The organism is Micromonospora sp. LOL_023, from assembly GCF_048060115.1.
Taxonomy (GTDB): Bacteria; Actinomycetota; Actinomycetes; order Mycobacteriales; family Micromonosporaceae; genus Micromonospora_E.
This window is the reverse complement of the sequence record NZ_JBHMIM010000022.1, coordinates 1-57,110: the sequence shown is the minus strand read 5'-3', so window position 1 is coordinate 57,110 and position 57,110 is coordinate 1. Positions and strand designations below refer to the sequence as shown.

The 57,110-nt window shown below is 68.7% G+C and carries 54 protein-coding genes (1 of these 54 running past the window's edge); 32 read left to right on the top strand and 22 right to left on the bottom strand.

Annotated elements, in window-relative coordinates:
- Positions 1–293, top strand: the end of a protein-coding gene (locus tag ACFHVL_RS14280; RefSeq protein WP_416628250.1) for a low temperature requirement protein A. The gene continues 1,024 nt to the left of window position 1, outside the view; 293 of the gene's 1,317 nt are visible here — the last part of the coding sequence; its start codon lies off the left edge, out of view; the stop codon is at positions 291–293.
- Between the two features lie 86 nt (positions 294–379).
- A complete protein-coding gene (locus tag ACFHVL_RS14275; RefSeq protein ID WP_416628248.1) occupies positions 380–2,974 on the top strand; it encodes a SpoIIE family protein phosphatase in 2,595 nt (864 codons plus the stop codon).
- On the opposite strand, the gene ACFHVL_RS14270 is transcribed toward ACFHVL_RS14275, so the two are convergent.
- Together ACFHVL_RS14270 and ACFHVL_RS14265 are read right to left on the bottom strand one after the other, a co-directional pair.
- A complete protein-coding gene (locus ACFHVL_RS14270) occupies positions 2,953–3,732 on the bottom strand; it encodes a S1 family peptidase (protein ID WP_416628246.1) in 780 nt (259 codons plus the stop codon). The two genes, ACFHVL_RS14275 and ACFHVL_RS14270, sit on opposite strands and share 22 nt — an antisense overlap.
- Positions 3,733–3,972: 240 nt before the next feature.
- Positions 3,973–4,536, bottom strand: coding sequence for a hypothetical protein (locus tag ACFHVL_RS14265; RefSeq protein WP_416628244.1), 564 nt, complete (start codon positions 4,534–4,536; stop codon positions 3,973–3,975).
- 157 nt (positions 4,537–4,693) lie between these two features.
- On the opposite strand from ACFHVL_RS14265, the gene ACFHVL_RS14260 reads away from it, so the two are divergent.
- The 3 genes from ACFHVL_RS14260 (at position 4,694) to ACFHVL_RS14250 (ending at position 8,573) form a co-directional block, all read left to right on the top strand.
- Complete coding sequence (locus ACFHVL_RS14260; RefSeq protein ID WP_416628242.1) at positions 4,694–5,473, top strand: RNA polymerase sigma factor; 780 nt, start codon at positions 4,694–4,696, stop codon at positions 5,471–5,473.
- Positions 5,474–5,477: 4 nt separating this feature from the next.
- On the top strand, positions 5,478–6,560 hold the full coding sequence (locus ACFHVL_RS14255; protein WP_416628241.1) for a hypothetical protein: 1,083 nt from the start codon (positions 5,478–5,480) through the stop codon (positions 6,558–6,560).
- A gap of 87 nt (positions 6,561–6,647) precedes the next feature.
- Positions 6,648–8,573, top strand: coding sequence for a glycoside hydrolase family 15 protein (locus ACFHVL_RS14250; protein ID WP_416628239.1), 1,926 nt, complete (start codon positions 6,648–6,650; stop codon positions 8,571–8,573).
- On the opposite strand, the gene ACFHVL_RS14245 is transcribed toward ACFHVL_RS14250, so the two are convergent.
- Positions 8,519–9,691, bottom strand: a complete 1,173-nt coding sequence (locus tag ACFHVL_RS14245) for a glycosyltransferase (protein ID WP_416628238.1) — start codon at positions 9,689–9,691, stop codon at positions 8,519–8,521. The genes ACFHVL_RS14250 and ACFHVL_RS14245 overlap by 55 nt on opposite strands.
- 152 nt (positions 9,692–9,843) lie before the next feature.
- Between ACFHVL_RS14245 and ACFHVL_RS14240 the strand changes: the two genes are divergently transcribed.
- Positions 9,844–11,598, top strand: coding sequence for a glycoside hydrolase family 3 protein (locus ACFHVL_RS14240; protein ID WP_416628236.1), 1,755 nt, complete (start codon positions 9,844–9,846; stop codon positions 11,596–11,598).
- 17 nt (positions 11,599–11,615) lie between these two features.
- On the opposite strand, the gene ACFHVL_RS14235 is transcribed toward ACFHVL_RS14240, so the two are convergent.
- Both ACFHVL_RS14235 and ACFHVL_RS14230 read right to left on the bottom strand, forming a co-directional pair.
- On the bottom strand, positions 11,616–12,335 hold the full coding sequence (locus tag ACFHVL_RS14235) for an ABC transporter permease (RefSeq protein WP_416628234.1): 720 nt from the start codon (positions 12,333–12,335) through the stop codon (positions 11,616–11,618).
- A gap of 42 nt (positions 12,336–12,377) precedes the next feature.
- Complete coding sequence (locus tag ACFHVL_RS14230) at positions 12,378–13,274, bottom strand: ABC transporter ATP-binding protein (protein WP_416628233.1); 897 nt, start codon at positions 13,272–13,274, stop codon at positions 12,378–12,380.
- 134 nt (positions 13,275–13,408) lie between these two features.
- Here ACFHVL_RS14230 and ACFHVL_RS14225 point away from each other — a divergent pair, with 134 nt between their 5' ends.
- Positions 13,409–14,548 (top strand): sensor histidine kinase, encoded by a 1,140-nt coding sequence (locus ACFHVL_RS14225; protein WP_416628232.1) that lies wholly within the window; start codon positions 13,409–13,411, stop codon positions 14,546–14,548.
- Positions 14,545–15,168: a response regulator transcription factor gene (locus ACFHVL_RS14220; protein ID WP_416628231.1), complete on the top strand. Its 624-nt coding sequence runs from the start codon at positions 14,545–14,547 to the stop codon at positions 15,166–15,168. The genes ACFHVL_RS14225 and ACFHVL_RS14220 overlap by 4 nt, the downstream gene beginning before the upstream one ends.
- A gap of 52 nt (positions 15,169–15,220) precedes the next feature.
- Here ACFHVL_RS14220 and ACFHVL_RS14215 read toward each other — a convergent pair whose 3' ends face one another.
- Positions 15,221–15,676, bottom strand: a complete 456-nt coding sequence (locus tag ACFHVL_RS14215; RefSeq protein WP_416628230.1) for a hypothetical protein — start codon at positions 15,674–15,676, stop codon at positions 15,221–15,223.
- 46 nt (positions 15,677–15,722) lie between these two features.
- On the opposite strand from ACFHVL_RS14215, the gene ACFHVL_RS14210 reads away from it, so the two are divergent.
- A complete protein-coding gene (locus ACFHVL_RS14210; protein WP_416628228.1) occupies positions 15,723–16,628 on the top strand; it encodes a DUF1963 domain-containing protein in 906 nt (301 codons plus the stop codon).
- Between the two features lie 51 nt (positions 16,629–16,679).
- On the opposite strand, the gene ACFHVL_RS14205 is transcribed toward ACFHVL_RS14210, so the two are convergent.
- From ACFHVL_RS14205 to ACFHVL_RS14195, 3 genes are all read right to left on the bottom strand, one after another.
- Positions 16,680–17,534, bottom strand: coding sequence for a hypothetical protein (locus ACFHVL_RS14205; RefSeq protein ID WP_416628226.1), 855 nt, complete (start codon positions 17,532–17,534; stop codon positions 16,680–16,682).
- A 394-nt stretch (positions 17,535–17,928) separates the two neighbouring features.
- Positions 17,929–18,906, bottom strand: a complete 978-nt coding sequence (locus ACFHVL_RS14200; RefSeq protein ID WP_416628225.1) for a hypothetical protein — start codon at positions 18,904–18,906, stop codon at positions 17,929–17,931.
- Between the two features lie 357 nt (positions 18,907–19,263).
- Positions 19,264–20,304 (bottom strand): hypothetical protein, encoded by a 1,041-nt coding sequence (locus ACFHVL_RS14195; protein ID WP_416628224.1) that lies wholly within the window; start codon positions 20,302–20,304, stop codon positions 19,264–19,266.
- A gap of 904 nt (positions 20,305–21,208) precedes the next feature.
- Between ACFHVL_RS14195 and ACFHVL_RS14190 the strand changes: the two genes are divergently transcribed.
- Both ACFHVL_RS14190 and ACFHVL_RS14185 read left to right on the top strand, forming a co-directional pair.
- The gene (locus ACFHVL_RS14190) at positions 21,209–21,835 is read left to right on the top strand and encodes an RNA polymerase sigma factor (protein WP_416628222.1); all 627 of its coding nucleotides are present in this window, start codon (positions 21,209–21,211) and stop codon (positions 21,833–21,835) included.
- A gap of 5 nt (positions 21,836–21,840) precedes the next feature.
- Positions 21,841–22,827, top strand: coding sequence for a CU044_5270 family protein (locus ACFHVL_RS14185; RefSeq protein WP_416628288.1), 987 nt, complete (start codon positions 21,841–21,843; stop codon positions 22,825–22,827).
- Here the strand turns inward: ACFHVL_RS14185 and ACFHVL_RS14180 are convergent.
- The 3 genes from ACFHVL_RS14180 to ACFHVL_RS14170 all read right to left on the bottom strand — a co-directional run bounded on the left by ACFHVL_RS14180 (position 22,824) and on the right by ACFHVL_RS14170 (position 25,334).
- Positions 22,824–24,584: a hypothetical protein gene (locus tag ACFHVL_RS14180; protein ID WP_416628221.1), complete on the bottom strand. Its 1,761-nt coding sequence runs from the start codon at positions 24,582–24,584 to the stop codon at positions 22,824–22,826. The two genes, ACFHVL_RS14185 and ACFHVL_RS14180, sit on opposite strands and share 4 nt — an antisense overlap.
- On the bottom strand, positions 24,581–24,979 hold the full coding sequence (locus ACFHVL_RS14175) for a DivIVA domain-containing protein (protein WP_416628220.1): 399 nt from the start codon (positions 24,977–24,979) through the stop codon (positions 24,581–24,583). The genes ACFHVL_RS14180 and ACFHVL_RS14175 overlap by 4 nt, the downstream gene beginning before the upstream one ends.
- A 76-nt stretch (positions 24,980–25,055) precedes the next feature.
- Complete coding sequence (locus ACFHVL_RS14170) at positions 25,056–25,334, bottom strand: hypothetical protein (RefSeq protein ID WP_416628219.1); 279 nt, start codon at positions 25,332–25,334, stop codon at positions 25,056–25,058.
- 490 nt (positions 25,335–25,824) lie between these two features.
- On the opposite strand from ACFHVL_RS14170, the gene ACFHVL_RS14165 reads away from it, so the two are divergent.
- From ACFHVL_RS14165 to ACFHVL_RS14145, 5 genes are all read left to right on the top strand, one after another.
- Positions 25,825–27,303 carry a DNA-binding protein gene (locus ACFHVL_RS14165; RefSeq protein ID WP_416628218.1) on the top strand — a complete coding sequence of 493 codons (1,479 nt, stop codon included), beginning with the start codon at positions 25,825–25,827 and terminating at the stop codon, positions 27,301–27,303.
- On the top strand, positions 27,300–27,821 hold the full coding sequence (locus ACFHVL_RS14160; RefSeq protein ID WP_416628217.1) for an NUDIX domain-containing protein: 522 nt from the start codon (positions 27,300–27,302) through the stop codon (positions 27,819–27,821). Before ACFHVL_RS14165 ends, ACFHVL_RS14160 begins: the two co-directional genes overlap by 4 nt.
- Before the next feature lie 115 nt (positions 27,822–27,936).
- Positions 27,937–28,170, top strand: a complete 234-nt coding sequence (locus ACFHVL_RS14155) for a winged helix-turn-helix domain-containing protein (protein ID WP_416628216.1) — start codon at positions 27,937–27,939, stop codon at positions 28,168–28,170.
- 229 nt (positions 28,171–28,399) lie between these two features.
- Entirely contained in the window at positions 28,400–28,852 is a 453-nt protein-coding gene (locus ACFHVL_RS14150; protein ID WP_416628215.1) for a hypothetical protein, read from the top strand.
- A 104-nt stretch (positions 28,853–28,956) separates the two neighbouring features.
- Entirely contained in the window at positions 28,957–30,207 is a 1,251-nt protein-coding gene (locus tag ACFHVL_RS14145; protein ID WP_416628214.1) for a hypothetical protein, read from the top strand.
- Positions 30,208–30,838: 631 nt separating this feature from the next.
- Here the strand turns inward: ACFHVL_RS14145 and ACFHVL_RS14140 are convergent.
- Positions 30,839–31,837: a helix-turn-helix transcriptional regulator gene (locus tag ACFHVL_RS14140; protein ID WP_416628213.1), complete on the bottom strand. Its 999-nt coding sequence runs from the start codon at positions 31,835–31,837 to the stop codon at positions 30,839–30,841.
- 97 nt (positions 31,838–31,934) lie between these two features.
- Here ACFHVL_RS14140 and ACFHVL_RS14135 point away from each other — a divergent pair, with 97 nt between their 5' ends.
- The 5 genes from ACFHVL_RS14135 (at position 31,935) to ACFHVL_RS14115 (ending at position 35,552) form a co-directional block, all read left to right on the top strand.
- Entirely contained in the window at positions 31,935–32,759 is an 825-nt protein-coding gene (locus tag ACFHVL_RS14135; RefSeq protein WP_416628211.1) for an SDR family oxidoreductase, read from the top strand.
- A gap of 717 nt (positions 32,760–33,476) precedes the next feature.
- The gene (locus ACFHVL_RS14130) at positions 33,477–33,740 is read left to right on the top strand and encodes a hypothetical protein (RefSeq protein ID WP_326550349.1); all 264 of its coding nucleotides are present in this window, start codon (positions 33,477–33,479) and stop codon (positions 33,738–33,740) included.
- Between the two features lie 262 nt (positions 33,741–34,002).
- Positions 34,003–34,653: a hypothetical protein gene (locus ACFHVL_RS14125; RefSeq protein WP_416628210.1), complete on the top strand. Its 651-nt coding sequence runs from the start codon at positions 34,003–34,005 to the stop codon at positions 34,651–34,653.
- Complete coding sequence (locus ACFHVL_RS14120; RefSeq protein ID WP_416628209.1) at positions 34,646–35,107, top strand: hypothetical protein; 462 nt, start codon at positions 34,646–34,648, stop codon at positions 35,105–35,107. Before ACFHVL_RS14125 ends, ACFHVL_RS14120 begins: the two co-directional genes overlap by 8 nt.
- Positions 35,108–35,159: 52 nt before the next feature.
- On the top strand, positions 35,160–35,552 hold the full coding sequence (locus ACFHVL_RS14115; RefSeq protein WP_416628208.1) for a hypothetical protein: 393 nt from the start codon (positions 35,160–35,162) through the stop codon (positions 35,550–35,552).
- Here the strand turns inward: ACFHVL_RS14115 and ACFHVL_RS14110 are convergent.
- Positions 35,512–37,293: an FAD-binding oxidoreductase gene (locus ACFHVL_RS14110; RefSeq protein WP_416628207.1), complete on the bottom strand. Its 1,782-nt coding sequence runs from the start codon at positions 37,291–37,293 to the stop codon at positions 35,512–35,514. The genes ACFHVL_RS14115 and ACFHVL_RS14110 overlap by 41 nt on opposite strands.
- Before the next feature lie 255 nt (positions 37,294–37,548).
- On the opposite strand from ACFHVL_RS14110, the gene ACFHVL_RS14105 reads away from it, so the two are divergent.
- Positions 37,549–37,728: a hypothetical protein gene (locus ACFHVL_RS14105; RefSeq protein ID WP_416628206.1), complete on the top strand. Its 180-nt coding sequence runs from the start codon at positions 37,549–37,551 to the stop codon at positions 37,726–37,728.
- 4 nt (positions 37,729–37,732) lie between these two features.
- On the opposite strand, the gene ACFHVL_RS14100 is transcribed toward ACFHVL_RS14105, so the two are convergent.
- Together ACFHVL_RS14100 and ACFHVL_RS14095 are read right to left on the bottom strand one after the other, a co-directional pair.
- Complete coding sequence (locus ACFHVL_RS14100) at positions 37,733–38,092, bottom strand: DUF4180 domain-containing protein (protein WP_416628205.1); 360 nt, start codon at positions 38,090–38,092, stop codon at positions 37,733–37,735.
- Positions 38,085–38,552 carry a helix-turn-helix domain-containing protein gene (locus tag ACFHVL_RS14095; RefSeq protein WP_416628204.1) on the bottom strand — a complete coding sequence of 156 codons (468 nt, stop codon included), beginning with the start codon at positions 38,550–38,552 and terminating at the stop codon, positions 38,085–38,087. Before ACFHVL_RS14095 ends, ACFHVL_RS14100 begins: the two co-directional genes overlap by 8 nt.
- Positions 38,553–38,863: 311 nt before the next feature.
- Between ACFHVL_RS14095 and ACFHVL_RS14090 the strand changes: the two genes are divergently transcribed.
- The 8 genes from ACFHVL_RS14090 to ACFHVL_RS14055 all read left to right on the top strand — a co-directional run bounded on the left by ACFHVL_RS14090 (position 38,864) and on the right by ACFHVL_RS14055 (position 47,581).
- Complete coding sequence (locus tag ACFHVL_RS14090; protein WP_416628287.1) at positions 38,864–39,283, top strand: hypothetical protein; 420 nt, start codon at positions 38,864–38,866, stop codon at positions 39,281–39,283.
- Complete coding sequence (locus ACFHVL_RS14085; RefSeq protein ID WP_416628203.1) at positions 39,283–40,692, top strand: hypothetical protein; 1,410 nt, start codon at positions 39,283–39,285, stop codon at positions 40,690–40,692. The genes ACFHVL_RS14090 and ACFHVL_RS14085 overlap by 1 nt, the downstream gene beginning before the upstream one ends.
- 8 nt (positions 40,693–40,700) lie before the next feature.
- Positions 40,701–42,038, top strand: a complete 1,338-nt coding sequence (locus ACFHVL_RS14080) for a vWA domain-containing protein (protein ID WP_416628202.1) — start codon at positions 40,701–40,703, stop codon at positions 42,036–42,038.
- Between the two features lie 13 nt (positions 42,039–42,051).
- Positions 42,052–43,167, top strand: coding sequence for an ATP-binding protein (locus ACFHVL_RS14075; RefSeq protein WP_416628200.1), 1,116 nt, complete (start codon positions 42,052–42,054; stop codon positions 43,165–43,167).
- Between the two features lie 86 nt (positions 43,168–43,253).
- Positions 43,254–46,169: a DUF5682 family protein gene (locus ACFHVL_RS14070; protein ID WP_416628198.1), complete on the top strand. Its 2,916-nt coding sequence runs from the start codon at positions 43,254–43,256 to the stop codon at positions 46,167–46,169.
- A 250-nt stretch (positions 46,170–46,419) separates the two neighbouring features.
- Positions 46,420–46,623 (top strand): cold-shock protein, encoded by a 204-nt coding sequence (locus ACFHVL_RS14065; RefSeq protein WP_278110626.1) that lies wholly within the window; start codon positions 46,420–46,422, stop codon positions 46,621–46,623.
- Between the two features lie 68 nt (positions 46,624–46,691).
- A complete protein-coding gene (locus ACFHVL_RS14060) occupies positions 46,692–47,369 on the top strand; it encodes a class I SAM-dependent methyltransferase (RefSeq protein ID WP_416628285.1) in 678 nt (225 codons plus the stop codon).
- Positions 47,370–47,383: 14 nt separating this feature from the next.
- On the top strand, positions 47,384–47,581 hold the full coding sequence (locus ACFHVL_RS14055; RefSeq protein ID WP_416628197.1) for a hypothetical protein: 198 nt from the start codon (positions 47,384–47,386) through the stop codon (positions 47,579–47,581).
- Positions 47,582–47,727: 146 nt separating this feature from the next.
- On the opposite strand, the gene ACFHVL_RS14050 is transcribed toward ACFHVL_RS14055, so the two are convergent.
- The 5 genes from ACFHVL_RS14050 to ACFHVL_RS14030 form a co-directional block, all read right to left on the bottom strand.
- Entirely contained in the window at positions 47,728–49,023 is a 1,296-nt protein-coding gene (locus ACFHVL_RS14050; RefSeq protein ID WP_416628195.1) for a serine hydrolase domain-containing protein, read from the bottom strand.
- Positions 49,024–49,123: 100 nt separating this feature from the next.
- Entirely contained in the window at positions 49,124–50,782 is a 1,659-nt protein-coding gene (locus tag ACFHVL_RS14045; protein WP_416628193.1) for a peptidase, read from the bottom strand.
- Positions 50,783–50,880: 98 nt separating this feature from the next.
- The gene (locus ACFHVL_RS14040; protein WP_416628191.1) at positions 50,881–51,558 is read right to left on the bottom strand and encodes an FMN reductase; all 678 of its coding nucleotides are present in this window, start codon (positions 51,556–51,558) and stop codon (positions 50,881–50,883) included.
- A 5-nt stretch (positions 51,559–51,563) separates the two neighbouring features.
- Positions 51,564–52,742 carry an LLM class flavin-dependent oxidoreductase gene (locus ACFHVL_RS14035; RefSeq protein ID WP_416628190.1) on the bottom strand — a complete coding sequence of 393 codons (1,179 nt, stop codon included), beginning with the start codon at positions 52,740–52,742 and terminating at the stop codon, positions 51,564–51,566.
- A gap of 134 nt (positions 52,743–52,876) precedes the next feature.
- On the bottom strand, positions 52,877–54,232 hold the full coding sequence (locus ACFHVL_RS14030; protein ID WP_416628188.1) for a condensation domain-containing protein: 1,356 nt from the start codon (positions 54,230–54,232) through the stop codon (positions 52,877–52,879).
- Positions 54,233–54,337: 105 nt separating this feature from the next.
- On the opposite strand from ACFHVL_RS14030, the gene ACFHVL_RS14025 reads away from it, so the two are divergent.
- Both ACFHVL_RS14025 and ACFHVL_RS14020 read left to right on the top strand, forming a co-directional pair.
- A complete protein-coding gene (locus tag ACFHVL_RS14025; RefSeq protein ID WP_416628187.1) occupies positions 54,338–55,285 on the top strand; it encodes a type 1 glutamine amidotransferase in 948 nt (315 codons plus the stop codon).
- Positions 55,282–55,872, top strand: a complete 591-nt coding sequence (locus ACFHVL_RS14020; protein WP_416628186.1) for a hypothetical protein — start codon at positions 55,282–55,284, stop codon at positions 55,870–55,872. Before ACFHVL_RS14025 ends, ACFHVL_RS14020 begins: the two co-directional genes overlap by 4 nt.
- Before the next feature lie 40 nt (positions 55,873–55,912).
- On the opposite strand, the gene ACFHVL_RS14015 is transcribed toward ACFHVL_RS14020, so the two are convergent.
- Positions 55,913–56,704 (bottom strand): methyltransferase domain-containing protein, encoded by a 792-nt coding sequence (locus ACFHVL_RS14015; RefSeq protein ID WP_416628184.1) that lies wholly within the window; start codon positions 56,702–56,704, stop codon positions 55,913–55,915.
- Positions 56,705–57,110 lie beyond the last annotated feature (406 nt).

Genomic DNA, 57,110 nt, shown 5'->3' with positions numbered 1-57,110 from the left:
ACGGCGGGGTACTGCTCTACCTGCTCGCGCTGCTCGCCTTCCAGGCCCGCACCATCCGCATGGTCCACGCGGTCTCCGTCGCACCGGTCGTCGTCCTCGGTGTCCTGCTGCCACTGGCCGAGCGGATGCCGCCGCTGCTCGCACTCGCGCTGCTCAGCCTCGTCGTCCTCACCGCGACGATCGTCGAGAACCGCCGCAACAGTGGCCAGCGCCAGGAGTTGCGCAACAGCCGGCTCGCCGAGCAGCAGGCGCTGGAAGGCGAGGAGACCAGCTGGCGCAGCCGGCACCAGTGACGCGCCGGCCGCCGCCCTGCACGGCAACTCGCCGGACCTGATCGCGCACTTGGGCGCGCTCGGCCGGGCATGTAAAAGTAGCTCACATGACACCAGTGGCCGGCCAGCCGACGGGCCGGCGACCGGATCGGATCCGTCAGGTCCGCGCGTCCGCGTTGATCGCCCTCGCCGTCGCTGCCGCGTACACGCTCGGGTCGGGCTGCTCCTGGTTGCTGTTCCACGCCTCGGCCGTCGGAGCGGTGTTCTTCCCCCCGGCCGGGGTGACCCTCGGCGCGCTGGTGCTGGCCCGACGCCGGCACTGGCCGTGGATCCTCGGCGCGGCCGGCACCGCCGAGTTCGGCATCGACATGGGGCAGGGACTCGATCCGCTGAGCGCAGCCGGTTTCGTGGTGACGAACGTGGTCGAGCCGCTGGTCGGCGCCACTCTGCTGCGCCGGACTCTGCCCGAGCGGATCGACCTGACCCGGTACCGCGACGCGATCGCGTTCCTGCTCTGTGCCGTCGTCGCCGGCCCGGCGGCCGGGGCCGTGATCGGGGCCAGCACCAGTGTCCTGACGATGCGGTCGGGCTGGTGGGCGGCGTTCGGTCAGTTCTGGGCCGGCGACGGCCTGGCCGTAGTCACCCTCGGTGCCGCCCTGGTCGGACTCGACTCGCTGCGCGGACGCATCCGCTTCTGGCAGCTGACCCGAGGTGGTGCGACGCTGGCCGTCACCGGCCTGCTGACCACCGTCGGTTTCTGGCCCCGCAGCGTCCCGCTGGCCTACCTGCCGGTCCCGGTGCTGCTCGCGGTCGGCTTCCGGGGTCGGGTCGCGACCGTCGGAGCCGCCGGATTCGTGATGGCGTTCACCGCCAACCTGCTCAGCGCGGCCGGACACGGGCCGTGGGCGGCGCTGGTCGACCGACCCCGGCTGGAAGCCGCGTCCCTTCAGGTCTACCTGGCGGTGGTGGTGCTCGGGGCCTGGGCCCTGGCGATCGCGGTCGCCGAACGGGATCGGGCGCAGGCCGAGTCCCGACGGGAGGTGGCCGCCCGCCGACGGCTGCAGGCGCTGCAGGACGTCACCGCCGGACTGGCCACCGCCGCGACGTCGGAGCAGGTCATCCGGGTGCTGGTCGACCAGGGCGTGGGGCTGGTGGCCGACCACGGCGCGGTGGCTCTGGTCGAGCAGACCGGCGGGTGTCTGCGGACCTGGGCCACGTCGGCCACGCCGGAGCTGGTCGCCGGTCGCGGCGTCGAGGTGTCGCTGACCGAGCCGGGCCGGTTGCCGATCGTCGACGCGGTCCGCACCGCACAACCGATCCGGCTGCCGACGGTCGGCGCGATCACCGCCCGCTACCCGGCGCTCGCCCAGGTCCACTCGCACATCGCCACCCGCAGCCTGTTGGTGGTCCCGATCCGGGTCGGCGACCGCTGCCTCGGTGCGCTGGCGTTCGGTTTCGACCACGACAACGCCATCACCCCGGAGGTCGCTTCGATCGCGCAGACGCTCGCCGAACTCGCCGGCCAGGCGGTCGAGCGCGCCGAGCTGTACGAGGCCGAGCACGCGGCCGCGCATCAGCTGCAGAGCGCGTTGCTGCCGGAGATCTCCGCCGATCTGCCCGGTGTCACGGCCGCCGTCTGCTACCGGCCGGCGGAGCGGGGCCGCGACGTCGGCGGCGACTGGTACGACGTGTTCGAGCTACCCGGCAACCGGGTCGGCATCGCCGTCGGCGATGTCGTCGGCCACGGCCTGGCGTCGGCGATCGCCATGGGCCGCCTGCAGCAGTCGCTGCGTTCGGTGGCGCAGACCGGCGCCTCACCGGTCGAGGTCCTCGAAGCGCTCGACACCGCCTGCCACACCATCGCCGGCGCCGACTTCGCCACCGTCGGGTACGCCGAGTACAGCCCGACCGACCGGTTGCTCACCTACACCTGTGCCGGGCATCTACCGCCGCTGCTGGTGGCGGACGGTGCCGCCCGCTACCTGACCGACGCCCGTTCGCTGCCGCTGCGGTTGACCGGGCGGCCACGGACCCAGGCCCAGACGGTGGTGCCCTCCTCGGCGATGCTCGTCTGGTACTCCGACGGGTTGGTCGAGCGCCGCGACCAGGTGATCGATGCCGGGCTGGACCGGTTGAACCGCGCCGCCGCCCAGCTGACCGGCGTGGACCCGCAGGTCTGGTGCGACCGGCTGCTCGACGCGATGACCGACGGTCAGGCGATCACCGACGACACCGTGGTCGCGTGCGTACATCTCGGTGGGTTGCCGGCCGGTACGGCCAACTCGCTGGCGCTGCGGCTGACCCTGACCTCACCGGATGACCTGTCGGCCGCGCGGCGGGCGCTGCGGGACTGGTCGGCCAAGCACGGCCTGCATCCTGACCAGGTCGACGCGCTGCTGGCCACCTGCAACGAGGCGCTGATCAATTCGCTGGAGCACGCGTACCACTCGCAGCCGGCCGGACCGGTCGCGTTGCGGGTGACCCTGCTCGACCGGCGACAGGTGCGGATCGAGGTGACCGACCGGGGTCATTGGCGGGGCCAGTCGCAGGACGGTTCCGACCGGGGGCGCGGCCTGAATCTGATCAACCGGATGGCGCGTCGGCTCGTCCTGGACCTCAGCGGCACCGGCACCCGGGTCACCATCACTCTGCCCGGGGCCGGTGCTCGCGGAGGCGTCGATCAGCCCCGGATGATCTGGTGAATCCAGTCGGCGATGTTGTCGACCCGGGAGGTGATCTCGATGTCGGTGTGCGGGCAGGCCGGCCCGTCGCTCTCGATCGACACGAGCCGGGGCTTGCCGTGCGGCGGGTCGACGAAGTAGGGCGCGCCCGAGTCGTACAGGCACGCGCCGGTGTCCCGCTGCGGGTAGTGCCCGGTCACCCCGATCGTGTCGGTGCCGACGTCGGTGACCGCGACCAGTCCGGTGCGCAGCACCGTGGACGGCACCGGGTCGACCGAGGAGACCGCCCCGTAGCCGGTCAGCCGGAGCAGGTCCCCGACCGCCGGCGGCCGGTGGGCCAGGGCGATCGGCTTGATGTGCCGTACCGGCCGCTCCAGCTTCGCCAGCGCCAGGTCGTTGGTGGGCGACTGGCGTACGGCGACCACCGTGACGACCTGACCGTGGCTCCCGCTGAGGTCCGCCCGACCGACGGTGGCGGTGGTCAGGTCGGCGACGGTCCGCTCGACCCGGACGCCGTTGAGGTCCCGGAAGCAGTGCCCGGCGGTGACGACCCACTGCGGCGCGACGAGCGCTCCTGAGCAGGCGCTGTTTCGGCGGCCGCCGTCGGCCGTCGGAATGCCGGTCGCGGTCAGCTTGACCGAGAACTGGTACTTGCCCTGCGGGACGATCTCGCCGTTGGCGACAGCGGTGGCCGGGCCGGCGGACGCGACGCCGAGGCCGGCGGTGACGGCCACCGCGAGCGCCACGGTGGCCAGGCGTAGTACAGGGGTACGGGACACCATACGATCCTTACGAGACAGTCCCGCGGCACTGTTGGGGGTCGATCGGTCGAGGTCCGGCGGGCGGGTGATGGTCGGGGAACATCCCGACCTTAGGTCAGCCCAGAGGCTCTTGACAGGGGCGATTCCCTACATTTGTCCATTGCCTGCGGTCACCGTCCGCGCACAGCGCATCGACGGCGACGACGGCTGCGGCGGCGGCGGCCTGAGTCGAGTGGGCGCCCGGAGTCGAGTGGACGGTCAGCTGCAGGCGCGGTAGACGTAGTCGGCGCGGTTGCGGTGCGGGCTGACGTCGGCGACCGTCCGGGCGGCGGTGCTGATCACGAAGAGCTTGGTGTCGGTCGCGCCGGTCTCGTCGAGGAACGTCGTGTTGCCGTAGCTGAGGTTGTAGTGCGCCGACTCGATACGGTTGCGCCACCCCCAGTTCCCCAGGTCCTGCCACCCACAGTCGCTGAGCCGCCCCCGGGGGTAGGCGTAATTGGTGCCGTCGTAGAAGCAGTACCACCCACCCGGGCAGTCCGGGGCGGCGAACATGGCGACACCGGTCGACGGAGCGACGCCGACGATGAACGTCCCGCCGTCGTAGGCGAGCTCGGTGTCGTTGATCCGGACGCCACCGGGGTGGGCGGCCAGGTACGCCTCGATGAGCTGCTCGATCGGGTCCCCGCCCGCCGGTTCGCCGCTCGGGCCGGCATTCCCCGCCGCTGGCGCACCAGCGAGGAGCAGGGCCAGGATCAGCGCGACCGAGACGCTCCACCGGGCCAAAGGGCGGGCGGGGTTTCGAATCAGATTCGGGTACGTCATGGCGACCTCCGCGACTGTCGTCCAGCTGATCGGTGCATGTCATTTTACTGATCGGCGACAATCTAGGCCTTCCGCGAACAATCAAGAAAGTTTGACGTTCGCACCCCGACAGCATCGAGGACTGCACCTCGATCAGCACATGGGCACAGGTCAATATATGAGAACCGATCTCTTTTCCGTCTCGACAGTTGACCTGCCGATCCTCCGAACCAATGATCAACACGTAAACCGTGCATGTTTCATGGTCCAGATACTGGAACATTCGGCCAAGATCGACAAGATTTTTTCATCACGATCGGGCACTCTGACGCCTCTTATATGGCGGGCGCCGGTTCCGGCGCCCCCGGCCGCAGCGGCACCGCCGAGACAAGTAGCAAGGAGCGTTGTGGACGCAGAGGATGCGGCAGAGATCGACGGTTGGCTCGCAGAGCTGGTACGAGAACATCGATCTCTGCTGTGGACGGTATTGGTTCAGCGGCTCGGCGACACCGGAGCAGCCGAAGATCTTCTGCAGGAGACATTCATCAAGGCCTGGGAGTACCGCAGGGCTGGCCACCAGATCAAGTATCCGAAGGCCTGGCTGTACCGGGTGGCCAGCCGGATGGCCGACAAACACCGGGTCCGGGATCAGCGGGCCCGCCAGGCCTGGCAGTCGGCCGCGCTGTCGCTGGTGGTCAGCAACGACGGTGACATCGGCGCCAGCGAACTGCGGCAGGACGTCCTACGGCTCTGCCGCAGACTCAGCGCGAAGGATCGGGAGTGCCTACGGCTCACCATTTCCGACGTCAGCACGGCGGACATCGCGGCGATGCTCCGGATGAGCCCGGAAGCGGTGCGGCAGTCGCTGTACCGGACCCGCAGCGCGCTGCACAGATTGCGAGACGAGGCGCACCACCGGCAGGCCTGGCGGAGCACATCGGCACGCGGAAGGGAGTGACCCGATGGATCACGAATGGACAGAGGACGAGTTCCGCCGGGACGAGATGGTGCAACTGGCCGCCCGGGTACTGTTGCGCAGACCCGGACGGGTCCCGGCACCCCCGGAGATCGACGTCACGCACCTGCTCACGATCGCCCACGAGCGACGGATGAGCCGCGCGACGACCAGATGGTGGTCCCGCTGGCCACGCCAGCACCGGCTGCCGCTCTGGCGACGGTTCGGACGCTGGGGTCCGGCGGTCTCCGTGGCCGCCGTCCTAATGTTGCTGGTCGGTGGGATCGGCACGCTACGCCCGGACGGTATTGGTGGTCCGACCGCGCCGGAGCCCACCGGGCCCGACTCGGCCGGACCGGGCGAGCCCGGCTCGCGGCCGCCGGCCCCGGTGACCGCCGGGCGGGGTGTCACCCCGGCCCGCCACCAGCTCGCCAGCATCGCCCGCTACGTGGCCACCCTGCCGGCCACGGCGTCCACCGGTCGGTACACGTACGTGCACCTGCAGACGTGGTGGGCCGCCGACCCCGCGACCGGGCAGCCGATCGGCGGGTACGACCAACGTCTCTGGTGGGCCGCCGACCGGTCCGGCCAGGCGGTGCGGACCGATCCCGCCGCGCCGGAGTCGACCCCGGACGTGTTCACCTACCAGCCGGGCGCCCTCGGGGTCGCGGTGGCCGATCCAGCCGAGGACCGGACCGTCCTCGCCGGCCAGCTCGCCGAGGAACAGCCCTTCGACGAAGGCCCCCAGGCGGTACTGCGATCCGTGGTCGGCCTCTACCGCTTCCACGACCTGTCACCACTACAACGCGCCGCCGTACTGGGTGTCCTCGCCGACGCCGACCTGTACATCCACGGTCCGGTGCTGGACCGCGCCGGACGTTCCGGAGTGGCGATCAGCGCGACCGGGACGATGGACGGCGCAGCGGTCCGCGACACGGTCGTGGTCGACACCGCCACCGGCCGGCTGCTCAGCTACGAACGCGTCGCGCTACCCGACGGCACCCTGGACGCGGCCGGCACCCTCACCCACTACCTGGTGTTCCTGCGCTCCGGCCGAGTCGACCAGTTCGGTGCCGAGCCTGGACCCTGAAGCCGCGAAGATCCGCACCGCCACACGGTGGCCCACCTTCCGCCACCCCCGATGGCATGATCACGGCCGAGCGGGGTAGCCGGCCGGATGACCGATATCGCCGGCTATGGGCTGCTGAGTGACTGCCAAGGTGCTGCCCTGGTCTCACTGGCGGGTTCCGTCGACTGGTGGTGCCCGGCCCGGTTCGACGCCCCGAGCGTGTTCGCCCGGCTGCTCGATCCGCAGGCCGGGCACTGGTCCATCGCCCCGGTCGCCGAGCACACCGCCACCCGCCGCTACCTCGACGGAACCATGGTGGTGCAGACCGACTTCCGGACCGGCGACGGGCAGCTGCGGGTCACCGACGCGCTCGCGCTGGGTCCCGGCGAGCGCGGCCACCGCATCGGACTCGGCTCCCCGCACCAACTGCTGCGCCAGGTGGAGGTAATCAGCGGCACGGTGGAGGTCGCCGTCGAGCTGGTGGCCCGCCCCAGGTACGGCATGGTCACCCCGACAGCCACCCGGCTGGACACCGGGGCGCTCGGGCAGGGCTGTGCCGTCGAGCTGGTCGGCGGCGGCGACCGGCTGGTGCTGACCGGCGACGTACCGCTGGTCGCCGTCGACGGAGCGGTGACCGCGCGGTTCACCCGCACCGCCGGCGACATCGTCAGCTTCGCGCTACGGCACGAGCCCACCGATGCCCAGCCCACCAGAGCCGACCGGCCGGCCGGGTTGGCCGGGTTGGCCGGGTTGGCCGACACGATCGCCGGCTGGCGGTCCTGGGACGAGCTGCACCGCGGCTACCAGGGCCCCTACCTCGACCAGGTACGGCGCAGCGCACTGGTGCTGCAGGCGTTGACGTACCAGCCGACCGGTGCGGTCGTCGCCGCCGCCACCACCTCACTACCGGAGGAGCTCGGCGGCACCGCCAACTGGGACTACCGGTTCGGCTGGCTGCGCGACGGTGCCTTCACCATGCAGGCGCTGTGGGTGGCCGCCTGCCCCGACGAGGCGTACCGGTTCTTCGGCTGGATGGCCGACTCCAGCGGTGCCCCGGCCGACGGTACGGAGCTGCCGGTCGGACAACCCGTACCGGTCATGTTCGGTGTCGACGGGGAACGGGATCTCACCGAACACACCCTCGATCACCTTGCCGGCTACCAGGGCTCGCAGCCGGTGCGGGTCGGCAACGACGCCTGGCGGCAGCGGCAACTCGACGTACTCGGCGAAGTGCTGCACAGCGCCTGGATCATGCGGGACCAGCTGGCCGACATCTCCCCCGGCACGGCCGACTTCCTGCGGTCGCTGGCCGACCGGGCGGCGACCCGCTGGACCGAGCCGGACGCCGGAATCTGGGAAGGCCGTGAAGGCGACCGGCACTACGTCACCTCGAAGCTGCTGTGCTGGGTGGCCCTGGACCGAGCAGTGCAGCTGGCCGAGCTGCTCGACGCCGACACCGGCACCGAGCTGCCCCGCTGGCGACAGGCCCGCGAGGACGTCCGAGCCGCGATCCTCGACGAGGGCTGGAACCCCGACCGGCAGGCGTTCACCGGTGCGTTCGGCTCATCGCACCTCGATGCCGGGGTGCTGATCATGCCGATCGTGGGTTTCCTGCCCGGCACCGATCCCCGCGTCGTGTCGACCGTGGACGTCATCGAACAGGAGTTGGGCCACGAAGGGCTGGTGCAGCGTTGGACCGGTGCCGGCGACGAGGGAGCGTTCCTGATCTGCTCCTACTGGCTGGCCCAGGCACACGCCCTGGCCGGCCGGCCGGACCGGGCCCGGCAGGTGTTCGACCGGGTCACCAGCTGCGCCAACGATCTCGGCCTGCTCTCCGAGGAGGTCCTGCGCAGCGACGACAGCCTGATCGGCAACTTCCCGCAGGGGCTGTCGCACATTGGTCTGATCAACGCCGCGTGGCGGATCTCCCAAGCTGAACAGGCCGCGCGCCGGACAGGTCAGACCGCGAGCCAGGCCGGTCAGACCGGCAGCGGCGCGGCGGACAACCGCAGTCCGGCCAGATTCTCCCGGTAGGACCGGTCCTCGAGGACCCGCGACACCGCGTCGGCGATCCGGTCCGCGCAGCCGGCGTCCAGCAGCCGGTGCGGCGCGTCCCGGTCGGTGCAGGCACCCGCGTCCAGGTCGATGCCGATTCCCAGCCGCTGTGCCTGCCGGGCCACCAGCGGCTGATCGCCGAAGAACGGCACGACCACCATCGGCACCCGGGCCAGGATCGCCTCGTGGAAGCTGTTGCTGCCGCCGTGGGTGACGAACACGTCGGCCCGGCTGAGCACCTGCTGCTGGTCGACCGCGTGTTCGACGGACCAGTTCGCCGGGTAGCGGTCCAGGATCCGCCGGCCCCGGGTCGGGAACACCACCGTGACGTCGCCGCCGCCCCAGCGGCCGGCCAGCCCGGCGACGCACCGGCGCAACGCACCGACCAGCTTCGGGTCGGCGTGCCACAGGTTGTCCAGCACCTCGGTGCCGAACGACAGGTAGATCACCGGCCGCGCGCCGCGCCGGTCCGTCCGTCGCCAGCCGTCGGAGAGGTAGCCGGCGAACTGGTACCCGTCCGAGGCCCGGTTGGTCCGGAAATCGGCCGGTGTCACCGACGGGTACGACCAGAGAACGTTCAGGTCACCGGGCAGGTGCAGACTGTTCGAGACGAGTTCCACGGTGACCGGGTCCACGCCTAGGCCGTACCGCCGGTCCAGGTGTTCGATCGCCACGGCGTTGGCCGGCGACCGCAGACAGCGGCCCAGATAGTCGGTGTCGTCCATCGGCCCGACCAGGCCCGGCACCGAACTCCACGCCGGCACGCCGAGTCGCCGCGCGACCAGATGACCCTCCACCGCGCAGAAGTCGTACACCACCAGGTCCGGATCGAAGCTGCGGGCCGCCGCCAGGCACTCGTCGAGCAGCCGGTACGCCCGGTCGAACACCCGGTCGGCCGGGGTGTTGACAAAGGCGGCGCAGCCGGGCACCGCAACGGTCAGCCCGGCCAGGTCGCCGAGTCGGGGCGCGGTGGTCTGCCGGTCCACCAGGACCAGCCGGAAACTGTGCTCGGCCCGGTGGCTGCGGATCAGCCGCTTGAGGATGTTCAGGTGCCCCTCGTTGGGAATGCTGAAGACCAGCACCCGTCGTCGCGCCATCGCGCCTCTCCCGCCCCCTGTACCCGCACCCTGGCCACCCGCCACGCCCGTACCGGTGCCGCCGTGCGGTTTCCCCGGCACCGGTCACCCAAACCGATGGTCACCGGCCAAAGCGCCCGACCGACCGTGCCGCGACCACTACCGTCGGTCCGGTGACCCAGCAGCCCACCATGACGAAGCAGCCGCAGCAGGTGGACGAACTGCTGGCGCGGATGAGCCTGCCGGAGAAGGCGGGGCTGCTGTTCCACCCGATGATCGGCATCGGGCCGGGCGGCACCCTGGCCGCCGCCGACCCGGACGCCGGACTGCTCGCGGCCGAGGAACTCGTCCTGCAGCGGCGGATCACCCACGTCAACCTGGTCGGCACCGCTGCGGCCGCCGACCTGGCCCGCTGGCACAACCACCTGCAGGACCTGGCCGCGTCGACCCGGCTCGGCGTACCGGTGACGATCTCCACCGACCCTCGGCACGCCCGGTCGGCCAACCCCAACACGGCGGCGCTGGCCGGGGTCTTCTCCACCTGGCCGGAGCCGCTCGGGCTGGCCGCGATCGGCGATCCGGAGCTGGTGTGGCGCTACGCCGACACCGTCCGGCGCGAGTACCTGGCGGTCGGCATCCGGGCCGCGCTGCACCCACAGGCCGACGTGGCGACCGAGCCGCGCTGGCCACGCGTACTGGGCACGTTCGGCGAGGACCCGGAGCTGGTCAGTCGGCTGACCGTCGCGTACCTGGACGGGTTGCAAGGCCCGGAGCTCGGACCGGGCAGCGTCGCCGCGCTGGTCAAGCACTTCCCCGGCAGCGGCCCGGTCCGCACCGGCGAGGACCCCCATTTCCGGTACGGCGCCGAGCAGGCCTACCCGGGTGGTCGCCTTGCCGCCCACCTGGCGCCGTTCGTGGCGGCGGTCCGGGCCGGTGCCGCCCAGGTGATGCTCGGCTACGGGATGCCGGTCGGCACCGAACTGCCGCCGGTCGCGTTCGCCTTCAACCACGAGGTGGTGACCGGTCTGCTGCGCCGCCAACTCGGCTTCACCGGGGTGATCTGCGCCGACTGGGGGGTGCTGACCGACGCCTGTTTCCGGGGCGAGCACCGGCCGGCCCGCGCCTGGGGTGTCGAACACCTCGACCCGGCGGCTCGGCTGCGGACCGCACTGCACGCCGGGGTCGACCAGTTCGGCGGCGAGGCCCGCCCGGACCTGGTGGTCGACCTGGTCCGTGGCGGTCAGGTCACCGAGGAGCAGATCGACGCCTCGGCCGCCCGAATCCTGCGCGACAAGCTACGCCTCGGGCTGTTCGAGCACCGGTACGTCGACCCGGAACGCGCCGAGCAGGAGGTCGGCAACTCGGCGGCCCGCGCCGACGGGCTGGCCGCCCAGCGGGCCTGCCTGACGCTGCTGCGCAACGCCGTACCGGGTGACCACGCCCGGCTGCCGCTCGCCGCCGGCCTGCGGGTGTACGCCGAAGGCCCGCTGCGGGCGGCCCTGTCGCCACGCTGGACGATCGTCTCCGACCCGCACCAGGCCGACGTGGCGGTGCTGCGGCTGCCCGCCCCGTTCGAGCGGCGAACCGGCAAGATCGAGGCATACTTCCACGCCGGGTCGTTGGAGTTCTCGCCGGCCACGATGGATCGGGTGCGGGCGATCTCGGCGGTGGTGCCCACCGTGGTGGACGTCTACCTGGACCGGCCGGCGGTGCTCACCGAACTCGCCGGTTGCGTGGCCGCGCTGCTGGTCAGCTTCGGGGTCGACGACGCGGCCCTGGTCGACGTGCTCGCCGGGCAGGCGACCCCGGCCGGCCGGCTGCCGTTCGACCTGCCGCGCAGCCAGCAGGTGGTGCTCGCCGGTCAGCCGGACGCCCCGTTCGACGACCCGTACCCGCTGTTCCGCTACGGCCACGGGCTGACGTACTGAGATCTGAGCGGGTGTCGTCAGCGGCGGGGTTCCCAGCTGAAGAGTCGGGCGGCCAGCGCGACGGCGACGACGACCCAGCCCAGGGTGGGCGCCAGCAGGATCAGCGAATCGGTCACCGCGACGCCACCGTTCCAGGCGTCGAGGACCAGTTCGGTGGCCGCGCCGCCGGGGAGTAGCCGCTTGAGCAGGGTGAGGTTCTCGGTGCCGGTGATGCCCACCCAGCTCGTCACGGCGATGACGCCGAGACTGACCGGCAGCGTGGTCACCTGGGCATGCTCGGGTGAGTTCGTCAGCCCCGCCGTGGCCAGTCCCAGGCCGATCAACATGGCCAACGTCGCGACGACGGCCGCCACCAGCAGTGGGACGTTCGCCGGCTGACCGGTGATCACGCCCAGTACGGTCAGGATCCCGGTGACCTGGAGCAGCGCGATGACGGTTGCCGGGGTGAGCAGTCCGGCGAGGATCTGCGGGTCGCTCGCCGTGGTGGAACGCAGCCTCTTGAGGAAGAGGTTCTGTCGGCGGGAGGCGAGCGTGGTCACCGTCGTGGCGTAGAGCCCGAACGCGCCCACGGTGAACACCACCACCCCGGCGATGTACCCGAGGCTGCCCAGCGTCGCGAAGGCCTCGTGCCGGGAGATGAAGAACCCGCTGACCACCACGGGCATGATGAAACTCGTCACCAGCACGAGCCGGTTGCGGAAGATCTGGATCAGTTCACTGGCGGCTATGGCAAGCATGGCGATGCGGTCCGTTCCTGGAGAAGTGTCTGGTCGGAGGGTCTATTCGTTGCCGATGGCGCGGAACACGTCGTCGAGCCGGGTCGGCCCGGCTTCGAGGCCACGCAGCTCCACGGCGTGCTCCTGCGCCCAGCGCAGCAGGGTGTGCAGGTCGCGCTGCAGGTCGAGGGTCTCGATGCGCAGCACGCCGCCGTCGCCGTGCTCGGCCGGCAGCGGCAGCGCCGGTGCCTGGGCCGTTGCCTGATCCGGCAGTGAGAAGCTGATCACCGCCGGCAGGGACCGGGTCAGCTCGGCGACGGTTCCCTCCCGGCGCAGAGTGCCCCGGTGCATCAGACCGATCCGGTCGGCGCGCTGCTGCGCCTCTTCCAGGTAGTGCGTGGTCAGCACGACGGTCGAACCGTCCTCGCGCAGCTTGTCGATGACCTGCCACAGATCGTCGCGGGACTGGATGTCCAGCCCGGTGGTCGGCTCGTCCAGGAAGATCAGCTCCGGTGCCCCGTACACGGCGGTGGCGAAATCCAGCCGCCGTTTCTCGCCGCCGGAGAGCTGGGCGACCAGCGTGCCGGCCTTGCCGGTGAGGTCGACCAGGTCGAGCACCCGGTCGACATGGTCGACCCGCTGACTGAGCTTCCCGATCAGCCGGACCGATTCCTGCACGGTGAGATCCGGCGAGAATCCGGACTCCTGCAGCATGATGCCCATCCGGGGCCGCACGGCGGCGCGGTCACGGGGGCTCTGCCCGAAGACCCGCACGACACCTGAGGTCGCCGTACGGTGGCCTTCGATGGTCTCCAGGGCGGAGGTCTTCCCGGCACCGTTCGTGCCGAGCAGCGCGTAGAGCTCCCCGCCGCGTACGTGGAAGGAAAGGTCCTTGACGGCGTGGAAGTCGCCGTAGGAAACGTTGAGGCGTTCGACCTCGATGACTGGGGTAGTGGACATGCCGTCAATTCCAGCGCGCAGCGCGCCAACCGGTCAGTGCGACCACGTCACCACTTCGCCATGACATTCCAGCCGGTGAAACCGTGACGTAGTGTCACTGGTGGCCAGCCCGAAACCGGACGAATACTCAGGAGATGCCCGAGCACACTGAGCCCACGCGGCGACGGCTGCGCAAGCTCAACCTCATCATGCTGGTCCCGCCGCTCGCGGTCGGCGGGGCTGCCGTGGTGGTGGCCGACTCCCGTACCTGGTGGGATGCCGTCATCCTGGCCTCGGGCGTGATCGCGGCGCTGGTGGCCTTCGAGCGGTGGACGGCGCGCGACCTGCCCCGGTTCGCTCCGGTCTGCCTGATCATCACCGCGGCCGTCTGGCCCCTCGGCGTACTGATGATCGACAGCGCCCGGGCGTCCTACGGTCTTGCCCTCGTCGGCTCCCTCGTCGTTCCCAACCTGAAGCGGTACCGGGCAGCGGCAGCCGTCGGTCTCGTCGGCTACGTCGCCGCAGTGGGCGCGACGCGGCTGCTGGTGTCGTCCGAGGGCGTCTCCGATCTCCTCCTGCAGTACGTCGTCCTTCCCGCCGGCGCCGTCGCGGTGATCACCGGCCTGATGTTTCCGAACAAGCGGTTCTACGACGTCGTCGACGAGTTGCAGGAGTCCCGCAGGCGTGAGGCGGAACTGGCCGTCATCCGGGAACGGGTCCGGTTCGCCAGCGACCTGCACGACATCCAGGGCCACACCCTGCACGTGGTGAAGTTGAAGATCGCGTTGGCCCGCAAGCTGGTCCGCACCGACGCCGACCGGGTGGACAACGAGCTGCGCGAGATCTACGCCCTGGTCAGCGACACCATCAACCAGACCAAGGAGCTGGCCTACGCGCAGCGCCGGCTCAACCTGTCCGCCGAGCTGGAGAACGCGAAGAACCTCTTCGAGGCCGCCGGCATCCGGGTCCGGATCCGCCGCGAAGCCGAGGTCGACCCCCGCGCTGGTGAACTCCTCGGCCAGGTCCTGCGCGAAACGACGACCAACATCCTGCGACACGCCCAGGCCAGCCAGGTGGAGATCACCGTGTCCCGCTCGGGCATCACCGTCGTCAACGACGGCGCACCGCTGACTCCGCTGCCCGAGCTTCGCGGGCTGGCCACCCTGCGGGAACGGGTGGCCGGCAACGGTGGTGAACTCACCGTGGAGCAGACCGACGGACGCTTCCTGACGGCCGCCACCTTCCCGTACCCGGGCCCTGGTGCCGGCACCGAGACCCGCGTGGAGACTCCATGACGCAAGCCGACACTCCGAAGACCACAGTGGTGCTCGCCGACGATGAAGCCCTGCTGCGCAAGGCGATGGTCGCCCTGCTCCCGCTCGAAGGCGACATCACCGTGCTCGCCGAGGCAGCAGACGGCGCGTCGGCCGTCCAAGCGACGCTGCAGCACCGACCCGACGTCCTCGTCATCGACCTGGAGATGCCCGGCGTCGACGGGCTCGGTGCCGTCGCCGAGATCCGCCAGATCCGGCCCGAGCAGGTCATCCTGATGCTGACCCGGCACGCCCGACCGGGCGTGCTGCGCCGGGCGCTCAAACTCGGTGTCCAGGGCTTCGTCAGCAAGTCGGCCGAGCCCGCACACATCGCCACGGTCATCGGCACCCTGCACGCCGGCAAGCGGTGGATCGACCCGGACGTCTCCGCGCTCGCCGTCATCGACGACTGCCCGCTCACCGACCGGGAGATCGACGTACTACGCGCCACCGGCGACGGCTACTCGGTGGCCGACATCGCCGCCCGACTCCACCTCGCCGAAGGCACCGTCCGCAACTATCTGTCCAACACGATGCAGAAAACCCAGACCCGGACCCGGCACGACGCGGCCCGCTACGCCCGCGAGCACGACTGGCTCTGAGAATCCGGTGGTACGCCGTGCGCCAGCGCGGCGTCCGTCGTCAGTCGCGCGGTCAGTCGCGGTGCTGCAGCCGGTGCAGTGCGGCGGCGGCGACCAGCCCGTACGCCAGATGCGGCACGATGTCCGACACCCAGTCGGTGGCGCTCCACTGCCGCGGATCGGTCACCTTGAGCAGGGTCAGCGGCGCATCGGAGCCGGCCATCGCCAGCGCGGCCAGCAGCCCGGTCGCCGCCCAGATCGGTGCCCGCCGGGGGCCGACCATGGCGTACAGCGCGCCAGCGCCGAGCCCGGTGGCGTAGCCGAGCAGCGGCCCGAGTCCGGCCCGGCGGTTGCTGGCCGTCTGCTCGTCACCGAGGTCGACGTGCAGCGTCTCGGCGAGCCGACCGACGCTGCGCTCCGGCGTACTGCTCGCCGGCCTGGCCCGCCCGGCCATGTCGAGGTAGGTGACTATGTTGAGGGCGCTGGTGCCGGCGGCACCGGCCAGCAGCCCACTCCAGATTCGCCGCATGCCGGCCGCGTACCCGGTCAGCGGGCCGGCTAACACAATGTGACCCGTGGATCATCTGGCCCAGTTGCGCCGTAACGCACAGGAACTCGACATCCCTCCGCAGGTCGCCGACTGGCTGCTGGGGTTCGCCCGGCCGCGCATCGTGCTGCACCGCGATGGCCAGCCACGGCACGGTGCCGGCCCGGCGGCGACGACCGGGCCGATCGCCGGCTACCTCGGGGGCGACCCGATGCTGCCCGCCGACGTCGAATGGTCTGGGTTTCCGCACTTCATCGCCGCTGTCGACGGCGCCGCTCTGCCGTCCGGCGTGCTCGACATCCCGTTCCCCGCCGACGGCACGCTGCTCTTCTTCGCCAACGCGGGCGAGTTGGCGTGGGGCACCGACGCCCACGGCCGGGACGTCTCGGACACGTACGGCCGGATCGTTTACGTCCCGCCGGGTACGCCGACGGCCGCGCGGACGCCGGGGCCCGACCACCCGCCGTTTCGCGCCGAACGGGTGCCGCTGCGCTACGAGATCGCCTGGACGATGCCGGGGCACAACTCGCCGGAGTATCTGCAGCTCACCGGCAAGGCCCGCGACCTGTTCGACAAGTACCGCGGCTGCGAGATCGGCCACCCGTCGCCGGCGTCCGCCGGGGTGCTGGCCATCGGCGGTCATTCCACAGTGGTTCAGGAGCATCCGCTGGACGGACTCTATCCACCCGGCTGTGAACTCGACTTCGACGACGATGTCGAAGCCGCCGCCGCACGCTGCCCGGACGACCTACCGCTGCCGCCGCGCCCCGGACCGCAGGTCGCCCCGGACGCCGAATGGGTTGCCTTGGCGGAGCTGAAGGACCACCTGAACTGGGGCAAGACGCCGACGATCACGTTCTGGACGGTACGCCGCGACCACCTGGCGGCCCGCCACTTCGACCAGGTGCTCTACCAGCTCGACCTCAACGACTGACGTTCGAAACGGACGAACGAGTCGACCCTGGCACTCTACATACCTGCGGATCTACGCGGTCCCCCACCGAGCCCAGACTATCCCAATGATGCTCACAATCAGCACAAGGAGACCGAGTAGAGCAGAACCTATTGGTGTCACCTGATGCGGCGGACCACCAGCTCTGAAATTTCCCGAGTCTATTGCCACCGAAGCAACATCCACCCCGTCAACATCGCCCAACATTTGCATGATGGCCGTCGGACCCACCCCTTGATAGTTGAGCTCATAGATCGACACGCGCGATATTTGCTCAGGGGTCACCGTAGTCGAGATTTCGCGGACAAGATCCCAGGTGGGCGCATGGGGCGCGTCGTAGGCTACAACAATCGGCTTCTGGGTTTGACTATTCCATCCGATCAGCCTGATCAACGCCGCGCCACGAAGCGACAATGACTCACTGTCAGCAGCCTCAAGTCCGGTTACCGGATCCAGGAACGTAAGTGACCACTCTCGATCACGCTGCGGATTAATACTTGCAATCACAATCCGTGAACCACCAGGAGACCAGGCCCCCTTCCCAGCAAGCACTGACTGCGGGGGCAAGTCGAACACCGTCTTGGCTTCCGCAAGCCGGTTGTAGATTGTAACCCGACTTTCATACTGATAAGCCACCTGCGTGCCGTCCGGGCTAACGGCGACGGCGAACCCTGGCGAAGAAATCACATATGTAGCCGAGGCAAACTCCTCAAAGAGCCCATTCTCAGCGTTCAACACGCCTAGCCGATGGACAATCCCCTCAGTCATGGGGTCTTCCGCATATGACTTTGCCATCAGGATAAGAGAACCATCCGGAAGCCAGGCTTCGGGCAGCAGGACATCGCTGTCCAACGATTCCGCTTCGATGGTTCTACCGTCGCCAGCCACAAGATCGACGATCTCGACGCCTTCGTCTACCGACAGGGCGATCTGTGACCCGTCGGGCGACAGGACCGCAGTCCTTCCGGGATCTGCTGGATATCCGTGCAGGACTCTGTACTCATCTACCCCAAGCCCGATGACTGCTAGTCTGCCGGAACCATCACTAAATAGGACGCTTGCTGGGCCAGGCGGTGACCATCCGACTGGGGTCGTCAGGAGCCCAGGCGAGCCAACCTCCCTGGGTATGGATGGTTCCGCAGTTACACCTCTTCCCCCGCCTAGGTCAAGCTCCACCACCCCGTACGCCAGGATCCCTGCGCCAAGCACCCCGAGGACGAGTGAAGCGACAAAGTACCTGCGACGCCTGCCTTGCCGAATCGCAAGACCAGCACTTTCGCAATCAGCCATCCGTCGACACTCCATTCACACCGATCACCTTCTGAAGACACCGGTCGCCGCCATCAAACGAGCGGTGCGATCGCACCTTGCTCTCCACCCACGCGACCTGTCTTGCAGAGTTCTCGAACAAGCCCGGCCTGATCAGCGTTTCAGGTACTACCGTGTCTTGCGATGAAGTAACGACGCATACCTGATTCATCTCGGGAAGGACAACAGTGCCAGGATCTCCACCATCGCACGGCAAGAACTGAGCACGAATGATATCCCGACTGTCCGCTACACCAGCTAGAGGCTCGCTACTCCCACCAACTAGGCTACACATTTCTTGCACCTGGGCCAAAAACGCTGGAGACATCGAGGCCACACGATACCGCCCCCAGTAGCTGTCGGACATTTGGCCAATCAGCTCCATATCTGTCGAGGCCCGAGAATCCAGTTTCGCCTGAACATCAGGGACCTCATCGTCGTCGACGTAACCTAGCGCAACCCAACTCGAAAGCGCGTCGAACCGAGAGACTGGCAGGCTCCGGGACTGCAGCGCCACGTCCCCGCCGATCAGCGTCGGCGGTAGGCTATAAGAGCCGAGCATTGCGGCACGCGCGCTGACGAGGCGATCAACTCTCACACCGAGCGGAAATGGTCGAATTAGCACCGACCAATCAAATCGATAGTTTTCTAAATATGCTAGCCGAGCGACACCCCATGAATGGCCAACGAAGCCCACAAAGGAGAGGCGTTCCTTCTCGCCGACCGACCTTACAAGCCGTTCGTACCGGTCTGGGCGGAAACCCCAATCAGAAGCGTCGACTCCTGCACCAACTTCGCAATCAGTCGACATTTCACGGGCACGAGGTTTTGCAGTTTCCTCACCCCCCCTAACCGCCAGATAGAACGCCGAAAGTGCAGCCTCGCACTGTGGAGTCACGGCGGTCAGCACCCATGGCTCTTCAAATACAATCAAATTGTAGCCGGCGAGCACCGGGAGACTTCCTCTGGCAGACGAGATGCCGTAAGGGCTTGTAAGAACCGACTGTCCCGGGCCACCGACGTCCAAGATAACGGTCTTGTCGGTGGGCGGCATCACCCGCGATATGCTATATCTCCAAGGTCGACCATCTATTACGATCTCCGAACACGCTTCTCGGGTCGGTGAATTTTGGCAGCTCTCGAGCACATCCGCATCCCCGGAGTTGCTCTCTTGCTCACGCTGACTGCCTAGCTGCGCGAGACCCACGAATGCGACAAGGACGAAAGCGACCGCCCCAGCGACAAGCCCCCGTGGGCGCCAATCGAACTGGCGCCCACGGGAGATACTCCTACGTCGATTCACTAGGCCCTACCACCCGCTGTCTTTCTTTACATATGCTGCCGGGTTATAGCAGAGGGTTCCGGATCCAAGGACCCACCAACAGGTTTTCACTTCAACGTAGTTGTAGTCGGCCCAAGTGGGCCATGCCGACCCGTTACGTGCGTATCGCCCCGCCGCGTCCAACCGCCGCTGCTGATCGGTGGTCTGCTGCCCCTGACCGTCTGGAAACAAATCAGTTTTTATAGTTTTCGCAGAAACATTGGACAACTGAAGGATAGTGGTGCACTGACGTAGGGGAATTGTCGCACCAACATTGATGCCACCAAATGACGCACCCAGTGTGAAGGTAGCAGGATTATCCGGACAGGTCGTGACAGGCCCGGGAGGCTCGAATTGGTAAAGTGCACCTACGCCCGTCGTACCACTCCAAGGCCTTGCTGCAACAGTGTAGTCCATGATGGAGTAGTCGACAGACTCCCACGAGCTACTATAGTCGTAGGCGCGGGTGAATAGTCCCCAACGGTTGTAGACCCAGTGACCTGTTCCGCTTGCCGGCCTCCATGCCTCATAGCTGGTTGCCAAGTAGTGGTCCGAGCCGCGATTTACCTGGGCAGTGAACCACTGATCCGATGTCCATGCATCGTCGAGCGTCATGTTTGTCGTTGACATCGCGCCGTCAAATCCCGAGCCAGCTCCAAAGTTTGGAGCCAGAGACACTTGTCTATCAAGGCTTGGGGCCCACTCTGTACCGATAGCGCTGATGCCTCCCGCCTGCGCCACATACGAGACCGAGGCGGGCTTCTTCGAAGCAGGAAAAACCATGTCGACCGTCACCCGTGGATCTTCCACATCGGGAAGCGAGACGTATCTGACCGCCGCCTCATCGACAAGACGACCGGCCCGGAGCGCTGAACTGTAATATTCGTTCACACGCTGAAGGGCCTTGCTGTTGTCAGCTATCTCATCAGAGGTCTTGATGTGTTTGTCGATATCTCCCGACTCTAGGCGCACCACGCGAACTTCATCATCGACAGCCGGCCGCTGGGGAGGATCCGATGCGTAGGCCACGGTCTGCCACGGTAGCACAGCCGCGACAGCTACGATGGCGACGATGGCGATACGATCCAGAAGGTTTGGTAGGTCGAGCATGGACGGGGGTGGTCGCATACGCTCCTCCGAAGACCGACTTCCCGGATGAGGAAGTCACGGCAACGCAATCAAACCGCGAGGTCAGCCCACTTGTATGGTGCCCTACAGTCTGCGACAGCTGCCGACAGGGGTAGGTACTCGTTGGGCAAGCATAGCATTTGAAGATCGATCGATCTAGTTGTTTCCCGTTCATTCTTTGTGGTTGGTCACCCGTGCTGTGTCCGATGTGCCTTAGTACTGAAGTAGAGCTCAACAGCGGTTGTACCCCGTGAGAGCGTGTCAGCGTTTGGACCGACTATTGTTGGAAATGCGAACAGAGCCGGTGCGGACTGCAGACGGTCAGGGCTTCCACCATCTTCACCAACCGGGCCGCTTGCCTATCAAGGCCGAGCGGCTCAGATCAGGGTGAGGCCTTCCTCGGTCGGGACGTGGTGGTGGTGTGGGTGCATTCGGGGTGGAGGCGGATGGTGACGGGCTGGCCGGGGTGGGTGGCGGCTTGGCGGCGTACTTCGGTGATGAGGCCAGCTGCGTCAGGACCGGGACCGGTCCTCGCGGGCTGTTGTGGGACGGGCATCGATTGTTCGGGGTTAGCAGGGATGGTGGCGCGTAGTGCGCTCCAGAGGTAACGGTGGCAGAACGCGACGGCCTCGGGCTAGCAGGCGCTGGTCGGCAGCGGGTCGGCGACGCGGACCGACCAGGTGTGGCCCTGGGACAGTCCGGGCCGGAACGAACCCGATCTCGCGCTCGTGCATAGAGATTGCAGAGGGAAGTAGCCAGAAGAGGGCAGGCAGATCGTGAACCGTGCGCCGTCGATGGGCTCCGGGTGAGAGGCGTCTCGGCAGAGCCGAGCGATGACGCGGCGATCATCGTCGCGTCGCTCGACGATCCCGATCGCTTCGCGCAGGTGTACGCGAAGCATGTCGGGATGTTGTACGGCTACGCGTACCGGCGGGTGGGTCGGGAGATCGCCGAGGACGTCGTCGCGGACGCATTCGTGGCGGCGTTCCGGGCCCGGCACACCTACGACCCGGACTACCCGAACGCGTACCCGTGGCTGCTCACGATCGTGCATCGTGAGCTGGCCCGCCATCATCGCACCGAGAACGCCCGCTACCGGGCGTACCTGCGGGTGAAGCCGGACAGCGGCGAGGAGGCGTTCGCGGACCGGGTGGCAGCCTCGGCGTCCGCCCAGGCGTGGCGTCGACCGCTGGTCACGGCGCTCGCCCGGCTCGGCCGCAAGGAACGGGACGTGCTTCTGCTGGTTGCCTGGGGCGACCTGAGCTACGAAGAGGTCGCCCGAGCCCTGGACATCCCGGTCGGCACGGTCCGATCACGACTCAACCGGGCCCGCCGCAGGATGCGGGAGGCGTTGGCGTGCGACCCGGCCCGGAGCGCCTCCGCCGGCAATCGCATCGAGGCGCGATGGTGGCAGAAGTGGAGTGGGGCGTGAGTGAAATGGATCGACTCAGGGAGCTCGGCGCAGCTTTGGCCCCGGACGCCGGGGATGCGCCGACGGCCTGGCGCAGCCGCAGTCTCGACGGACCCAGCCCGGAAACTGCAGGGCCGTCTGGTGGCACGGCCTGGCTCGGCGGGCGGTGGAGCCTCGGCATGGCCGGCGCGGCCTTGGTTGCAGTCCTCGTCGTCGCTGTGGGCGCGGCCGTAGGAGGCGGGTGGCCGGCCGGTGGTTCAGCGCCACCTGCGGATACTGCCGAGGCCGCCGACATCCTGCGTACCGCCGCGTTGGTGGCCCAAGACGCGGAGCCTGCCGTCCCGCAAGCTGGGCAGTTCGTGTTCACCGAGACGGTGGGGAGCCCGGTCAACCAGATGGAGCAGCCGGACGGTGGCTTCACCACCAGCACTGGGCCGCCGGTGTTGCGGCAGACCTGGCTGTCGGCCGACGGCACCCAGGACGGATTGATCCGGGACCGGGCGTACCAGCAGGACCAGGCCGCGCCCCACGACCTCGTCCTGCCGGCATGTCCTGTGGGTCGGTCCGGCCCATCCGCCGATCCGATGGTGGACCGACCGTGTACGCCGCAACCGGGTTACGACGCGGGGATGCCGGACAGCCCAGCGTCGGTGCTCGACTGGCTCCGCGCCGACGTGTCGTCGACGGGAGGATCGCCGGCGACAGCCTCCGCCTCCCCCGGTGGCGGCGCCGCTGACGCACTCGTCTTTCAGCGAGCCGCCGAGTTGCTGGTTGGCGGTAGATATCTCACGTCAAACCAGCGAAGCGCCCTGTTCGCCGCAATGGCCTCGCTGCCGGGGACGATCGTCCGACAGCAGGTGCAGGACCTGGCCAACCGTGACGGGGTAGGAGTCGGCATGGCCGGGGGGACAACGCTCATCTTCGACGCGACGTCGTACGTGTTCCTCGGCACCCCCAACAGCGCCCTGCTACGCCAGACCATCGTGGACGAGGCCGGCGCACTCCGGTCCTAGCTCGACAGCACGGTGTGGGTGCCGTCGGGGTGGAGGCGGATGGTGACGGGCTGGCCGGGGTGGGTGGCGGCTTGGCGGCGTACCTCGGCGATGAGGCCAGCTACGTCGGGATCGGGACCGGTCGTCGCGGGCTGTTGTGGGACGGGCATCGGCTGTTCGGGGTTGGCGGGGATGGTGGCGCGTAGTGCGCCGTGCAGGTAGCGATGGCAGCAGGCGACGGCTTCGGGCAGGCAGGCGCTGGTCGGCAGCGGGTCGACGGCCAGCGGGGTGGCCGGGTCGACGACGCGTACCGACCAGGTGTTGCCCTGGGACAGTTCGGGTTGGCCGATGTTGCGGTGGTGGTCGGTGACGGTGACGTCCAGGGCGAGGCCGAAACCGCGTACCAGGCGGGCAAGTTCGTCGAGGGTGGGGCCGGGCCAGTGGTTGGCGCGGACCAGGAGTCGGCCGCCGTCGTTGGTGGCGGCGACTTCGCCGAGGTACGCGTCAACCGGGTCCCCGCCGCCGTCGGCGACCTGGCTGACGCCCAGGCGCAGGTGCTGTTCGATGACGTGTTCGCCGTCGATGTCGGTCAGGTCGGTCGGCGCCACGCCGAAATCCGCCGCGAGCGGGCCGACCTGGTAGTGCTCGCCGAGCTGCCACACTGAGACTCGGCTGAGCGGGTCGGTGTGGGCGAGGGTGGGTTGTGCGTCGTCGTCGGGTCGCCAGTTGCGATGCACGGTCCGGCCGCGCAGGTCGGTGACGGTCAGCACCGCGCCGCGCCGCACCTGCCGGGTGCCGTAACAGTCCAGGCAGTACGGCGGATCCTCTATGTCGGCGCACCGCGTGCACCGGTGGGTGGGGATCGGCTCGCCCCAGTATTTCGGCGTCGGCGGCTCCCAGCCGCGTACGAACTTGCCGGCGGTTTCGGCCGATCGCAGGCTGGCGTGCCACCAGTGCCGGTTCCGCCAGATGGCCTGCGCCCCGCCGTGCTGCTCGGCGTCGCTGAGCATCCGGCGTTCGAGTTGGCCCAGGTCATGGCCGCCGGGGTGACCGTCTAGCCCGACCGGCACCGCAGCCGGGGTGAGCGCATCCTCGGTCAGGTAGTGGGCGGGCAGTCCCGGGTTGGCGACCGTCAGGCCGGTCACGGCCCGGTCGGCGGGGATGGTGGCGAGCGCCGTCGGCAGGTCGGCGATCCAGCGGTGCTGGTAGTCGGGGACGTTGCCGCCGGCGAACTCGAACCGTACGTCCCAGCTCAGCCCGCGCCCGATGGAGCTGGGTCGGACTTCGAGGACCAGGTCGACGTGCAGCTGATCGGCGAGCGCGCACAACCGGCCGAGCAGCCGACCCGGATCCCCCGGTGGTGGTGGTTCGGTGCTGCGGCCGAGCAGGACCAGCCACGGCGTGGCCCGCCGGTCGGCGAGCGCCGCCGCCTCCCACTTGCGGCGCTCCGCCTCCGGGATGCCAGGCTGCCACTGGATCGGCAGCATCAGCCCGGACGACGGCTGCCGGCCCGGCTCGTCGGGGAAGTCCGGGTCGCGCAACGTCGCCGGGGCCACCCCCGCGCGGGTCGCCAGGTCGGTGACGATCGGCGCGTACGGCAGCCACCAGGTGCCGCCCGGGGTCGGCAACGGCGTGAACGAGCCCGGGACGAGGCTGATCGACGCCACCTGCCCGGTGTCGAGGTTGCCGACGGTGAAGACCAGCTGCGCCCGCCGCCGCTCGGACCCGACTCCGGCGATGTAGAGCGAACCGGCCGGCACCCGGTCGACCCCGGTCATGCCGCAACTCCCGCCTGGAACTGCTGCGACTGCCAGTCCCGCAACGCCTGCTTGATCCGAACGTTCTCGTCCTGAGTGGCTGCCAGCTCGCCACGCAGGGCGGTCAGCTCGTCGGCGACCAGGTGCAGAAACGCCCGTACCTCGATGGGGTCGCAACCGCGCCGGACGCGGTCGGCGAACCGGCGGTCCCGGACCAGGCCAGGGCTGATCGACGGCCGCACCGGCCGCCCGTAGTAGTGACCGACCGCGTTCGGGCTACGCCGCACCAGCGGACGCGGCCCGACCGCCGCCGATGCCGCTGCCGCGTTGCGGGTGTGTTGGGTGATCTCGGCGAGCAACCGCCGGGCCCGCCGGCTACGCACCGGCCGACGGAAGAAGTCAAGGAATCTGCGCACGGTTGGTACCGCCTTTCCGGATTCACGGGAATCGGGCAACGTCGTCAGGCAGGGGTAGGAGCTGCGGGGCCGCAGTTCAGGTCGGGTGGTCGCCGCCAGGTCGGCGGTGTCGCCGGTCAGGTGCCCAGCGGAGACCGGCCCGCTGGACGAAGATCTCGCGCCGTTCACGGGCTTCGCCGTCGGGTGCCAGCAGGTAGCCGGTGAGCCAAACCCAGCCCTGATACGTCGGCCTCAGGTCCACAGTCGCCACCCGGAACACGAAGCCCCTGCCAGCCTTGAACTGGACACTCGCCCGACCGTCGATGATCAATTCGTCGCCGGGGCGGGGCTCCGCCGGGGACCGACTGTCCAGCACGGCTACCGATCAGCGGCCGGCATCGTCGCGCCGAAGAAGTCGAGGAGTCTGCGCACGGTAGGACCGCCTTCCGATGTTCACGGGTCGGGCATGGAGATCAGGTCAGGACAGGGAACGGGTGGAAGGGCGGCCCGACCCCGAACGAGGGCACGGAGGTCGGGCCGCCCGCCCTGCGGGCGCAGCCTCAATCGGCGGTACGCCCACAGGGCCGCTGGGCACAGGCGGGGCGCGGTACTGCACAGCTGTGGCTCCGGCGAGAAGCAGGCCAGTAGGGGCCGGTTCCGCCCTGGTCTGGACCTGGCGTGGTCATGGATCGATCGCTCTCCGTAGTTGAGACGTGCCCGGGCAGTTGATAGTGGCGCGGTGTGGCCGCACTCGGCATGACCGAGTACGTATACGCGTCATACATGCCGCGTATGCGGTGCTCCGCGTAGGGTTATCAAGCACTAGAATTGGTGCTCGGGATGTCACTTCGAGGACCTGGACGATCATGGACGCGAACCGCCCGGTGCGATACTGCCGTTGCGGGACGCGGCTTGCCCGAGACAACAGGGTCGGTCAGTGCGCACCGTGTCAGACCAAGGCGCGCGAGTTCGTCACTCGACCGCCGGAGTTACCGGGCGATTTCTGGGACACCGATCAGTTCCGGGATGCATTCGCAGCGCAGCACATCGGCCGCGTCTCGCGGGCGTATCGTAAGCACCCGCAGCACATCGCCGTGTACGGAAAAGATGGAGTTCCACAGAGCGTCGTCGCAGGGTGGCTCGGCCTGACGCAGGCCCAAATCAGCCGCATCGAGAGCGGCGCGGCCGTTCGACACCTCGACAGTCTGACGCATTGGGCACGCACACTGCAGATTCCCGAGCATCTACTGTGGTTCAGGCTCCCCGCCGAGTCGCCATCAAACGACGACGCTCGTACGGCCGATGCAACGAGGGCGGCTGTACCGCAACAAGCCACGCCGTCGCCTTTCCTGCTTCAAGCGCCGTCGTTCGGACTGCCTCTGGGTGACAGCAACGGCTATGTCTCGGCGATGCAGTCGTTCCGGGCTGCGGACCGCCAGGTCGGTGGCTGCCACCTTTACGCGACGGTCCTGCAGTACCTGCAAGCCGAGGTCGCGCCATGCATGTTCGGAGTCGATCACAGCAGTGACGGGCGGTTGGCGTTCACAGCCGCAGCCGCCTTGACCGAGATGGCCGGGTGGATGGCTCACGATGCCGGGCGAGACCAGGCCGCCGAACAGCACTTCGCGCGCTCTCTCGATCTGGGCAAACTCGGCAACGACCGCCAACTCGGCATGCACATCCTCGCCAGCATGAGCCACCTTGCACACTATCAGGGCAAGCCGGCCGCCGCTATTCAGTACGCACGGCGAGGCAGTGAGGCGCTGACTCATGGTCCTCGGTTGCCCGAACTCGAAGCTCGTCTCCTTGCGATGCAGGCCCGTGGCTACGCCGCGCTACGACGACCCGCCAAATGCACGCAGCTCCTCATCGAGGCGGAGCGAGTGCTTGAAGCAGAGCCGGCCGAAAAACGGTCACCGTGGATCAGTCATTTCGATGAAGGCTCGCTTGCGAACGAGGCCGCGCGGTGCCTGCGCCAGCTTGGCGACCTCGGCCAGGCGGAACGGCAGGCCGAGCGTGTCATCGAACTGCGACCAGGAGACCGCACGCGAAGCCGGGCATTCGGACAACTCATCCTCGCGACCGTGCTGATTGCCCAGGGCCGGCCCGATGAAGCTTGCGCCGTCGCTCAAGAGGTGCTGGACGCGACCCAGCAGCTCGGTTCCTATCTCGTGGTCCAGCAGCTTCTTGATCTGAAGCGATCGCTGGAACCACACCGGGGTACCCGCGTGGTGGCCGAGTTCCTGAGTTGCCTCGATGAAGCGCTTAGGCATCGGGTGTGGCTCTACCAGTGGCTGGCACAGGACGGACGTAGCGATGGAACGGCACTCGGGGAGAGACGGTGAACGCGGACGCTCCGCTGTATAAGCGTGACCCGGCGGCGTGGCAGGCGTACTTGGCAGAGGGCAACGCCAAGCAGCCGCGCAAGCGCGTCAGCGCTGACGTACTCATCCGTGACTGCAAGGAACGCATTCTCCTCGTTGATCCGCAGTACAAGCCGGACTGGGACCTGCCCGGCGGTATGGCGGAGGCCAACGAGCCGCCGCATGAGGCCGTCCGCCGGGAGCTGCGCGAAGAACTCGGCCTGGACCTGGACGTAGCCGGGCTCCTGGTGGTCGATTGGGTGTCACCACACGGACCTTGGGACGACCTGCTCTCGTTCATCTTCGACGGTGGCGAGCTGGCCGACGAGCAGTTGGCCGGGCTCAAGATCTCGGATACCGAACTGTCTGCGTTCGAGTTCTGTACGGCGGAACAGGCGCAGCAGCGGCTCCGGCCGTATGTTTGGCGGCGGGTTGCCGTGGCGCTTGACGCGCTGAAGAGCGGGAATGTGCAGTATCTGCAGGACGGGCACATGAGATAACAGCTGGAACGCCGCAACAGCAGGAGGCGAGCGCCCGTTTCCTAAGTCAACATCGGTCTTGTAGATAGCCAAGTTCCATGGTCAAATCGAGGTGCCGAGCGAGGAGTACCTTGAAATGCCCAGTCGACCTGCCGACTACCTGCGTGTCGTCGATGACATCACCAAACAGATCCGGTCCGGCGAGCTGTCGCCAGGCGACAAGCTGCCGACCTACGCCAAGCTCTCCGACACGTACAAGGTCAGCGTCTCCACAGCCCAAGCCGCCCTGCGGCTGCTGCGCGACCGTGGCCTGGTCGAAGGCCACCAGGGCAAGGGCACCTACGTCGCGGAGCAAGCCACAGAGATCTAATCTCTGCCGCCAACCTGGTGGCGAAGCACCACGCTCCCCGTGAAGCCCACGGCCCAGAACACTGCGTATCGTCACGCCGACTACGCTCCGCAACAGCCGAGGTCAATCGCGCGCACCGGATGCGGCATGAGAGTGAAACCGGACCGGATGCGGGGATCGGCTTTGAGCCAGGTGGAGTCGTCCGCCCCCGGGGTTCGTTGTCAGGACTGCGATGCCGGATGATCCCGGGGTGGCGACCATTGATGTGCTGCAAGCGGGCGTGACCAAACCGGGCCCGGACCGATTGGCGAGCGCAGCCTGGCTGGCCCTGGTGCACGACGCCACTAGGAAACTCGGCGGCGTGGTCATCACCTCGGTCGAGGAGCCGACGGTCGGCCGGAACTACTACCGGGTCGGTGTTCGACTCCGTGACGGCGTGTCGCTGAGCATCCTCTTCAACGCAGCAGCCAACCTGGTCGCTGGAGCTCAGCGGCATGATTCCGACAGGATCGACGAGGTGTTCGTAGACGTCCCCGCCGCGGACGTCTACCGCTACGCGGGGCTGCGGGTCGCCGCCGGGGCAGAGCTGGATCAGCCGCTCAACGACCGACACCTACGCCTACTCACCGACGAGGAACGCCGCGACGTCGCCTACCACCAGCCGGAGCGGCTCGGTGACCTACTGTTCAACTGGTTCGACTGAGGGTGCCCCCGCGCGCCCACACCATCCGCAGATTCGGATGACCGTGTCGGTCGTTGCAGGGTACGCGGATCGGGACGGTACCGGTCTCCGGGAGAGAGTGATTCGTGCATTACCCCTTGACGGCGCACCGGCGGGACACGGTCCTCGCGATATTGCGGCCGCTGCATGGTGGGTTCGCGTCGCTGGTGGCGGAGGTGCCGCTCGGGCACGACTGGGCTCCGGTCACGCGGTTGACGTTCGACCGCGACCTGCCCGGCGTCGGCCGGACCGTGGTGGTCAAGACGCGCCGCGTGAACGGGGCCGGTCACGGCGGCCCTGCCCACCTGCGACGGGAGGAGGCCGCGTTACGGATGGCCGCACCCACCGGGGTCACCGCGCGGCCGATAGCTGCCGACCAGGCCGCAGGGGTCGTTATCACGACCGATCTGGGAGGCTGGCCGACGTTGGAGAGTGTCCTCCTCGGCGCAGATGCCGACGCCGCCACGCGAGCGGTGGTGGAGTTCGGCGTGGCCGTCGGGCGGCTGCACGCCGGTACTCGCGACGCGGGTGCGGGGTATCGGCAGGCACTGGCTGGTCTCGGCGCGCCGCAGGCGGATGCCGGCCCCGGACTGCCCTGGCCCGGTGTGGAGAGGTGGCAGGACGTCGAGGTGGCCTGCGCCGAGCTGGGCCTGCCGGACGCACGCATCGCGGCTGGTGACGCCGCGTTCGTCCGGGAGCGGATCGCCGAACCCGGCCCGTTCGCGGCGCTGACGCACACCGACCTCAATCCTGGCAACGCGCTGGTGACGCCGCACGGCGTACGGATCGTAGACTTCGAAGGCGCGATCTTCGGACACTTCGGCTTCGACGCGTCGTTCCTGCACTTCCCGTTCCCCACTTACAGCGCCCACTGGGCGACGTTGCCCGACAGCGTGGTGACCGAGGCCGATCGTGCCTACCGCAGGGAACTGGACCAGGCCATGCCTGGTGAGATCCTCGGACGCCTTGACCGGGCGCTCGCGGTCGGTGCCGCGGCGGCCCTCGCCGTCCGGGTACAGCGACTGCCGCTGCTGGCCGCCACCGGGCAGCCGTCGCGCACACGTTGGCGCCGTCGAGCGCAGCTCGTGCAACAGATCGGGGTGTTCACCAGGCTCGCCGAACGGGCCGAGATCCTGCTGACGATGGCGGACTGGTTCACCCGGCTCGCCGAGGCGATGTCCGCCCGCTGGCCGGACACGACTGCGCCCCCACCGGCGACGTTTCCCGCCTTCCGGTCAGCCAGGGACAGACGACGCCCACGCCCACCGCAGGGAGACCGACGAAACGTGGTCGGCAGGCGAGATGGCAGGAACCCCCCGCGCCACCCCCCAGCATGATCAAGTGCACTGATGTTCGACAGGCCAGAACCCTCGATCAGGCGCACGCTCGCATCGGCACGTCCGGACGCCGGCAACCGGCGCCGACATCGCCGTCGGTGACGAGCGCTACGCGGCATGACAGGACGTTGCGCGTAGGCAACCGCTCGACGATGCCGGTCAGTTCTTTCGATCGGACGCCGGTCGTCAAAGTTCCACGGTGGCATTGCGACGCACAACGTCTCCACCTCGCCCACGTAACGCTCGAGCTCCGCTTGCTGCACGACTGTTTCCCGTACGAGCTGTCTGACCGCCCAGCGACCCGGTGGAGCAGGCGCCAAGGGGCTCGCTGAGTAGAACGACCTGCTCGAAGCGGTCGCAAGAACGGCCTGACTGTTTCGTCCCCCACACCACCACCCAGGGCATTCGCAAGCCCGCCGCAGCACGCACGTACGCCAGCTGTTCGACAACGCCGGTGACGCCGGGACCACCGCCTGGGTCGACGGACGCGTAGTCGGTGCATGGGTGCAGGACCCCGACGGCGTGGTGCAGCTACGCCTGCTCGACGACGATGTCTCCCCGACCGCTCACAAGACGTTGGTGGCTGAAGCGCAGCGACTTACCGAGTGGCTGGACGGCCGGTCTTCACCGTCTACCTGTCACCGGCCAGGCAGCCTGGCGCTGGTCGCTGACCGGGAGAGGTGCCGGCGGTGAGGCGTCGCGCCCAGTTGCGCATGTACTCGATGGCTTCCGGTGGTCCGTGAACGACGACGGGAGCTTCGAGCACACCGATGCAGAAGGTGGCCCAGCCGAGGGAATCGGCGGCGATGTACACCTGGCAGGACGTGTCGTCGATGGGCTCAGCGGTCCCGTAGTGTGCGATCTCGTCCTGCACCCGCTCGGCGGGTGCCTGGACGGTGGCGTGTACCTGATACCTGGCGGGCATCGACCTGATCTGTGCACGCACGTGCTCGACGGGATCGTCCGCAGGGAGCCGGCGTGGGGCGAACGTCTTGCCGGTAGGTCGTGGGTTGTCGATACGGTCGACTCGGAAGGTACGCCAGTCACCTCGGTCCAGATCCCAGGCGATGAGGTAGAGGCGGTTGTCGACGCTGACGATCCGATGCGGGTGGATCGTCCTGCTGGCGACCTGGCCGGTTCGTTTGCGGTAGGTGAACTCCAGCGTTTCAGCGTCTCGGCAGGCGAGTGCAACGGTCGTCAACGACGCAACATCGGTGATGATGGCACGCTGCCCGGTGCCGTCTACCGGGATGGTGACGGCTCGGAGGCTGTCGATGCGGTGTCGGATACGCACGGGAAGCACCTGGACGATCTTGGCCATGGCGCTGAGGGCGGCGTCCCCGGGCGTCGGGTGGGCGCCGGAGGCGATCTCCTTGAGCCCCATGACGATGGCGGCGGCCTCGTCTTCGCTGAGCACCAGCGGCGGGAGGGCGGCGCCGGCGCTGAGCTGGTAGCCGCCACCGGTGCCTCTCGTCGTGGTGATCGGGTATCCGAGCTCCTGCAGGCCGTCGACGTCACGGCGGAGCGTGCGCTGGCTGACGCCCAGGCGACGCGCGAGTTCATCTCCGGGCCAGTGGCGCCGGTTCTGAAGCAGTCCGAGGAGTTCGAGAACTCGGGTGCTGGTCGCCATGACGCGAGCTTAACGACACTTGTGGCCACATATCGGCCACAAGACCGGCGAGGATAGGACTGCGAGCCAAGCGGACCCAAAACGATAGGAACAACAGATGCGCATTCTCGTCACCGGGGCGACCGGCCAGGTCGGTCGCTACCTTGTCGCTCAACTCCATGAGGCAAGGCACGATGTCCGGGCACTGACCCGCAACCCCGCGGCTGCGGAGTTCCCGGCCGGCGTCCAGGTGGTTGCGGGCGACCTGACCGACACCTCCACACTGGGACCCGCCTTCGAAGGAGTCGATGGGGTGCACCTGATCACCTTCGGCGGCGACGAGGGCCAGGACTTGGCCAACGGCTCGGAGATCATCGGCCTTGCTGAGCGCCGTGGTATCCGGCGAGCCACAGTGCTCGGCGGCTGGTCTCCGACCAGCGTCGAAAGTGCCCTGATGTCCAGCACCATCGGCTGGACCATCCTGCAACCCGTGGAGTTCATGGGCAATGCCCTCGAATGGGCCGAGGAGATCCGTACGAAGCGCACCGTCTCGATGCTCGCCACCGACCCCAGTGCGATGGTGCACGAGGCCGACATTGCCGGCGTCGCCGCCAGTGCGCTCACCGAGGACGGGCACGGCAGCCGCACCTACCCGCTCACCGGCCCGGAAGCGCTCACCCCGCAGGCACGCACCCGCATCCTCGCCGAAGCGACCGGTCAGGACATTACTTTCGTGCAACTCACCGAAGAAGGCGAACGTGCCCGGCTGAAAGGTTACGGATACGACGACGACTACGTGGAGTTCGGGATCCAGCTGGCTACCAACCCCCCCGATGCCAGCGGCCTCGTTCTCCCCACCGTCGAGGACGTCATCGGGCGTCCCGCTCGAACCTTCTCACTGTGGGCACAGGAACACGCCGGGCAGTTCCGCACCACGTGCTGACGCAGTCGCCGGTCACTCGCCTTCCCTCATGATCACATGCGCTGCAATCGGCATCAGCGCGAATGCTTCGGCGCACTACTCTCGGCAGATCCGGACGCCAGGGGAACAGCCTGCCCTGCAGGACCCGTTACACAACGTCACGACTTGGGTCGCCGCTAGGTCAGAAGCAAGTCGCCGGACGCAAAGCAAGCTCAGCGCGGTGTGCACTTGGAGCCGTACCACCTCTGAACGGACCTGTGCACCGACAGCGAACGCCCGACAGCCCGCCGGGTGCAGGCCTTCGACCGCAGGGGCACTCCACCTGCAGCCCGACGCCGGGCTGATGGACTGGATGACCATCCCCGATCACCGGCTGGAGTTCGCCGGCAGCAACGGCTTGCCACTCGTCGCATTCGGTGTCCTCGCACCAGACTGGCTGCGATGGGTCCGTACGGCGACCTCAACCTGTACCAGCCCGAGCTGCTGGCTGACTGCCTGCGGCGGTCACCAACAGAGCCGAGAGCAGCTCAGCTGCGCACGCGTCGCGCTGTCGGAGCGGCACTCTCTGTCGGAACGCTCGACGGGCCGCCAGAGACCCAGCCCAGATGACGAGTATCCGTCACTCAGGGTCGCTCTAGCACAACTGGTCGACTATGGTCGGACGTACCGGACGTGGACGGGCTTGACTCACGCAAGATCTGGAGCCGTCCACGCCATTCAGAGCTTGGGGAGGCGCTGGTGGCCAGCATCCAGGAGGTAAAGGCCGGCCTTATCCAGGCCGCCGAGCACGGCAACACGACACAGCAGCAGATCGCGGCTGTGATGAGCACGTTGGACAACATGCTTGCGCAGCTTCGCACGGTCGCAGCAGGCACCGGGCATCCGTTGATTGGCGAAGCTATCACCCGCTGCGAACAGACCAAGGGTCAGCTGGAGTCCGCCGCCGGCCTCGTCCGAGCCGCAGCGGATGCAACCCACCGGTACGCCGGTATCCTCGGGTAGCGGCAGTGAGTGTCGACGAGGTCAAGGGCCGCTTGCGTGAGGGGACCGAGACATTGGGGTCAGCGGCGACAGCCATGGGCTCCGTACGGGAGTCTGTCCGGAGCTGTCACACGGCAGCCATCGCAGTCCTTCAGGACAGCCGGCACGATCACGTCACAGCTGCCCTTAGCCTGCTACGCGAGGCTGACGCTGAAGGCGAGCTGGTTCAGCGCAGGGTCGGAAACAGCACCGACAGCGCCGAAGAGTATATGAAGGCCCTCGGTTGACCAGCGTCGGTGATGTCATCGGGCAACTGGTCCAGATCCTCAATGACTTGGACGGTGCTGCGGTCGAGGCGAGCAACGCTCAGCAGACAGCCGCCGAAGGACTCAAGCACTACAAGACCGCAACGACGGGCGCCGACAGCATGCACGCCGCCGCGATGCTGAGTGAGGCCAGCGAGGCAGTCGCGAAATCCGGTAAGGTAGCCCGGCTCATCGCCGAAGCAGCCACCGAGATCGCAAGCTACATGAACCACATCGCCCCCGGCTCGGTTCCGGACCGCAGCTCCGGCACCGGAGGAATGCCGACCGGGGAAACCCTCTCGGTGCCGCAGTACAGCAAACGACCCAAGGCGATCAAGGCCCTTGGCCGAATCGGGCAGGTCAGAGCCGCTGACGACGGACTTCAACACATCAAGAAGGCTGTGGACTGGTTCCACGATGCAGCGAACCCACCCGGAGGTAGCACGGTCAGCAGGCCTCCGGACTTCGCCTTCGAGCCGACCCATCAGCCAAGCGGAACAGCAGGCGAGGCCCTCCTGGCCGCCTTGACCCTCGCTGTACTCGGCGCGAAGGGATCCGAACTCGCTTCCGGGATACGGAAGCGAGCGAAGAACCGAAAGTCAACCCGGAAGGACGACAATAATGGATGAGGAAACCAAATTTCTCCGTACCATCCTGATTCAAGATTGGGAAGCATACGACTCTTTCATCCGACAGTTTGAGGCACAGGGCAAAGGCACACCTGTCGCCATCATCGGGTACGCATTCTTCGTCGCGGTGCAACGTCGGTTCGGCCAAAGTCTCGACTCAGGCGATGTGCTGCGTTTTGTCGCCGACGCGCGAGCGAATCTCTCCGAAGGACACGAACTACCAGCGAAAGAATCGGAAGCTCTCATCTTCGCCATGCTCGGCATGGATATCGCGGGCACCGAAGAAACCGTAGAGAACCTCGATATAGGCGAAATGGCCGAAATCCAAGCCCAGCTACTGTTCCGACTGATGGAAGATGCACAGTTGAGCGAGGAGCAGCTTGACGCGTTTCTCCTGGAGGCTGAAGGGCTTCTCCACGAGGCTCACCCCGAATACGGGGAGCAGCCCGCATAGAATGAGACGTGATGCGGCTGCGCGACAAGAGCTGAGTGACCTCATCCGGGCGGTGGCCAGGCAGGACTGGGGATCGGTTGATCGACTTCTCGCCGAGCTCAACCGGCTCGGCTGGGCCGGGGGCAGCCAGACCATCGGAGCGGCGTTCGCGATTGCCGTCAACCGCAGGTTCGGCTCGTCCGACGATCCTCGGGCAGTTGCCTCCTTCGTGGCCGACACGAGGAAGCGCTACGAGGAAGGCGAGCAGTTCTCCGCTCTGGCGATGGAAGGCATGATCCGCGCAGCCCTCGGCGAGCCGGACCTGATCGACGACATCGACGCGGAAACCGCCTTCTCCATGCAGATCGCCGTGCTCGGCACGTTGTTGCAGGACGAACAGTGGACCGAGGCTGGGCTGGAGGAGTTCATCCGCAAGGTCGAGGAGACCGCAGCGCAGTACATGTAGCTGGCACGGCCTCACTCGGACCTTGGCACGGAAGGTCAGTGGGCGGCAGCTTGATCGACATGGCGTGGTGGAACACGTCACGCGGATCCCAGCGCAGCTTGACCTGCTGAAGTTTCCGATAGTTTCCCTTGTAGTACAGGGCGTGCCACGGGACTCCGGATCTGTTCCACTGCGGATCAGTCGCGTCGATGTCCGGGTAATTGATGTAGGAGCCGTCGTTCGCGCTGTTCGGGACCGGCACGCCTCCGGTGTCCTGGTACATCGCGCTGTACCACCGCCGGATCCAGTCCAGGTTCGCCTGCTCGCTGTTCGGGTCGGTCCAGGTGACGGTGTAGATCGCTTTCATGAGGCTGTCCCGCTGGGGCATGGCGGTCGCGTCCGGCGCCACGGTGTTGACCTTGCCGCCGTAGGAGACCAACAGCAGCACGGCGCGCTCGTTGTCATGGTCTGTGCTGGTCAGGTAGGTGTAGGCGGTCCCGATCTGCTCGTCAGTGAACCGTTTCCGCAGGTAGGCCGCTTTCGCTTTGAACATCCCCGACTCTTCGGCCTGGTCCAGCGACCCGGCCTTCACCCCTGCCAGCCACGGCAGCCGATGGGGCGGTTGTACCGTGATCGTGCCCGGGACACCGTCGGTGACCTCCGCGAGGTAGTCACTCAACAGCTGGTCGGCGTCGGGCGCGCTGTTGCGCTCGTGCCATTCGCCATAGTTGCGCAGCAGCCGGTGGAACGACTCCTCGGTGACGTCTCGCCAACTCCATGCGATCGTCGCGCCGAGCGTTTCGGCGGGTGGCTTCGGCAGCAGGCGGGCGGGATCGTTCCCGGGGGCGCCGGGCGTGCGCATCCAATACCGGGTGACCACGCCGAAGTTCCCGCCCCCGCCTCCGGTGTGCGCCCACCACAGGTCCCGGTTCTTGTCGCCCGGCTCGCGGGTCGCGACCACCACCCGTGCCCGTCCCGAACGGTCCACCACGACGACTTCCACCGCGTACAGGTAGTCCACCACCGAGCCGAACTGCCGGGACAGCGCACCGTAGCCGCCGCCTTGGATGTGCCCGCCCGCTGCCACGCCGCCGCACTGGCCGCCGGGGATCGTGACACCCCAGCCGAGATAGAGCCGCTCGAACACCGTCCACAGGCTGGCGCCCGGCTCGATCATGAACGCGTTGCGGTGCCGGTCGAACGTGACCTGCCGCATCGCGGACAGGTCGATGATGACTTCCGCGCCGTCGCCCACGAAGTTCTCATAGCAGTGCCCGCCACTGCGCACGGTCACCCGCTTCCCCGCCTGCATCGCGCCATCCACCGCGTGCAGAACCTGTTCAGTCGTCGTGGGCAGCCGGAACAATTCTGGCCGCGGGAAGAATCGCTCGCTTGTCCGGCGCAACACCAGATCCTCGTAGCGAGCATCACCCGGCAGGATCACCGGCGACTCGCGCGCCCCTTCCTTCGACGTCACCTCCGCAGTCGCTGGACTTCCGATCAGCGCCGCACCTCCCAATGCTGCTGTGCTGGCAATGAATCCACGACGGGTAGAACCAGACATCGTTTCCCTATCTGTGTGTCGATGTGCCAAGGAGAATCTCTGTGGCCACAGAAGAGTGCGTTCCTGCCCGAAAGCAGGAACGCACTCGACGGTATCGACGGACGCCCGGAAACTCCTCGTCCGAACGCAGGCAGGGGGTACGGCAAACGCAGTAGCCGCACCGGGTCGGTAGTACTGCCGCGAGACGACTGCTGGCACTCCAGCGCACTTCGCGGGTAGGAGTCCGCGCTGGCCATGGCTGGTTCGAGCACGGTATCGACGCTCGCGGGCCCTCTGTTCCGCAGCCGGTCGACTATGGTCGGACTACACCGAGCGCAGTCCTGGCTCGAGGGGAGCCCTATGGCCGCTACGAGGCAGTTTAAGGGCAATGTCGCTCCCCTCGTGCCCGAGAGTAGGCCGAGAGGGGCTTCCATTCATCGCAACCGAGCCAAGAAAGCCGCTGGGCGATAGAAAATGCCTCACGAACGGCCCGTCGGCCATCATCGCGTCAAGCTGACCGACATCCCGAAGCGCCGGGAGCAGCGACGACGCGTGCGTCGGGAGATCATCGCGAGGCTGACGGCAGAGAGCATCGAACTTGGCCTCTACGATCTGTTCGTCGATGACTCGGGGGAAGCCGACGACGGCAGGTGACGCGTCAGGTGAGGCGGGCGGCGAGGGTGTCGAGGTCGTCGACGAACCAGATCTGCTTGCCCCGGTTCGACTCGGTGACCAGGTCACGCAGTGCCGTACTGCCCGCCGTGTAGGCCGCGATGTCGCCGACGATGACCAGCCGCACCCGGTAGTTGACGAACTTCTGCATGATGCCGCCGGCCACCCCGGTCCGCAGGGTGAAGAAGCGCTCGTCGAGCCGGAGCACCGGAATCGCCACGATCTCGGCACCGGCGAACGTCGCGCCGATGACGTCCACCGCGTCCTGGTCGGTGGCGATCGACGGTCCGTCCGCGTCGCAGACCAGCACCGGCACGCCCGCCAGTTCGACGATTTCGTCAGCCATCGTTCCCCGTTCCCTCGCTCGTGCTCGTGTGGAACATGCCGCTCTCCGCCCGCGTCACCGCATCCACGGTGGACAGGATTTCGGCGACGGCACCCGGCCCGCCGAAGACGATGACCTTGAGCCGGGCCCGCACCGGGTCGTAGACGGTCTGTAACCGCAGCGGCGGCTCAGCCGACAACCCGCTGCCGCTCTGCGAGCCGGCGACCAGCAGGGTGCTCAGCCGGTCGGCGTCGACGGCACTGAGCCCGTCGACGTCGACGACCGCCGAAACCTCGATGCCGGGACGGGCCGCGCCGGCCGGGCGGCCGGTGAAGGCGTCGAGGTCGGCCGCCGCGATCCGGTACTGCTTGCCGATCCGTACGGCCGACAGCCGTCCGTCACGGATATAGCCACGCACCGTACGCACGTGCAGGTCGAGCCGCTCCGCGACCTGCTCGACCGACAGCAAAACCTTACTCATACATCCCTATCTGCAGGTTCAACCGCGACGATTGGGAAGGATAGCGGAGAATCGGCCCGCCGACCAGCATCCGGGACCGGCTACCGCCCGCTACCCGGCTTTGTCGCACCGGTCCGATACAACTTCTCGCGTACGGATGACCGGTCCCGCAGCGGCCGTCCCCGGTGACGGCTGACGACGGCTGCGCGAAACACCCCCTGGAGGGCAACTCAGTGGATGCGGACGACGCCGCCGCCTCGCAGCGGCGCAGCACGGTGCGGGTGGTGCCCGCCGCACGACCCCGCAAGCTGACGAAGGTGCCCTTCGTCGAAATGGCCGACGGACGCCTGCAGGGCGTGGTGTCCAGCGGGTCGGACATCGAGCGGGTGTACGTCTCCTCGATCGCCGCCGCCACCCACGAGCTGAGCTGCAGGACCAACAACAACCGACCGTGCGGCGGGTTGAGCAACGGGGCGCCCTGCAACCACATCACGCTGCTCGCCGAAGAGGCGATCGTGCAGTACGGCGCCGAGCAGGTGGTGCGCTTCCTCCGATTCGATCCCGACGTGGAGATCACCATCGGTCACCAGATCGTCTGGATGCTTGATCGCAACGTCCAGGTCGCGTCGGTGTCGCCAGCGGCGGCCGTGTTCAGCCGGTTCCTTCGTCACTTGTCCTACCTGGAGCTGCCGGGCAGCGTCGAGGCGCTGCCCGAGCTGCACTGGTTCCCGGCCGGGGCGGTGGCACGCTGATGCGCGGGGCACAACTCACCGACCTGCTCGACCACAGCCCAGCCGGGGTGACCGAGGCGCTCGACGTGGTCGACGGCTTCGACCAGGCGCTGGTCGGCGGCCTCAGCCGGCTCGACGCGGAACGCACGGCGGCCCTGGCCGCGCTGGCCGGCGCGGTCGCGTCCACCCCGCTCGGGTCGGCGCTGGCCGAGACGGTCGACAAGGTGGCCGCCGGCTCGGTCGGCGACGAGCATCTGCTCCGGCTGGCCGGTGCCCGGTCGGCGATCGTCGGCGCGGTGCACGACGCGCTGCGCGAGCAGGCCGACACCGCCCTCGGCCGTACCCGGGCGCAGTGGCCGGCCCCGACCACCGCCGCCGGCCCGGTCGACGGGCGGCTGCTGGCCGCCCGCTCCTGGCTGACCGAGCTGGCGATCACCGGCTGGCGCAACGTCGACCACGACCTGGTGGCCACCAGCCAGCAGGCGCTGCACGCGCTGCTCGCCGAGCCGGCGTTGCGCCGCGCCGCAGTGCTGCTCGACGGGCTGGCCGCCGAGCTGCACCACAGCAGCCCGGTGGCGACCATGGACCGACTGCCGGTACGCCGTTGGGCCGACCTGTGGGCCCGCGCCATGCTGCTGACCAGCCCGGAGAGCCAGCCGGCAGCGCCGGAGCCGGTCTCCGGGCGGCTGCTGATCCTCGGCGCCGACGTACACGAGCATGCGACCGCCGTACAGCTGCAGGTCCATGCGCTGCTGGAGACGCACGGCGAGCCGACCGGTGACGACGCCCCCCGACTGGTCCGGGTCAGCGTCTCCGCCGCGAAGGTCGACACGATCGTCGGCCCGGTGATCTGGCAGCTGCTCGCCGCGCATCCGGTGCTGCTGGCCGCGTTGGCCGGCCGGCTCAGCCTGGACGTCACCGGGATGCCGCTGCACCCGGGCGGCGACCTGGTGTGGCACGACGGGCAGGCCCGGCCCGGTGAGCCGGCCGACCCGTTCGCGGTGGCCCGGGTGCAGCTCGGTGAGGCGCTCGCCCCGGCGGTGCCGCCGCTGGACCGGCATCCGGTGTCGATCGCCGAGCCGGTGCTGCTGGAGGGCTACACGGCCAACAGCGACGACGCCGGGTTGAGCTTCGACCTCGACGGCACCCGGATCGCGGTCGACACCGACCGGCTGCCCGGCTGCGGCCCGCTCACCGCCGACCTGGTCGCCGCCTCGACTGCCTGCCTCGGGCTGCTGCGCTGGGACGACGGCGGATGGTCGGTGCAGCCGATCGGTGTGCAGGCCACCGTGAAGCGTAAGAAGGTGGCCGTGCACACCGGCGACTGGGCGCAGGGGCCGACCGATCCGAAGATCGCCAAGGCGGTGGCCCGCTCCGGCGACCCCATCGCGGTGCTGCGCGAACGGGCGGGACGGTTGCTGCGGAAATGACTTCACCGATGACGAACCATCACGAGAACCGGCGGCAGGTGCTCTACTGGCGGCTGCTGGCCCGGCTGTTCGACGGCCAGGAGCAGGCCGCGTTGGAACGCGGCAGCATGGCGGTGGTCGACGACATCGGCCTGCCGGCCGCGGTGCTCGACCCGTCGGTCTCCGTCGACACCGTCGTGCAGCGTTTCCCGGAGTTGGCCGACGAGCTGCCCGGCCTGCTCGCCCCACCAGCGCAGGACGACCCCGCCGGGTCCGCCGACGACGCGGCGGACCATGCCGACCCCGCCGGCAACGCGGCGGGCCAGGTTGGCGCTGACGAGGTACGCCGGGCCGCGCTGGCCTCGAAGCTGCTGCTCAACATCTTCGCCACCGGCAGCGGGGACGTGTCCGCCGGTCAGCTCGCCAACTGGCAGGCCGACGCCGCCTGGTATCAGCGGGCCTGCGGCACCGCGCCGGGCCGCCGCGACGGAGTGCTCGGTGCCATCGAGGGCGACCTGGTGCGCCGGATGCGGCTGCGTGAGGTGCTGGCCGATCCGGCGCTGGCCCGCCAGCTCACCCCCAGCATGTCGCTGATCGAGCAGTTGCTGCGGGACAAGTCGAACCTGTCCGGGGTGGCGTTGGCCAACGCGAAGGCGCTGATCCGACGTTTCGTCGACGAGGTCGCCGAGGTGTTGAAGACGCAGGTGCAGCAGACCAGCGTCGGCACCATCGACCGGTCGATCCCGCCGAAGCGGGTGTTCCGCAACCTCGACCTGGACCGCACCATCTGGAAGAACCTGCCGAACTGGAGCCCGACCGACGAGCGGCTCTACGTCGACCGGCTGTTCTACAAGCAGACCGCGAAGCGGACCACGCCGGCCCGGCTGATCGTCGTCGTCGACCAGTCCGGGTCGATGGTCGACGCCATGGTCAACTGCACCATCCTGGCGTCCATCTTCGCCGGTCTGCCCAAGGTGGACGTGCATCTGGTCGCGTACGACACGAAGGCGTTGGACCTGACGCCGTGGGTGCACGACCCGTTCGAGGTGCTGCTACGCACCCAGCTCGGCGGCGGCACGGACGGCATGGCCGCGCTGGAACTGGCCCGACCGAAGATCATCGATCCGCGCAACACCGTCATGGTGTGGATCTCCGACTTCTACGAGTGGAAGTCGCAGGAGGTCTTCGACGGCCTGCAGGCGGTGCACCGCAGCGGCGCCAAGCTGATCCCGGTCGGTTCGGTCTCCAGCGGCGGTCAGCAGAGCGTCAACCCGTGGTTCCGCCAACGTCTCAAGGATCAGGGCACCCCGGTGCTGTCCGGGCACGTCCGCAAACTCGTCTCCGAGCTCAAGAACTTCCTCAACTAGGAGAAACAGCACCATGACCGCAGAAATGCTGCGCGCCCCCGCTGAGATCAAGTACGCCGAGGAGCTCGACTGGCTCGAATCGGTCGACGACGGCCCGAAGCCGTTCTCCTGGCGACTCAGCCCCAAGATGGTGCGCCTGTTCATTCTCGGCTCGGAACGCGCCGACGGCCTCGACCGGGAGATCCCGCAGAAGTGGTTCGGTGACCGCAGCTTCGTCGAACGCAGCATCGTCACCCTCGCCTCCGACCGTGGCCTGCTGCTGATCGGCGACCCGGGCACCGGCAAGAGCTGGCTTGCCGAGCTGCTGGCCGCCGCGATCAGCCGCAACTCGACCCTGGTGGTGCAGGGCACCGCCGGCACCACCGAGGATCACATCAAGTACTCGTGGAACGTGTCGATGGTCATCGCCAAGGGCCAGTCCCGGCAGTCGATGATCCCGTCGCCGATCATGACGGCGATGGAGCAGGGCGTCATCGGCCGGTTCGAGGAGCTGACCCGCTCCACCAGCGACGTGCAGGACGCACTGATCTCGATCCTTTCCGAGAAGTACGTCTCCATCCCGGAGCTCGACTCGGACAACATCGTCTTCGCCCAGCCCGGATTCTCGATCATCGCCACCGCGAACAGCCGCGACCGGGGCGTCAACGACCTGTCGTCGGCGCTGAAGCGGCGGTTCAACTTCGTCCGGATCCCGGTGGTGACGAACAAGCGCAGCGAGGCGGAGATCGTCAAGTTCCGGACCATCGAGCTGCTGCGTCGCCACCAGATCGAGTTGGAGGTGCCGCCGACCCTGCTGGACGTGCTGCTGCAGAGCTTCGCGGACCTGCGCACCGCTGCCGCGTCGGCGACCAGCGACGACGAGAAGTTGGAGTCGGCGCTGTCCACCGCCGAGCAGATCGGGGTGCTGGAGGACGCGATCCTGCACAGTCAGTTCTTCGGTGACCGCACGCTGCGCGCCGAGACCCTGGCCAGCTCGATGGTCGGGTCGCTGGCCCGGCGCAGCCCGGAGGACCTGGCGATCCTCAACAAGTTCTGGCACGGCGTGATCGAGCCGCGCAGCAAGGCCGACGGCGGCGAATGGCCGGCTTTCCTCGAAGGCGGCCGGCAGAGCATCGCGACCCTGTCGTGAGTGACGCTGTCCTGAGTGACGCCGTCCTGAGTGACGCTGCCGTGACCGAGCCGGCTGCGACTGACCCTGTCGCGACCGACCGTGCCGTGAGCGAGCCGGCAGCCAGCCGGTTCGGCGCGCTCCGAGGGCAGCTGGCGGACGCCGCGTCGGCGTTCGCCAGCTCCCCGGACGCGTTGACCGGCATCCTCGCCGGCCTGGTCGACGACGTCGACCGGGCGCTCGCCGAGGAGCTGGAGATCTTTCCGGTCTGCCACCACTCGCCGTCGTCGGCGTTGGCGATGGCCCGGCGGCTGGCACACAAGCAACCCAAGGTGATCTACCTGGAGCTCTGCGAGGACCTGCAGCCGCTGCTGACCGAGCTGCGCAACTGTGAGCTGCCGGTGGCGCTGCAGGCCTTCGCCAGTGAACTCGACGGCTTCCCGGCCGGCATCGGGCCGCTGAGCGTGATCGCGCCGATCACCGAGGCGTCCGCCGAGTACCAGGCGATCGCGTACGCGTTGGAGACGCCGGGGGTGGAGCTGCTGCTGGTGGACCGCTCCACCGACCATGTCTTCCAGTGGCAGTCCCGGCCTGGCCAGGAGCCCGAGGGGTCCGGTCCGGCCGGTGACGGAGACGGTGGGTCGGAGCCCGATCCGGCGCCGGCCGACAGCCAGACGGAGCCGGACGAGGACAAGGCGCTGCACGGCGACGCCGTCGGGGTCGAGATCGGCGATCTGCGGCCCGGCTTCGCCGAGTTGGAGGCGTACCTGCTGCACCACGGCAAGGTGCGGCACTGGTCGGAGTGGTGGGACCAGTACGTCGAACAGCCGCTGATCGGTGCCGACCATGACACGTACCGACAGGTCATGGTCATGATCGGCAGCCTGTTCCGGCGGCTGCGGCCGACCGACGCGGCCCGCTCCGACCGCGACGAGGACCGGGAACGCTACATGTGGACCCGGATGCGCGAGCACCTCGCCGCGTCCGGTGCCGACCCGGCCGACTGCCTGTACGTCTGCGGCGCGTTCCACGCCGCCAGCCACGTCGAGCAGTTCGGCGTCCGGTCGACCGCGCCGTTCGAGATCACCGCGCGGACCGGCACCAAGTGGCGGTACGGGCTGATCCCGTCCAGCCATTCGGCGATCGAGGCGCAGTTCGGGCTGGCCGGCGGAGCGGTGTCGATCGCCGCCGCCACCTGGCGCAAGGCGCTGACCGCCAGCAAGATCACCCCGTACCGGCTGGCCGGGCAGCAGACCGGTGGCCGTAAGCGGCCGGCCCGCAAGCCGAAGGCGGCGGCACCGGCCGCCGCCGGTGCGGCGGTCGGCACCGACCGGCTCAGCGGGTTCCTGGCCACCGCGGCCCGGCCCGGTGAGCTCGACGAAACCGAGCTGCTCGGCTGGTGCGTCGACATCGTGCGGCTGGCCCGGCGCAACGGCTACCTGGCCAGCACGGCCGACGCGATCGCCATCTTCGAGACGTCGGTGCTGCTGGCCGGGATGCGCAACCGGCGTCGGCCCACCCCGTACGACTTCACCGACGCCGCCGTGACCTGTGTCGAAAAGGACGTGGTGCCGGGGCGGCGCGACGTCCGCCGGCTCTGCGAGATCATGTTCGGCGGGGACCGGATCGGCCGGGTCGGCTACGCGGCGCTGCCGCCGCTGGCTCAGGACGTCTACGACCGGTTGGCTCCGATCGGGCTGGACCTGAAGAAGCGGACAGTGCAGCGGGCACTGCTGGATCTGCACGGTGATCCGCAGCTGCGGCCCTGCTCGGACCTGCTGTGGATGCTGCGCCGGCTGCTGCCGCCGGAGGCGGTGCGGCCGATCATGGGTGAGCGGCGACTCGGGGAACAGTCCGTGCAGGAGAGCTGGGACGTCGCGATCGGTCGCCACCAGCGGTCGATCATCGAGCTCGGCTACGAGGGCGTCACCATCGAGCAGGTGCTGGAACTGCGGCTACGCAAGGCGGCCTGGAATCCGCAGGCCACGGCGGCCAGCGCGCTCGCCGCCGTGGAGGATTCGCTGCTGTATCTGAACAATCGGCGGTTCACCGACGAGCTGGGCGCCCGGGCGGTGCAGTTGCTGGCCGCCGAACGCACCGTCGACGACGCCCCAGAGGTGCTGCACCGGATCCGGCAGCTGCTGTCGTACTACCGGAGCAGCGGCGACGCCCACCTGCCGGCCTGGTGTCAGGCCTTCGTCACCACCGGGTACGCCCACTACTGCACCCTGCTGCCGACCGCGTTCGTCGACGACGAGACCGGGCTGCGGCAGGTCGCCGCGATGTTGGGCTTCCTGATGAGCATGGAGAGCCTGGCGATGGCGCTGGGCTGCGACCGGGCGCAGCTGGAGTTGGCGGTACGCCAGTCGCATCCGCAGTCGCCGGCGAAGGTGGCGTTACTCTGGGCGGCGCAGTCCCAGCTCGGTCAGTTGCCGCTGGCGCAGTTGCGCCAGCGGTGCGCGGATCTGCTGGCCAGCCCGCTGATCGTCGGAGCGTTTCCGCACTACCTGAGCGGGTTCGTGCAGGCGTTGGAGCCGGTGCCGACGCTGGCACCGTTCGTCGTCGAGGTGTTGTCTGCGGCGTTCGGCCAGCTGCCCGACACCGTACTGCTGCCCTGGTTGCCGGCGCTGATCGCGACGCTGCGGGAGCAGGCCGGTGAGCTGGTGCCGGTGCTGGTCCGGGAGGCCGGCCGGACCTTCCCGGCGACGCTGCCGGCATTGGATTCGTGGACGCCGCCGTGGTCGGCCGCGGCGGGCGCACCCACACCGGCGGCGGGTACGTCGTCCGGCCCGGAGATCGCCCGGTACGCGATGACCGGGCCGGTGCCGCAGTTGCTGGCCGGTTTCCCGCTGGCCACGGTCGCGGTCGCGGATCTGCTCGACTGTGCGGCCGAGCCGCCGACCAACGGATCACCGACCGATGGCGCGCCGGGAAACGGTCACCGCGATCTGGCGGTGGACGCCCTGCTCGACCGGTATCCGGTGCCGGCCGACGCGGCCGCCGCGCTACTCGGGGTGAGCTGAGGCACGAGCGGTGCCTCCGGTGGCTGTGCCGGGCGAACCGCCGGAGGCGCTGCTTGTGCATGGGGCCCGAATGAACCCGGCGTCATGCTAGGTTTGCCGCGTTGCAGTTGATTTCCACGTGCCAGCTGGGTGACACCGGTGGCAGCAACCCGGGCATTGGCAGATTCTGCCGGTCTCTCCGGACGGAGATTGATGAGTGCGGCAGAAGGGGTCCGCACGTCGCGGACCCGCCATCGGCAAGGAGCAAAACATGGCAACTGGCACCGTTAAGTGGTTCAACGCTGACAAGGGCTTCGGCTTCATCACCCAGGACGGCGGAGAGCCCGACGTCTTCGCCCACTTCTCCGCGATCGCGTCCAGCGGCTTCCGCACCCTGGAAGAGAACCAGCGGGTCGAGTTCGACGTCGAGCAGGGGCAGAAGGGCCTGCAGGCCGCCAACATCCGGGTAATCTGACGTTGTCCCCGTCCCTTGGGACGCGGCCGAAGCCGTCGACGTCCCGGGGCGGGCAGTCACCCTCGGACATCCTTCAACGTCAACTTTTCGACGATGCCGCAGACGCGGGCCCGGCCGGACCGGATCAGCTCCGCCTGACCTGGGTGCCGCTCGCCAGGGAGATCCGGCTGTTCCTCGCCGAGGATCCGACCCTGCTGTGGGCACGCCTCGAAGCAGCAGCGGGCCAGCGCCTGCCACCACCGTTCTGGGCCTCGGCCTGGGCTGGTGGCCAGGCGCTGGCCCGCTATCTGCTCGACAACCCGGACGTCGTCGCGGGTCGGCGGGTGCTCGATTTCGCGTCCGGGTCCGGTCTGGTCGCCATCGCGGCGGCCATGGCCGGTGCCGCGACCGTCACCGCCAACGACATCGATCCGTACGCGACAACGGCGATCTCACTCAACGCGGTGGTCAACGCCGTCGAGCTCACCAGCACGGTCGACGACCTGCTCGAGTCGGCCGTGACGGATGTGGACCTGGTGCTTGCCGGGGATGCGCTCTACAACCCCAAGTTGGCGCAGCGGGTGCTGCCGTTCCTCAGCCGGCTCGCCGACCAGGGCGTGCAGGTGCTGGTCGGCGACCCGGGCCGTGGGCACTGCTCACTCGACCGGCTCGAACCGGTCGCCAGCTACCACCGGACGAAACTCGGCACCGCCGAGGATTCGTTGATCGACTGCACCCAGGTACTGACCCTCCTGCCGCAGCGCTGAGCTGAAGTCAGCGTATGAGCGCGGAAGCCGTCGGCCGGCAGATGCCTACGGTGATCACGCTCGACGACCTCACCACGATGATGGCCGAGGACGAGCACCATCGGTACGAGATCAGCCCCGAGGCAGTGCTGTCGGTCGATCCACCGGCCGGGTACATGCAGGCGATCATCGCCACCCGGCTCACCGGATTGTCACCGATGTCCTGCTGGTAGTGGAGATCATCTCGCCGGGATCCGAGGCCACCGACACCGCCGCATGACCCGGCCGAGCACGACCTCCACTGAGGGTACGGGGCCGCCGAGTGGTCCCGGCACGCCGGACGGCGCAACCGGGACCACGGCCAGCGGTCGCCGTACGGCTATCCGACCGCCACCGGCCCGTCGGAGCCGGGCAGCCGGGTCAGGCTGGGCGGCAACTGGGCCGCACCGGCGGAGCGGCTCGCCGACGCGTCGGCCGGGCAGAGCGCGGTCAGCAGGAGCGTCTGCCAGGCGATGTCGACCGGATGCGCGTCCGGGAACCCCACGTCGTAGTGACTGAAATTGATGCCGGTGGAGACCTGACGTGCGCCGTCCCGGCTGTGCAGCGAGATCGTCAGGTGGCCGAGCACCGCGCCGTCGTGCCCCCAGAACTCGCCGCACGGCATCGGCGCTGAGTAGATGCCGAGCCCGTAGCCGCCGAACTGAGGTGCGGACGGGTCGAACGGCACCGTGGTGAGCATCTCGTCCAGGGTGTCCGCGTCGAGCAGCTCGCCGCCGAGCAGCGCCCGGTAGAACGTGTTCAGGTCGGCGGTGGTGGCGATCATCTCGCCGGCGGTCCACGCCCAGCTCATGTTGAACTCGCCGAGGTCACGCACACCGTACGGCGCGAAGTAGGCACCACCGTGCGGGCCGCGGACCGTCGGGTCGACGCCGGGGAAGTAGGTACCGGTCAGCCGCAGCGGCCGCAGGATCCGCCGCTGCACCTCGGCGACGGGGTCGTTGCCGGTGACCGCCTCGATCAGCAGGCCGGCGAGGATGTAGTTGGTGTTGGAGTAGCTGAACGCGGCGCCGGGCGCGTTGGTCGGCGGCATCGCCAGGCCCGTCGCGGCCAGGTCCGCCGGCGGGTACGTGGTGACCTGCATCTGGCTGATGGCGGCATGCGAGGTGATCATGGCGTTGGTGTAGTTGCCGATACCACTGGTGTGGTTCAGCAGCATCCGTACCGTGACCTGCTCGCCCACCTCACCGGGCACCGTCTCGGGCAGCCACTGCCCGATCGGGTCGTCGAGCCCGAGCCGGCCTTCGTCGACGAGCTGGAGCACCGTGGTGGCGACGAACGTCTTGGTGATGCTGCCGATCCGATGCCGCATCGACGGCTGCATCGGGCGAGGTTTGGTGGCGTACGCGTGGCCGGCGGCCGCCTGCCACGCGTGCCGGCCGTCGCGGACGGCGGCCAGGACGCCGGGTACGCCGGCTTCCGGCACGTCGTCGAGTACGGCCTGCAGCTCGGCGCGGTCGATGGCGTCGCCGGGCGAGCCACCCGACGTGGACCCACCGGCGGACGGACCGGTGGACGGGCTGGGTCGTGCGGCGGCGGACGCCGGCACGACGGCGATCGCCGCCACCAACGTCACGCTGGTGGCGGCGACCCGCAGTGTCCTAAAAATACTAGACATATTTACATGTTGAGCGCCCGGCGGCGGTAACGCATCGTGCTCAGGTGCGAGAGCTGACTCCCGCTGGCGGACGACCCAGCCTCCTGCCCGCCGGCGGCGGTCACTCTGGAGCGGAGACGGTCACCGTTGCCCGTCGCCGTACGGCCAGCAGCAGCACGACGCCGAGCGCCACCGTGACGGTGCCGACGCCGACGACCGTGCCGACCGGCGCGCCGGTGATCGGCAGCTCGTCGCCACTGCCGGCCCCGCCGCCGCCCGGTTCACCGTCCGGGTCGTCGCCGGCACCGGTGAAGACGATCGGGACGGTGTTGTTCGACGGGTCGGACTCGGTCGACGGCCCGACACTCTCGGCGACGATCGTTCCGTCCGTACCCGGCGTCGATTTGATCTTGAGTTGGAGGGTGTGGGTGATCCGCCCGCCGCCGGACGCGGTGGCCGGGAACAGACTCTCGAAGTTGCACCGCAGCGCCGCCGACTCTGGCAGTCGCGTCCCCGGCTCGCCCTCGGTGTAGCACCAGTCGGACGGCAGCAGGACGGTGCCCGACGGCGCGGTGACGGTCACGCCCGGTCCGCCGCCGTCGGACGGCCCGTTGTTGACCACGGTGAAGGTCAGGTCGACGGTCTCGCCCGGCTCGCCGGTCACCGGCTCGGCCGTCACCGCGATGTCGAACGTGTTCGGCTTGGTGTGTACGGCGAAGTAGTCGACGTTGTCCTCGGTGTCGATCTCCTCGAGGAGCGACGCCGCCGAACGGGCCGCCGACGCCTGAGCCTTCGCCAGCGCCTCGTTGATCGACTTCCCGCTGGTCGCCGACGCCCGCGCCTGTGCCGGGTCGCCACTGCCGAGCCGCGCCTCGAACGACCCGCTCGTCTCACCCGGACCGGCCAGGTTGTTGCCGAAGTACAGGTCGAACAGCGACTCGCCCTGCTCGTCGACCAGGAACAGGATCTCCCCCGGCACCAGCGGAACGGTCAGCGCACAGGTGACCCGGCTCGGGCCGTACGCGTACCCCTCCACCTGCTGGTCGTTCGGCCAGTAGGAGACGTAGTCACAGTCGGTGTACTGGTCGACGAAGCCGACTCCGGTCGGCAGGTCCAGCCCGATCGTGTAGCTGTCGGCGGTGCTGTCACCCTCGTTGAGCACCGCGGCGGCCAGCGGGGCGGTGTCCCCCGGCCCGACCGGATCAGCCGCCGTGTTGATGTCGTCGACCACGGCGACCAGATCAGGGCCGGAGGCCAGTACGGTCACCGGGAAGGACTCGGTGTTGTTGGCCGGGTTGGCGTCCTGCTCGGCCGAGCTGATGGTGACGGTCATGGTGCCGGCGTCACCCGGCGTGGCACCGGCCCGGCTGACCAGCCGCACCGGGTGGATGTGGTCGGTCGCTCCGGCGGCGAGGGCACCGTACGCGCAACTGACCACCCGATCGGCGACCTCGCAGCCGGGGTGGTGGCCCGCAGCCAGCTGCACCGCGTCGTCGACGCCGGTGGCGTCGACGACGATGGTCACCTCGCTCGCCGGCGCGTCGCCGTAGTTGTAGACGTACATGCCGAGGGTGACGCCGGAGTTGTCCACCTCGGCGACCGGCTCCCGGTCGAACGAGACGAACAGGTCCGGCCCCGGGCTCTGGGCCGCAGCCGGAGCGGCCGCAGCCGGTGTGGCCGCAGCCGGTGTGGCCGCAGCCGGTGTGGCCGCAGCGACGACGAGGGCACCGGCGAGCAGGGTGCCCGCTCCGAGCCGGCACCAGCCGGCTACGTTGCGCATCATGATTCTCCTGTGGACGGGTAGGCACCGGACCTTATCGACAGTCCACGAGGTCTGCCACCCATTTGGCTCACGGGGATCAGGATGCGTCCGAGATTTCACCTGCTCTTCGAGTTCATCCGCAGCTGCTCGAAGTCGGTGGTCAACGCGAACGGGTCGGCCACCCGTACCGGCTCCCGGCGGTGCATCTCGACAGCCAACTCCCGGCCGGCCCGGGCGATCCGCTCACGCAGCACCCCGGCCTGGCCACCGCCGTCTCCGGTGCTGTCGCCGGCCCGGTCGCCCGTCTTGTCGCCGGCCCAGTCCTCGGGGCCGGCGAAGACGGCGGTCGGCAGCACCACCGCACGCAGGTAGGCGAACATCGGCCGCAGCGCGTGCTCCAAGGTGAGCGAGTGCCGGGCGGTGCCGCCGGTGGCACCGACGAGCACCGGCTTGTCGAGCAGCGCGCCCTCCGGCAGCACATCGAAGAAGGCCTTGAACAGCCCGCTGTACGCGGCGTTGAACACCGGGCTGACCGCGATCAGCCCGTCGGAAGCGGCCACCGCGTCCAACACCTGTTTCAGCGCCGGTGCCGGGAAACCGGTCAGCGTGTTGTCGACCACCTCGTGGGCGTGGTCGCGTACCTCGATCACCGTGGTCTCCAGCTGCCCGCCGAGGCCGGCCAGCTCGTCGTGTACCGCCGCGGCGAGCTGGTCGGCGAGCAGCCGGCTGGTCGACGGTTGCCGTACGCCGGCGGTGACGACCGCCAGCCGACGGCGGTCGGTGCTCGTGGTCATCGCCGTCACACCGCAGCCGGCGCATCGGCCGCATCGGCGGCGCTGTCGACGCTGTCGGCCGTACTGCCGTCGGTCGCCGCGCCGTCGGTCGTACTGCTGTCGGTCGCCGCGCTGGCCGCCGCCTCGACCAGGGATGCGTGGGTGGGGGCGTCCGGCACGTGCGTCGGCCGGCCGATGGCGAACTCGCGCCGCAGCACCGGCACGACCTCCTCACCGAGCATGTCGAGCTGCTCGAGCACCGTCTTCAGTGGCAGCCCGGCGTGGTCGAGCAGGAACAGCTGCCGCTGGTAGTCGCCGACGTACTCGCGGAAGGTCAGCGTGCGGTCGATGACCTGCTGCGGGCTGCCCACGGTGAGCGGCGTCTGCGAGCTGAAGTCCTCCAACGACGGACCGTGCCCGTACACCGGGGCGTTGTCGAAGTACGGCCGGAACTCACGCACCGCGTCCTGCGAGTTGCGCCGCATGAACACCTGCCCGCCGAGGCCGACGATCGCCTGGTCGGCGGTGCCGTGACCGTAGTGGGCGAACCGTTCGCGGTAGAGGCCGACCATCCGCTGGGTGTGCTCCTTGGGCCAGAAGATGTGGTTGGCGAAGAAGCCGTCGCCGTAGTAGGCGGCCTGCTCGGCGACCTCCGGGCTGCGGATCGAGCCGTGCCAGACGAACGGCGGTACGCCGTCGAGCGGGCGCGGCGTCGAGGTGAACCCTTGCAGCGGGGTACGGAACTTGCCCTGCCAGTTGACGACGTCCTCGCGCCACAGCCGGCGCAGCAGGTCGTAGTTCTCGATGGTCAGCGGGATGCCGTTGCGGATGTCCTGGCCGAACCACGGGTATACCGGGCCGGTGTTGCCGCGCCCCATCATCAGGTCGACCCGGCCGTCGGCCAGGTGCTGCAGCATCGCGTAGTCCTCGGCGATCTTCACCGGGTCGTTGGTGGTGATCAGGGTGGTGGCGGTGGACAGCAGCAGCCGCTCGGTCTTCGCCGCGACGTAGCCGAGCATCGTAGTCGGCGACGACGGCACGAACGGCGGGTTGTGGTGCTCGCCGCTGGCGAAGACGTCCAGGCCGACCTCTTCGGCCTTGAGCGCGATGGCGACCATGGCCTTGATCCGCTCGTGCTCGGTCGGCTCCCGGCCGGTGGTCGGGTCGACCGTCACGTCACCGACGGTGAAGACGCCGAACTGCATGGTCTGCTCCTCTTCAGCGGCGAGGGCCGCTCGGGTTCCCTCGAACTACCCGACCAAACATAGTTGCTGCGTCAACTATTCCGCGAATGCGGCTGAGCGCCGCTGCGTCGGTCGGCTGCTCCGCCACGCCGCTACTACCCGAACGCGGCGTCGACCAGCCGGGCCTCCAGCGCCCGCAGGAACGCTTCGATCGCGTCCAGCGAGAAGTAGGTGGTGTCGGCGGTGAGAGCCAGACCGAGCCCGGCCGGTTGGTCGACGATCTCGATCCGCATCCGCCAGGTGAACCGCTCGAACCGCTCCGCGAGGGCGAACGTGGTGCGGGCCGCCGCAGCACGGACCACCCGTTCGTCGACCTCCCGCCCGAGCAGGTCGCTGTCGGTCGAAAGTCGGATGTCGTTGAAGTAGCAGTGCGGGCTCACCCCGGTCGCGTACGGCAGGCCGACCGCGCTGAACGCGTCACTCAGCTCCTGCGGGTCGTAGTACGCGTGCCGATAGCCGTCCATCGCCGCCTGCCAGACCCGGGGCAGCAACTGCGCCATCGCCTCGGCACCGGTCAGGTCGACCGGCACCAGAGCCAGTTGGTTGAGTTTGGCGATCGCCGCCGGGTAGCCGTCCAACACCCGGTTGTTGACCATGGTGTGCATCCCGACCACGTCGTTGCCGGACCATTCGCCGACCGTCGCCGCAGCCGCCGCCAGCAGCACAGTGGAACTCGTCGCCGCGTACCGCCCGGCGATCAGCGGTACCGCCGTGTCCGCCGCCGCCGAGACCAGCAGGCCGCGCCGGAACCGGGGGGTGAGCGGGTCGCGCATCGGCAGCCGGGTGTCGCGCGACAGTCGGCGGGTGGCCTCGACCCAGTACGCCGCCGCCCGCGCCGAACGACGCCGGTGCCGCTCCACCTGCTCCAACTCGGCGATGTCGGCCGACTGCAACCCCGCCGGTGTGTCGATACCACCCCTGGCCAGCAGCAACCGCAGATCCCGCAGCACCAACTCAGCCGCCCGGAAGTCGACCGTGGTGTGGCTGAAGACCACCACCACCTGGTACGCCGAACCGTCCCGGGTCACCACCGCGAACCGCTGCGGCCAGTCCTTGTCGTGCGCGAACGGCTCGGCCGCCAACCGGTCGGCGACCAGCCGGGCGGTGCCGGCCGGGTCCCCGGACTCGTCCGGCACCAGCAGCACCGGCACCTCCCCGGCGTCCGCGACCAACTGCGCCGGGGAGTCGTCGGCCAACTCCAACCGGGTACGCAGCGAGGCGTGCCGGGCCATCAGCGCGGAGATCGCGGGCAACACCCGCTCCGGATCGGCCTGCACCCGACGCGGTACGGCGACCCACCGTTTGAGAGTGAACATCACCTGACCGGCACCGTGTCGGCGGATCGCCAGCCACAGTGCCCGCTGGCCCCAGGTGATCGGCGCGGAACGCGCCGACGTCTCGGCGGCGAACCGCACCGTACGCCAGGTCTCTGCCGGCTGATCGACTACCACGTCGACAAGTATCAGTGCCCGGGGCCATCACCCGCGAGGCCCCAGTAAGCGCTTTCCCATGTCCGATCAGCCGATGATCAGCAGCCAGCCGGTAGTCTCCAGCAGGTGCCCCACCACGTGCGCACCCCCCGCCGAATCCGGCAACGCGTCCGGCTGCTCTTCGTCAACACACAGGAACGCGCCGCGTTGACCGCACTCGGCCTGACCTCGTATACACAGTGGATCGCCGAGGCCACCGGGCTGGACACCGACCAGATCGTCACCGTCGACGTCGCGGACGGCCAGCCACTGCCCGGCACCATCGACGCCGACGCGATCATCGGCGGCGGATCCGGGCACTCCGCGTACGAGTCGTTGCCGTGGATCGCCCGGGTCAAGGAGTTCTACCGCGCCGCCGCTCGGGCCGGCGTACCGGAGCTGCACATCTGCTGGTCACACCAGGCCCGCGCCGAATCGGTCGGCGGCCGGGCGGCGATCGGCGGCCACGGCCGACGGTTCGGCGTCGACACGGTACGGCTGACCCCCGCCGGCCGGCTCGACCCGATCTTCGCCGGGCTGCCCGACGAGTTCGACCTGTTCACCTCGCACGTAGACGTCGTCGACCAACTGCCGGCACAGTCTGCCGAAGGAGGGGCGGTCGTTGAATTGGCGTACAGCCGGGTCTATCGCAACGAGGCGTTGGCGATCGGGCCGACCGTACGGACCATCCAGGCCCACCCCGAGATCACCGCGACGATCGTCGCGGCGCTGGCCCGCAGCCGGCGCGGCGCCCTGGTCCGCGAAGGCCGGATCGGCCCGGCCGACGCCGACCTCGACGGCCTGATCGCCGACCTGTACGCCCGTGAGGCGCAGATCGTCGCCACCTCGCGCCGGCTGGTCCGCAACTGGCTGCGACACCACGTCCGGCCAGGTGGTCGGGACGTCACCCCAGCCGAGAGTACGGCGACCCGTGGCGCTGCCGGCGCTGGTCCGAGTGCGACGATCGGCGGCGCTGACGTGCCCGCAGCGGTCGGCGCTGGTCTGCCTGCGACGGTCGGTGGTGGCGTCCTGTGACTATCGTCCTGCCGGCAGCGCGCAGCAGCGCCGAAGCCCGGCTCTACGTCGAGCTGCAGCCGTGCGACTGCGGCGAGGCACGCTTCGCGCCGCAGGTCGAGGTGGTCGCACTCGCCGACGGCGACCTCGCCACCCGCTATCACGGCACCTGCCCCAGCTGCGGAGCCGAGCGTGAGTTCCTGATGCGGCTGCCCGCCGAACCTGGCCCGGCCACCGGATCCTCGTACGGCGGCTTCTCGTACGGCGGACCGGAGCCGTCCCAGCTGATCGACCCGGGCCAGTGGCTCGCCGCCGCCGACCGGTACGCCGACCTGGTCCCCGCCGACTCGGCTGTGCTCGACCCGGCCCAGCTTCGGCGCGCGACGGCCGCCCTGTCCCGGGCTGTCGCCGCACTCGACGAGGTGCGCAAGTTCATCCCGGCCGACGCCGACCAGGTGCCGGTCGACGCCTTCACCAGCGACACCGGCCGCCGGCTGCACCGACGCGAACCGGACCGGTTCCGCCGCGACCGCCTCACCGCCCTCCGCGACACCTACGCGGGTCTACTGCATGGCGACGACACCAGCAATGATCGGGTCGATACGTGAACGAGTCGCTGAACGAGACGGCCGAGGCAGCCGTCGCCGACTAGCTTTCCGTGGTGGGAACGCGGCCGATGACGGTAAAGAACGTGACGGCGGCCAGGAACGGGCCGTTGGCCAGGCTGTCGAGCCAGGTCCGCGCGCTGGCCTCGTCGAGGGCCCCGGACTGCCACGCGTGCTGGGCCACTGCCGGCATCCGCAGCACGGCCTCCGCTTCGCGGTAGTCGCGGAACATGGCGACGGTGGCGTCCAGGGCGACGACCTCGAATCCGGCGTCAGCCAGGAGCCGGCCGAGTTGCCGCCCGATGTCGGCGTTACGCACCAGATCGCTGACGATGTAGCGGGTGTAGGCCCGGCTGGTCGCGGTGTCGACAGCGTCGATGGCGAGGGTGTCCCAGTCTGGTTCGGCCAATGCGACCAGACCGCCGGGGCGGACGACCCGTCGCAACTCGGCCAGTGCCTGCCGAGGGTCGGCAAGGTGCTGCAGCACCCGGTCGATGCGGGCGCGATCCACGCTGGCGTCGCCGAACGGCAGGGCGTGGGCATCGCCAGCGCGGACGGAGACCTGTGGGTGGGCTGCAGACCGGCGCTGGGCCTGTTCCAGCATTTCGGGGTCGTGATCAACGCCGATGACGGCTCCGTCGCTGCCCACTGCCACGGCCATCGCCGGCAGGTCGGTGCCGGGTCCACATCCGACGTCGAGCACGGTGAGGCCTGGGCGCAGGTCCAACGCCGTCAACAGTCGCTGCTTGTACTCGCGTCCAGGATCGCTGGTGGCCGCCTGGTCGAGGTAGGCGATCTGGTCGGCAGCGCGCAGCGTGCTGGCAGGCGGAGGCATAGGGGAAGGAAACCACAGAATCGGCGACCCATGGGTACCGGTGAGGGTGCGGAACGCCGTCGAGTGGAGGGCTCAGATACCTCACCATCGCGGGATGAGGTATCTGAGCCCTCCACTCGACCGACAATCCCGGTCGCCCCTGCCTGACCAGTGGGCTCCCAAACGGCCAGGCCTCGAAGCGATGATGCGCGCGCCCGAGACGCCAGGATCGGATAGACGACACCGAACTGTTCGACCACTACGCTAAGCACTAGCCTGCTCGCCGACGGTGCTGGCCGCTCGCCATGCCTCGAAGGAAGATCGCGGTGAAGCTGACCAAGCTCTACAAGGATCCCGGGTCGGGTGGCAACGGTTGCCCGACGGTCTACCTCGCGGAAAGCGGCGAGCTGGTCATCCAGGGCCACCT

Coding starts and splice junctions, on each gene's coding strand:
- ACFHVL_RS14185 (WP_416628288.1), top strand. CDS start 21,841: ATGGATCGACTCAGGGAGCTCGGCGCAGCTTTGGCCCCGGACGCCGGG.
- ACFHVL_RS14155 (WP_416628216.1), top strand. CDS start 27,937: ATGCCCAGTCGACCTGCCGACTACCTGCGTGTCGTCGATGACATCACC.
- ACFHVL_RS14090 (WP_416628287.1), top strand. CDS start 38,864: ATGGCCGACGGACGCCTGCAGGGCGTGGTGTCCAGCGGGTCGGACATC.
- ACFHVL_RS14055 (WP_416628197.1), top strand. CDS start 47,384: ATGAGCGCGGAAGCCGTCGGCCGGCAGATGCCTACGGTGATCACGCTC.
- ACFHVL_RS14050 (WP_416628195.1), bottom strand. CDS start 49,023: ATGTCTAGTATTTTTAGGACACTGCGGGTCGCCGCCACCAGCGTGACG.
- ACFHVL_RS14235 (WP_416628234.1), bottom strand. CDS start 12,335: ATGCTTGCCATAGCCGCCAGTGAACTGATCCAGATCTTCCGCAACCGG.
- ACFHVL_RS14035 (WP_416628190.1), bottom strand. CDS start 52,742: ATGCAGTTCGGCGTCTTCACCGTCGGTGACGTGACGGTCGACCCGACC.
- ACFHVL_RS14085 (WP_416628203.1), top strand. CDS start 39,283: ATGCGCGGGGCACAACTCACCGACCTGCTCGACCACAGCCCAGCCGGG.
- ACFHVL_RS14250 (WP_416628239.1), top strand. CDS start 6,648: ATGACCGATATCGCCGGCTATGGGCTGCTGAGTGACTGCCAAGGTGCT.
- ACFHVL_RS14135 (WP_416628211.1), top strand. CDS start 31,935: ATGCGCATTCTCGTCACCGGGGCGACCGGCCAGGTCGGTCGCTACCTT.
- ACFHVL_RS14065 (WP_278110626.1), top strand. CDS start 46,420: ATGGCAACTGGCACCGTTAAGTGGTTCAACGCTGACAAGGGCTTCGGC.
- ACFHVL_RS14045 (WP_416628193.1), bottom strand. CDS start 50,782: ATGCGCAACGTAGCCGGCTGGTGCCGGCTCGGAGCGGGCACCCTGCTC.
- ACFHVL_RS14040 (WP_416628191.1), bottom strand. CDS start 51,558: ATGACCACGAGCACCGACCGCCGTCGGCTGGCGGTCGTCACCGCCGGC.
- ACFHVL_RS14220 (WP_416628231.1), top strand. CDS start 14,545: ATGACGCAAGCCGACACTCCGAAGACCACAGTGGTGCTCGCCGACGAT.
- ACFHVL_RS14180 (WP_416628221.1), bottom strand. CDS start 24,584: ATGACCGGGGTCGACCGGGTGCCGGCCGGTTCGCTCTACATCGCCGGA.
- ACFHVL_RS14105 (WP_416628206.1), top strand. CDS start 37,549: ATGCCTCACGAACGGCCCGTCGGCCATCATCGCGTCAAGCTGACCGAC.
- ACFHVL_RS14230 (WP_416628233.1), bottom strand. CDS start 13,274: ATGTCCACTACCCCAGTCATCGAGGTCGAACGCCTCAACGTTTCCTAC.
- ACFHVL_RS14225 (WP_416628232.1), top strand. CDS start 13,409: ATGCCCGAGCACACTGAGCCCACGCGGCGACGGCTGCGCAAGCTCAAC.
- ACFHVL_RS14140 (WP_416628213.1), bottom strand. CDS start 31,837: ATGGCGACCAGCACCCGAGTTCTCGAACTCCTCGGACTGCTTCAGAAC.
- ACFHVL_RS14015 (WP_416628184.1), bottom strand. CDS start 56,704: ATGCCTCCGCCTGCCAGCACGCTGCGCGCTGCCGACCAGATCGCCTAC.
- ACFHVL_RS14075 (WP_416628200.1), top strand. CDS start 42,052: ATGACCGCAGAAATGCTGCGCGCCCCCGCTGAGATCAAGTACGCCGAG.
- ACFHVL_RS14080 (WP_416628202.1), top strand. CDS start 40,701: ATGACGAACCATCACGAGAACCGGCGGCAGGTGCTCTACTGGCGGCTG.
- ACFHVL_RS14165 (WP_416628218.1), top strand. CDS start 25,825: ATGGACGCGAACCGCCCGGTGCGATACTGCCGTTGCGGGACGCGGCTT.
- ACFHVL_RS14120 (WP_416628209.1), top strand. CDS start 34,646: ATGGATGAGGAAACCAAATTTCTCCGTACCATCCTGATTCAAGATTGG.
- ACFHVL_RS14245 (WP_416628238.1), bottom strand. CDS start 9,691: ATGGCGCGACGACGGGTGCTGGTCTTCAGCATTCCCAACGAGGGGCAC.
- ACFHVL_RS14215 (WP_416628230.1), bottom strand. CDS start 15,676: ATGCGGCGAATCTGGAGTGGGCTGCTGGCCGGTGCCGCCGGCACCAGC.
- ACFHVL_RS14260 (WP_416628242.1), top strand. CDS start 4,694: ATGAGAACCGATCTCTTTTCCGTCTCGACAGTTGACCTGCCGATCCTC.
- ACFHVL_RS14255 (WP_416628241.1), top strand. CDS start 5,478: ATGGATCACGAATGGACAGAGGACGAGTTCCGCCGGGACGAGATGGTG.
- ACFHVL_RS14100 (WP_416628205.1), bottom strand. CDS start 38,092: ATGGCTGACGAAATCGTCGAACTGGCGGGCGTGCCGGTGCTGGTCTGC.
- ACFHVL_RS14265 (WP_416628244.1), bottom strand. CDS start 4,536: ATGACGTACCCGAATCTGATTCGAAACCCCGCCCGCCCTTTGGCCCGG.
- ACFHVL_RS14275 (WP_416628248.1), top strand. CDS start 380: ATGACACCAGTGGCCGGCCAGCCGACGGGCCGGCGACCGGATCGGATC.
- ACFHVL_RS14095 (WP_416628204.1), bottom strand. CDS start 38,552: ATGAGTAAGGTTTTGCTGTCGGTCGAGCAGGTCGCGGAGCGGCTCGAC.